Genomic DNA, 57,671 nt, shown 5'->3' on the forward strand with positions numbered 1-57,671 from the left:
GCAATCGACATCCCAAGTAAAATAAGCATAACCAGTTTTACTAACAAACTTGCTTGTAAAAAAAGGTCTAAAATGGTTAGTTCTGAGTTCACTTAATTTATCTCCGGCTTTAATTGTTCAGGTAACGCTATTGGCTTCATGATGGTTGGATTAACACAGGCAATTTTCACAACTGCGCGGCAAAATACCACATTATGGTCATTAACCAGTTCTTGGTTAAATTCTATTGATGCGCGACGTACATTTTGAATGGTTGTATTCACAATAAGTTGATCATCTAGCTTCGCACCACGAATAAAATCAATATTCATACTACGTACAACAAAACTCATATTATCCGCGAATAATTGTTGTTGGTTTAAGCCAATATAACGCAATAATTCGGTTCGAGCTCGCTCAAAAAACTTCAAGTAATTAGCGTGATATACCACCCCGCCTACATCAGTATCTTCATAATAAATGGTAATTGGCCATTTAAAAATATCTTGTTCTTTCATTTAGTATCCATAACCACCATGTCTACACGGTGCTAACAATCGCGCTTAATACTACTATACCCTAAGTCATCCACAGATAGTTACCGTGATACCAATAGATAAGAGCATTTAACTAAAAAATGAAATTTGTCAGTAGGTTCTGACAATCAAATAACAATTCTGTTCAGTTATCATGCATTAAAAACAGATGACTAATAGCCGCTATAATTGAGTTACATAAAAAAAGCCTGTTTCCATTACGGTAACAGGCTTTTTTATGACTACAGGTTAAACGTTATAAAAAGCGTAACCCGAGAATATACAGCAATATAGGCAGTGCGATATAAGGCGTAAAGAACACCTGAAAATACCACCGATGAGGAACAAAACCCATGCCAAATACCATTGCACTACAGGTTGCCCAAATCATCAACGGTGCTAGTCCTACACTAAATCCACCAATATCTTTGGCAAATTGTTGAGGCTCCCACATTAATAGCCCTGTAATAGTCAATGCCATTACAACGGCTAATAATTTAAGAGGCAGCACATTCAATGGTGCATGAAGTAGCTTAACCGCACGATCTATCTTACTCACTGTCTTTATCCATATTTTCAGTCGTTTCAAGCCATAGCGCATTGACAATACCGAATGAACAAGCCAGTAAAACACCTAGAATCCAAGCGAAATACCACATAGTTCGTCTACTCCTTAGTACAGTGAAGTCTTGTTGTCTTCGATATATTTAGTATCAAGACGACCAAACATTTTGTAGTAACACCATGAGGTGTATATCAAGATTACAGGTACCATAACAAATGCTACCACTGTCATAATATTCAACGTGTATTCAGATGATGTTGCATCCCAAATAGTCAAACTTACATTAGGATCTAAGCTTGAAGGCATAATGAATGGGAACGTTGCAAAACCAAATGTTAATACTACACCCGCAACCGTTAAGCTTGAGAACAAGAACGCAAAACCTGCACGTTCAGCACGTGAACATAACGCTGTTAGTAATGGCATCGCTACTGCAAGTATTGGTGCAATCCACAATACTGGGTAGTTATGGTAATTAATAAACAACGCACCCACTTGACGAACAACATCTTTCGTTAATGGATCTGAGGCTACATTTGGCAATACTTGCGATGTAATCACATAACCGTTAATACCTTGAGAGACAAAACCCGCAATAATAAATACAACGGCCATCAATATTGCTGAAATTGCAGCAACATTACGGGCACGAGTATGAATAGCATCGGTTGTTTTCATCTGTAGGAATGTTGCGCCTTGGGTAATAACCATTAATACGCTAACAACACCACAAAGTAATGCAAACGGATTCAATAAACCAAAGAATGAGCCAGTATACGTCGTCATCATAAATTCGTTTATTTCAAACGGTACACCTTGCATAAGGTTACCAAAAGCAACACCAAAAATAAGCGGTGGAACAAAGCTACCAACGAAGATTGCTTTATCCCATAAACCACGCCATTTTGGATCAGTTAGCTTAGAACGGTAATCAAAGCCTAACGGACGTAACCAAAGAGAAGCTAACGTCAAAATCATTGCTACATAAAAACCAGAGAATACCGTTGCGTAAACTAATGGCCATGCTGCAAATAATGCACCACCAGCGGTGATCAACCAAACTTGGTTACCATCCCAGTGTGGTGCAATTGAGTTAATCATTACACGACGTTCGCTATCTGTCTTACCAATGATTGGTGACAGCATACCTACGCCCATATCAAAACCATCGGTAACAGCAAAACCGATGCATAACACACCAATTAATACCCACCAAATGATTCGCAAGCTTTCATAATCAAACATTATTCTGTTTCTCCCTGCTTACACTTCAACCTGACGTGAAACCACATCTTGTGCTGTATCTTTTTGCTCGAAATGATAACGACCAGTCTTCAAGCTACTTGGACCTAAACGTGCAAACTTAAGCATCAAGTACACTTCAGCAATCAAGAACAACGCATAAAGTCCGAAAATTGCAGCTAGCGAGAACCATAATTGGGATGGTTCAAGATTTGATGCTGCCATATGTACTGGTAGAATTTCACCAACAGCCCACGGTTGACGGCCATACTCAGCAACAAACCAACCCGCTTCAATTGCAATCCACGGTAATGGAATACCAAACAATGCAGCTTTAAGTACCCACTTATTACCTGTGATTTTATGACGGCAAGACTGCACAAATGCTGCACCAATAATGGCAAACATTAGGAAACCTGCACCCACCATGATGCGGAAGCTAAAGAATAGCGGCCATACATGAGGGATAGAGTCATCAACGGCTTTTTGAATTTGCTCTGGTGTCGCATCAACAACTTTATCAGTATACGGTTTCAATAATAAACCGTAACCTAAGTCGCCTTTTACTTCATCAAAAGCGGCAACATTAGCAGGTGTTCTTTCGCCTGAACGTAATTTTTCAAGTAAACCGTATGCAACCATACCATTACGGATACGTACTGCATGTTGTTTCTTAAGATCACGAATACCTAATACTTGAGTATCAAGCGAACGTGTAGCGATAATACCCATTAAGTATGGGATCTTGATCGCGTACTCTGTTTCCATCGTATCTTGATTAGGGAAACCAAAAGCGGTAAATGCTGCTGGAGCAGGTTCGGTATGCCACTCAGCTTCAATTGCTGCTAATTTTGTTTTTTGGACATCACCTAGTTCATAACCAGATTCATCACCCAAAATCATTACTGAAACGATTGATGCAAGACCAAAAGCAGCAGCGATTGCAAATGAACGACGAGCAAAGGCAATATCACGCCCTCTTAGCATGTAGTATGAACTTACGCCAAGAATAAACATCGAACCACAAACATAACCAGATGCAACTGTGTGAACAAATTTAACCTGAGCAACAGGATTAAAGATAACTTCAGCGAAGCTCACCATTTCCATACGCATGGTTTCATAATTGAAATCCGCGCCTACAGGGTTTTGCATCCAGCCATTGGCAATTAAGATCCACAATGCAGAGAAGTTAGATGCTAATGCAACAAACCACGTCACTGTAAGGTGTTGACGTTTTGATAGACGATCCCAGCCAAAAAAGAACATACCGACTAAAGTGGATTCAAGGAAAAACGCCATCAGGGCTTCGATAGCCAAAGGCGCACCGAAGATATCACCAACATAATGGGAGTAATAAGCCCAGTTTGTACCAAACTGGAATTCCATGGATAGGCCAGTTGCCACACCCAGTGCAAAGTTAATCGCGAAAAGCTTACCCCAGAACTTTGTCATGTCCTTATAGATTTGCTTGCCTGTCATAACATAAACTGATTCCATGATGGCAAGTAAAAAAGCCATACCTAGAGTCAGGGGAACGAACAAAAAGTGATACATCGCAGTGAATGCGAACTGTAACCGCGATAGTTCGACGACATCAGTGAACATTGATAACTCCTTTTTTCACCAGGTGACTGGCGCAGTACTACACAGTGTACCGATTATTGGGCTTAGCCAATCGTAGATAACAAATCGCAATATTGGTGATATTCTTGATCGCATTTATCGATAAAATGATAATAACGCCATTTTATTGTTACAACTTTGTATCAAAAATATTGTGCTAGTGTTATTTATTCTACAGCTAATAAAGTCAAGGCTAATATTACAGATATCAGCAATAATCTTCAAAGTATTTATTAATAGTTTTGCTTTGATATTTATCAAATAAAATACCAGCATGAGATATCGTCGGCACCAAACATGATCTATATCAATAAATAATACGTTTTTTAACGTTGAATGGCAATTTACAATGTTTATATTTTAACTATTCTCTCTTAATACTGACACATTAGAATATAATCTATTTTTATTTATTCACAAAAAACAAGCAAAAAATCACATCCAACATGAACAATTAAATTTAAAAATCATTATTAAACAAAGGATTATATAATTCCATACGCGAATAATTGTATACCTAAAAAAGATTATACAATAGCAGTGATTTATAATAACAATCTGCCAAAAATGTAACATTTATAAATTAAAAACAATAAATAACAATACGTTATAAATTAATTTTTCGCCACATACCCATAAATATGGACTCATTGATCATTTTGTATTAAATAGATTTTAATTATGAGTAAATATTTTCAGAAAAACATCACCATTAAGACACAATATAAGCCAAGTTTAGATAATCACGCTCTATATTGATTTTGGTTTTTATAACAATTGTTAAATAGTAATCAATGCTATTTTCAATAACATTATTATTTATGATTATATTTTTATAGACTGCTATTAAAATCAATATATAAAAAAACGAGACTATAATTGTCTCGTTTTTTATTGTTCGACATTATTTATTGTTATTTTGTTTTTGGTATATCAAGCCCAAAATGCAAATAAGCACGTTGCGTTGCAATACGACCACGAGGCGTTCGCTGTAAAAAACCTTGTTGGATTAAATAAGGTTCAAGTACATCTTCAATGGTGTCTTTTTCTTCGCCTATTGCCGCCGCAAGGTTATCAAGTCCAACCGGACCCCCCATGAACTTATCAATAATCGCCATTAATAACTTACGGTCCATATAGTCAAAACCACTACTATCAACATCAAGCATATCTAATGCTTTATTCGCGATCTCAGGACAAATATGACCATCACTTTTCACTTCAGCATAATCACGTACACGGCGCAGTAATCGGTTAGCAATACGCGGAGTACCACGAGCACGCATTGCCATTTCCATCGCACCTCCCTCTTCAAGGGATAAACCAAGATAACTTGCACTACGAGAGACAATGTCTTTAAGATCGTCGACTTTGTAATATTCTAAACGCTGAGTTATGCCGAAACGATCACGCAGCGGTGATGTTAATGACCCTGCTCGCGTTGTTGCACCGATTAACGTAAAAGGCGGTAAATCAATTTTAATCGAACGCGCAGCAGGTCCTTCACCAATCATAATGTCTAATTGATAATCTTCCATTGCGGGATACAGTATTTCTTCAACCTGCGGACTTAAACGATGGATTTCATCAATAAATAGCACATCGTTTTCTTCAAGATTAGTTAATAATGCTGCCAAATCACCCGCTTTTTCAAGCACAGGTCCAGACGTAGTACGAATACTTACCCCCATTTCATTGGCAACAATATTCGCTAATGTCGTTTTACCTAACCCTGGAGGGCCAAAAATCAAGAGATGATCTAAGGCTTCATTACGCAATCTTGCCGCTTGAATAAAGATTTCCATTTGGTCACGAACGTGATCTTGACCTTGATAATCGTTGAGTAACTTTGGACGTATAGCGCGATCAATAATCTCATCTTCGCGAGGTGTCTCAAAATTACTAGAAACCAGTCTATCGGCTTCAATCATAATAAATACCTATTACAGAATGTGTGATCACACCATTGAACGTAATGCGTCACGGATCATCGCTTCACTGGTCATGTCTGGTTTCGCAACTTGCGCGACAACTTTAGCCGCCACTTGTGGTTTATAGCCTAAAGCAACAAGTGCGCTAACAGCTTCATCTTCAGCACGAGCTTGATTTGCGGGGTATTGAATCTCAGCATTAGATGCAGCAGTGTCGAGTGCAACGGTAAATAAATCACCTTCACCCCAGCCTTTAAGACGATCTTTCATCTCAACCACTAATCGTTCTGCGGTTTTCTTACCCACACCAGGAATTTTAACAAGCGTAGTAACATCTTCTAATTCTACGCTACGGACAAATTGGCTTGCGGTCATTGCTGATAAAATTGCTAGTCCTAATTTAGGTCCGACGCCATTTGCTTTAATGACTTCACGGAATAATTCACGCTCACTTTTTTTATTAAAGCCATACAATAATTGGGCATCTTCACGCACGACAAAATGAGTAAATATAATAGCTTCTTGGCCTAGCTCAGGTAACTCATAGAAACAGCTCATTGGCATAGCAACTTCATAACCAATGCCGCCCACTTCAAGGAGTACTTCTGGTGGCTGTTTTTCAATCACAATTCCGCGTAGTCGGCCAATCACAACATCATCTCTATAATAGGAAGTAAACTGGCACTAGAATAGTAAACTACTGGATCAATATCCAGCCCTTTATGCGTATCACCTTCAATAAAAAAAGCAGCCATCGCTGCTTTTATATAATAACAATAAGGCTTATTACGCGATAAATTAACGGTAACGACCACGACGAACACTGGTCGCTTTACCCGCCATCGCCATTAAGGTTTTATTTGTATGTGCATGACAAATAGCAATCGCTAAGGCATCGGCAGCATCGGCTTGTGGTTTTCCTTCCAGCTTTAAGACTGAACACACCATATGTTGTACTTGCACTTTATCAGCACCACCATTACCGACTACGGCTTGTTTTATTAGTCGTGCAGCATATTCACTCACAGGTAAGTCCGCATTCACCGCAGCGACAATAGCACAACCACGAGCTTGTCCAAGCTTAATCGCAGAACTGGCATTTTTGCCCATAAACACTTCTTCAATCGCAAAACAGTCGGGTTGAAATTGAGTAATAACCTCAGAAACCCCTGCATAAATCTGTTTTAATCGACCAGGAATATCAGGGCATGATGTACGAATACACCCACTGCCTAAATATTCTAGTTTACGACCAACTTGTCGAATAACCCCGTATCCCGTAATACGCGAACCCGGGTCAATACCTAAAATGATAGACATGAATCCAATATTACCACTTGGTTAATATATCAATTTTCTGTTACGGCGAATTATATTCTAACCACTTTCAACATCGACATTGATATAAACATAAAAATAAGCCGACCACTTATTGCTAAGGGTCGGCCCGTTATTAACTATCGTTAATAGAGATTAATAATAGTTAAGTTAATCAAATTCAGTAAGTTAACTCACTTATTCTTGATCTATTTTCTTCTTTGCAATCTTAACGGCAATTGAAAGTTCTTCCAATGACGCAGGGTTTGCTAAGCTTGGCGCATCTGTCAATAGACATGCCGCAGCGGTTGTTTTAGGGAATGCAATAACATCACGAATGTTATCAGTACCACAAAGTAGCATTACCAAACGGTCAAGACCAAATGCAAGGCCTGCGTGTGGTGGTGTACCAAACTTCAATGCATCAAGTAGGAAGCCAAACTTCAAACGTTGCTCTTCAGTCGAGATACCTAAAATATCAAACACTGTTGATTGCATTTCAGAATTATGAATACGTACAGAACCGCCGCCTACTTCATAGCCATTAATAACCATATCGTACGCATTTGATAGCGCATCAGCAGGGTTAGCAGCTAACTCTTCTGGTGTTAGGTTTAATGGTGAAGTAAATGGGTGGTGCATTGCAGACAATGAACCATCTTCGTTTTCTTCAAACATTGGGAAATCAACAACCCAAAGTGGTTTCCAAGCTGACTTATCCGTTAGCTCAAGATCTTCACCAACTTTAAGACGTAATGCACCCATAGCTTCAGTTACAACACGCTTACTATCAGCACCAAAGAAAATGATATCACCCGATTCAGCTTGAGTACGCTCAAGTAAAGTCGTCACAATTTCTTCGTTTAAGAACTTAGCCACTGGAGATTGAACGCCTTCAATGCCAGCAGCACGATCGTTCACTTTCATCCATGCTAAGCCTTTAGCACCATAAATGCCTACAAACTTAGTGTATTCATCAATTTGCTTACGGCTTAGTGATGCGCCACCCGGAACACGGATAACAGCAACGCGACCTTTTGGATCATTTGCAGGTGCAGAGAATACTTGGAACTCAACATCTTTAAGGATATCCGCAACATCCACTAACTCTAATGGGTTACGTAAATCGGGCTTATCAGAACCGAAACGACGAGCTGCTTCTTGGAATGACATTACAGGGAATGTGCCTAGATCTACATTAAGTAGTTCTTGCCACATTTCAGTGATCATTTTTTCAGTCACTGCACGTACTTGGTCAGCTGACATGAATGATGTTTCGATATCGATTTGAGTAAATTCAGGCTGACGATCAGCACGTAAATCTTCATCACGGAAACATTTAACAATTTGGTAGTAACGGTCAAAACCAGACATCATCAACAATTGCTTAAACAGCTGTGGTGATTGTGGTAATGCGTAGAATTTACCTTTATGTACACGACTTGGTACTAAGTAATCACGTGCACCTTCTGGTGTCGCTTTTGTTAGTACTGGTGTTTCAATGTCTAAGAATGCATTGTCATCAAGGAAACGACGAACAAAGCTTGATGCTTTCGCACGTAGCTTGATACGATCACTCATTTCTGGACGACGAAGATCTAAATAACGGTATTTTAGACGTTGCTCTTCTGAGTTCTTTTGGTTGAAATCAAGTGGTAACGCTTCTGAACGGTTGATGATCTCAAGGCCAGTTGCAAAAATCTCAACTTCACCAGTCGCCATGTCTTTATTACATTGGCTTTCAGGACGCTCACGTACTTCACCGCTTAAACGGATACAAAATTCGTTACGTAATTGGTTTGCTAGCGTGAAGATCTCTGTCATATCAGGATCAATAACAACTTGAACCACACCTTCGCGATCACGCATATCAATAAAGATAAGACCGCCCAAATCACGACGACGGTTAACCCAACCGCATAAATCTACTGTTTGTCCTGCAAGGGACTTATTTAGGTGTCCACAATAATGGGTGCGCATAAGAAATTCCCAATCTATATATTTAGCATGCTTGTACTGGTATCACCGCTCATGGCTAACACCAGTACAACTGGTTCAATCTCGACCGCTTGCTGTCTAATTTACGCATAAAATTGGATAGCAAGCAGGCCAAGAGGAAAAATAACACGTTATTATACCCAAACAGCCCCAGTTTGCGAAGTTAACCGCACGTTTATTCTCATGTTCTACAACCAATCAAAAATGGAATCGTAATTAATTCTTTTTCAGTCATGGTTATTTAGGCTTTCACAATAAGTAACGAGAAAACCTTGAAGTCTTATATTAATCGCTTGAACTTTAGGAGATATCAGCCTCAGACAGAGAACGACCACTTCGCATTGACCTTACACAATGATCGCATAATCACTGATCGCATAATCACTGATCTCATCATCTTTATAATAAAGGCTGTAACGTGGTAAGCGTATTGCACATTATACTGCTCGGTTTGCAACAACCAATTACACGACGATCACTATTATCTAATGACAGTGATTATTTTTGAGCAACGATATGATATTGATGAAAAATCTTTTCACTGATAGCTACCATTACTTTGTTAAGCTCAGGCAGTGTTTTAAGTTTTGAATTGGCAATAAAGATACCAATAAACACTGGTTGATGATCTTTATTCCACACCATGGCGGTTAACGTGCGAGATCCATTGACGCCACCGCCACTGCGATCCGCAATTTTCCATCCTTGAGGAAGCACGGCACGCGCTAACCCATCAGAGACCATATTATTCGTCATCCATAATTGTAATTGCGCTTTATTCTCAGCATTAAGCACATTCCCAATTAATAATTTTTTGACGGTATTCATCATTGCGATAGGCGTTGTCGTGTCATTTTTCGCCCCTTTTTCAACATAATTTAACTTAGGCTCAAAATGATCAAGTCGCGTGCTGTTATCACCGATGGTACGTAAAAAAGCGGTCAAGCCTTGTGGACCACCGATCTTCTCTAACGCTAAATTAGCCGCATAATTATCACTCATTAACATTGCAGCGCCACACACACTTTGCAATGACATTTTACCGCCAACAAAATTTTGCGTAATCGGATTCCAATTAATTAATCCCGCTTTAGTCACATCAATCTTATCCGTTAACTTTAATGCCTTATGTTGCACGTCATATAACACATTGGCGCAGGCTAATGTTTTAAATACACTCATCATTGGGAAACGCTCAGAACCATTAAAATTCCATTGCGTGTTATTCTGAGTATCGATAACAGCAACACCAATTTGCCCTTGAATCTGCTGTTCTGTATCACGTAAATACTGACCAATATCAGTGGCAGATGCCGTATAGGAAAACAATGCGAATAAACTTAACACCCAATATTTTTTCATTTCCAAATCCATTAATATAATAAAAACCGATAAATTTTAGGGTGAAAATTTGTTAGTAACAACATCTTATTTGTAACTAATCATCGTGTTTTTTAATAAACATCAAAATAAACCATCAACACGATTAGGCCGCACTAATCCAACATTATTAAAGACAAATGATGCTATTTTCTCTACAATACGCGACCTTTCAAAGGTGATGGATCACCTGATAGTCATGCTTTAACGCAAGTAACTATCGTAGTCCCTGTAGGATACCTGTTCTTTATATATGATGAGGTTCGTGAGAATGGCAAGCCACGATAATATTTTTTCTACGCCAATTGCAAAACTGGGTGATTTTACGTTTGATGAACGTGTCGCTGAAGTTTTCCCAGACATGATTCAACGTTCAGTACCCGGTTATAGTAATATCATTTCGGCTATTGGCATGCTCGCTGAACGTTTTGCTAAGCCGCATTCTAAAGTATACGATCTTGGTTGTTCACTCGGTGCTGCCACTTTATCGATGCGTCGTCATATTGATCAGGAAGGGTGTGAGATTATCGCGATTGATAATTCAGCAGCAATGGTTGAACGTTGCCGTTTATTAGTTAACGCCTACCGTTCAGAAACACCCGTACAAGTCATTGAAGCGGATATTCGTCATGTTGATATCCAAGATGCCTCAGTCGTTGTGCTTAATTTTACGCTGCAATTTCTTTCTCCCGATGATCGCTTAGCATTATTAGAAAAAATATATGCAGGTTTACGTCCTGGCGGCATATTGATCTTATCGGAAAAATATATTTTTGAAGATGAACGTGCGAATGAATTGCTGATCGATCTTCATCTCGATTTTAAACGAGCCAATGGTTATAGCGAATTAGAAATTAGTCAAAAGCGTAGCGCAATTGAAAATGTAATGCGTCCCGACAGTGTTGAAACTCATAAACAACGTTTCAATGAAATTGGTTTTTCTAGCTCTGAAGTGTGGTTCCAATGCTTCAATTTTGGCTCAATGTTTGCGATTAAATAAGGTTTATAGTTCCAATATGTTTAGTTTTTCTGCTTTTTATCAGCTTCTCGCTCAACATGAGACTTTACGTCCATGGTTAAATACTTTGCCGCAACAATTAAGTGATTGGGAGCAGCAAGAGCATGGCGATATGGCACGTTGGGTACGTGCTCTACAAAAATTCCCTACCGATAAGCCTGATATTATTGATCTCAAAAATGCAGTCAGTGTACGTAATGAAGTACCGATTGCTGACGGTGAAAAAAAACGTTTAGAGAGTCTTTTACGTCTACTTCACCCATGGCGTAAAGGTCCATTCACGATGCACGATATTCATATCGACACCGAATGGCGCTCAGACTGGAAATGGGATCGTGTTTTACCGCATATCACACCACTAAAAGGTCGCAGTGTATTAGATGTTGGTTGTGGCAATGGTTATCACATGTGGCGCATGCTGGGTGAAGGGGCAAAATTAACCGTCGGTATCGACCCATCAAGCTTATTCTTGATCCAATTTGAAGCGATTAAACGCTTAATGGGACAAGACGATCGCGCCTATTTATTACCGTTAGGCATTGAACAATTACCCGAACTAAAAGCGTTTGATACCGTATTTAGTATGGGAGTGTTGTATCACCGCCGCTCACCATTAGATCATATTCTGCAATTAAAAAACCAATTACGTGCCGGTGGCGAAGTCATTTTAGAAACTCTGGTCATTGATGGCGATGAAAATACGGTCCTTGTACCAACACATCGTTATGCACAAATGCATAATGTGTACTTTTTCCCATCAGCAAAAGCATTAAAAGTGTGGATGGAAAAATGTGGGCTTGTTGATGTCCGTATTGTTGATGAGAATATCACTACCACAGACGAACAAAGATCAACCAATTGGATGACAAATAATTCCTTACCAGAATATCTAAATCAAGATGATAGTTCAAAAACTATCGAAGGTTATCCAGCGCCAAGACGCGCAATCTTAGTCGGTAGGAATCCTGACTAACGACTGACAAAAGGGATGCTGTACGCATCCCTTTTTTGATGTAAACTAATGTTGTTATTATATAAAACAGACGCACATAGGAGATATGATGCTTCGTCTTAGCGTATCAGTAATTGCACTAGCGATTCTTTCTGGATGTACCTCAAACGCAACGCTAGAAAAAAACCACCAACAAACTTTAGCCGCTATCAATAATGTTTCTACGCACGTTGATACTAAAATCAATGACGTTTCTACACATGTTGAAAAACAGCAACAATATATTGGCCAACTTGAAAGAAAATTAGCATCTATCTCAAAAGATATAAAATTTCTTAAGCATAAGAGCCTAACTCAGCCTAAAGTCATTGTTGAAAAACAAATTATTCGAATTCCGGTTGAGCAACCTATTACTGATTCTAAAACGGCTAACGGTAAAGTCATTTTAGGACAGGAAGAATGGGTATGGATTGATTCAGTTAAAAGCCACTTTAAAGCCCGTGTCGATACAGGTGCGACTACATCATCACTGAATGCCGTTGATGTACAAACATTTGAACGCGATGGCAAAGAATGGGTACGTTTTAATTTAAGTCATGATTCTGCAATCGACACCCCTGCCGAAATTACAGTAAATAACAAAGCAAAACCAGAAACCATTGAAGCACCAATTTACCGTTGGGTACGTATTCGTCAATCAACCACTGAAGAAGCTGTTCGTCGTCCAGTGATCGAAGCATGGATTACATTAGGTTCTTTGCACGAAAAAACACAGTTTACACTCGCAGATAGAACAAAAATGGACTTCCCTGTTTTACTTGGGCGTGAATTCTTTAAAGATATTGCGTTGGTTGATGTAGGTAAACAATTTGTACAAGGAAAGACTGAGCCAAAACCAGTCCAAGTAAACAAATAAATCAAGAGGCCGTCATGACGTCGAGAATACCCTTTTATATACTTATCTCCCTGTTAATCATTTCAGGTATTGGATTGAGCGTGTATCGCCATGATGTTTATGGCGTTCCATGGACACCGGGAAAAGAACGTGCGGTATGGGAAGTAGAAGCGAGAGTGCAATTTGATGCAATCGGCGATCCTGTACAAGTAAAAATGTCAGCACCCGGTACACAACAAGGTTTTACACTCATTGATGAAAGCACATCATCACCCCCTAATTATTCAGTAGTAATCCACAATACTAAAGATGGTCGTGAAGCTGATTGGGCAACACGTACAGCCATTGGCAAACAAGTATTGTATTACAAAACGCAATTACTGGTTGATGATCATGCAAAGTACAAATCAGTGCCACCCACAGGTGAACCCGCTGAAGTTAGTTTAAGTAACCCACAACAAACAGCCGCAACAGCATTGTTAACTCAAGCGCGCAATTTATCCGCAGATGATGTGACATTAGCGCGGGAGTTAATTCGCGAGCTGCATGATAAGCAGAATCAAAATGCCGCCGTATTGCTTGATACAATGTCACCGGCAGATGTTGTTACTAGCTTATTGTCACTTGAAGGCATTAATTCTCGTGTTGTCAGTGGGTTAACGCTTGAAGATGGTCGTCGTCGTCAAAGCGTATCACCAATGGTTGAGGTATGGGATAAACAACAGAAAAACTGGCAGTTATTTAGTCTCACCACAGGCGAGCAAGGCAAACCTGAAAATGTGATGATCTGGAACCAACAAGGTAATGCATTACTTGACGTTGTTGGTGGCCGTAACTCAAACATCAGTTTTTCTATTATTGCCCAGGACATTACGCCCCAACGTGCAACACAAGAAAAAATTAAAGTTGAAGATCTATTAAACTTCTCGATTCATAGCTTGCCTCTTGAAGAACAAGCAATGTTTAAAACCATCATGCTTGTACCTATTGGTGCATTAATTGTGGTGTTTTTACGTATCATTATCGGATTAAAAACATCAGGCACATTCATGCCAGTGTTAATCGCGGTTGCCTTTGTGCAAACCCAGCTATTAACCGGTATTGTTGGTTTCCTATTGATCGTAGGCACAGGTTTAATCATTCGAAGTTATCTGTCGAAACTCAACCTACTTCTGGTCGCTCGAATATCCGCGGTGATAATTACCGTAATATTGATCATTTCAATATTTACCGTGGTGGCATTTAAGATTGGTTTGATTGAAGGTCTAACAATTACCTTCTTCCCAATGATCATTTTGTCATGGACAATCGAGCGTATGTCGATTCTATGGGAAGAAGAAGGTGCGAAAGAAGTGTTTATTCAAGGTGGTGGTTCACTATTAACATCAGTGTTAATTTACCTTGCAATGACAACACCTATCGTACGTCACCTAACGTTTAACTTTATTGGTGTTCAATTTATTATCCTTGCAGCTATCTTAATTTTAGGTAACTACACCGGTTATCGCTTAAGTGAGCTTCGTCGCTTTAAGCCACTGACCGAGGACTAATATATGTCATTCTTTTCACAGTTTACTTCACCGAAAAAACTGCGTGATCGTGGCATCATGGGGATGAACAAACGTAACCATAGCTATATCAGTCGTTACAATGAGCGTAGCCGTTTTCCGCTTGTGGATGACAAGCTAAAAACCAAGTTCATTGCCCAACAAGCAGGAGCAACCGTTCCCGATTTGATTGGTGTTATTGATAGCCAAGCCGCTGTTAAGCATATTCACCATATGGTTAAAGACTGGCCTGGGTTTGTAATAAAACCCGCTCAAGGCTCTGGTGGTAAAGGTATTCTGGTGATTGTGAAGCACAAAGATGGAATTTATGTAAAACCATCAGGTGCCGAAATCAACCAACAAGATGTTGAACGTCATATTACCAATACCCTTGCGGGATTATTCTCGCTTGGGGGTAAAAATGATGTTGCCATGGTCGAAAACCTGATTCAATTTGATAATGTGTTTGATGGCTTTAGCTATGAAGGTGTACCTGATGTACGCGTGATCGTATTTAAAGGCTACCCCGTAATGGCAATGATGCGTTGTTCAACCGCAGCGTCTGATGGTAAAGCGAACCTTCACCAAGGTGCTGTTGGTGTAGGAATTGATATTGCATCAGGTAAAGCGATTCGAGCGGTACAGTTTAACTTACCCATTGAACGCCATCCCGACACTGAGCGATTGTTAAGTGAGCTTGAAGTCCCAGAATGGAACAAGCTGTTGGTACTTGCTGCCAGTGCATGGGAAATGACAGGCTTAGGCTATATTGGTACAGATATGGTATTAGACAAAGAAAAAGGTCCAATGGTATTAGAGCTTAATGCTCGCCCTGGTTTAGCGATTCAAATTGCTAACGGCACGGGCTTATTACCACGCCTACGTCATATTGAAGCTATGGGTATAACAGCACATACACCAACTCCAGAAGAACGAGTTGCTTATTGTGCACATCAGTTTGGTACTAAATCTGAGTTCTAATCGACGAGCAATACAATAAAATCACTAGCCCTGACATACTCGGGGCTTTTTATTACCTAAAATAAATCATTAAAGTTACTATTCTTAATGTCGATAACTTAAGTATCTTATTTAACATAGCCAGTTATTGATTACATGCAAACTCAATCACTTGATAATTTACAGCTTATTAATGAAATTCAACTCGGCACTCACCTTAACCATGCGGTTGAAGGTGGACGTCGTGCTGATTTTGCATTGATGTTAGCGTTATTGTCTTCTGATCTGCATGAAAACATTCCGGTTGATACTGCCCCAATAGAAACACTGTCATCACAACAACTGCGGGCTTATTTTGAAATCCCAGCATCACAGCCCCTCACATCGACACCAGCCTGTTATCAACGCGCAGCGGAACAAGCACAAGCCTTTCATCAAGCAAGTTTAACCAGTACCCGCTTATTGGCACAGTTACAACCAACAGCCCTATCTTACCCACCACAACAAACAAAAGGTTTACCGGAAGATTTGTTTCATAATCTATCAATCCACGAACGCCGTAAACTTCCTCCAGTTGAACCAAAACCCCTCCAAGCGGCTCCACAAGATCTGTACTTAGCATTAATTAAATCAAAACGAATGAGTGAAATGAGCTGGGCTGCATAAGCTAATATTTGCAGTTGATCAAAGATAAAATACATCATTTATGATGCAAAAATAATAACCGTATTTGATCGTGACCTTGCTCATAATTTCTTCTTTATTATTATTAGTTTGCGAGCTTATTGACTAATATTGATCGTAGTAATGGCCTTAGATATAACCACTATAAAATTAATACCAATAAGGCTTCAAATAAGACGATTTAAACATTAAGGCTAGGAATATATGCATATCGGACAATCAGTCGTTATCATCACCGATGCGGGTAATCCTATTGGCAAAGCGGTGGCACTTCATTTCGCATCATTAGGGGCAACCTTAGCACTGGTCGATAATAACGAAGTTGAACTAAAAAAAACCTTGCGATCTTGTCGTAAGATTAATAAATCATCGGCTGCATTTTATATAAAATATTACGATGAACTTACTATTAGCGCTCTATTCCAACAAGTCAAAGAGCGATTTGGTGCGATTAATATTTTATTAAACACTTGGACAGGTACAGAAATACCGCATTTACTGTCACCAACATCGATCATTGATTTTAATAATATTATGCAAAATAGCGCCGCCAGTTTTTTTATTTTTGGAAAAATGGCGGCTGAGTTTATGCAACATCAACCTCACCAAAGCGTCATTATTAATCTAGCGCTTAGCCATGAAAATCATCAACCTCATACACCCACAACAAGCAAAACCGTTGTCAGTGGTCTCACTCAAAACTGGGCAAACGAACTGGCTGATTTTAACATTCGAGTTGGAGGTATTGTTCCAATTAACCACCAAGATAAACCTTATGATCAGCAGCCGATTATCGGCGTTCCGATGCAAGATGAAATTGCACGAAATGTTGAATACATTGTGCGTAATGATTCGTTTAGTGGACGAATGATAGAATCAGAAATTGGCGTCTAAGCAGAGTAAAACAATCATCTAATCAAGCTGGCTAAGTATGAATACTTGGCCTTTTTTATGTTGCGAGGTTGCGAGGTTGCGAGGTTGCGAGGTTGCGAGGTTGCGAGGTGAATTTTAAGCACTTATCGATGATGATGTAAATCCCCAAAACAAAAAGCCCGTCTATTGCTAGACGGGCTTTTTTATATTTTAGTCAGTAAAGATATTAAGCTTTTGCTTTTTTACCTTTTGCAGCAACTTGTACTGGCTCTGATTTCTTAGCTACTTCTGCATCTTCAAACGTTTCGCCGTCAACGTATGCTGTACCGTAGTAAGAAGCGATTAATACTTCTTTAAGCTCTTTAATCAATGGGTAACGTGGGTTAGCACCTGTACATTGGTCATCGAACGCATCTTCAGCAATTGCATCAACTTTAGCCATAAACGCAGCTTCATCAACACCAGCAGCTTGAATTGACAATGGAATATTCAATGCAATTTTAAGCTCTTCTAACCAATTAAGTAGCGCATTAACTTTCGTTTCAGTATTACCTTCACGGAAACCTAAGTGCTCTGCAACTTCAGCGTAACGAGCACGTGCTTTAGGACGGTCGTACTGAGAGAATGCAGCTTGTTTAGTTGGGTTGTTAGTCGCATTAAAACGAACAGTATTCGAGATTAATAATGCATTCGCAAGACCGTGTGGTACGTGGAATTCAGCGCCTAACTTGTGTGCCATTGAGTGACATGCACCAAGGAAAGACTGCGCAAAAGCCATACCAGCGATTGTTGCTGCATTGTGCACTTTCTCACGTGCAATTGGATCTTTCTTACCGTTAGCGTAAGAGCTTGGTAAGTACTCTTTAAGCATCTTAAGAGCTTGAAGAGCGTGACCATCTGAGTATTCGTTAGCAAGAACAGAAACGTAAGCTTCTAATGCGTGCGTTACTGCATCGTAACCACCGAATGCACATAAAGACTTAGGCATATCCATTACAAGGTTAGCATCAACAACAGCCATGTTTGGCGTTAGTTCGTAATCTGCTAATGGGTATTTTTGACCTGTCTTTTCATCAGTTACAACAGCAAATGGTGTAACTTCAGAACCAGTACCTGAAGTAGTTGTGATACATACTAGTTCAGCTTTTTGACCCATTTTAGGGAACTTGTAAATACGTTTACGGATATCCATAAAGCGCATTGATAAATCTTCAAAATCAGTTTCTGGATGCTCGTACATTACCCACATGATTTTCGCAGCATCCATCGGTGAACCACCACCAACAGCTAAGATAACATCAGGTTGGTAACTTGCACATGCTTCAGCACCAGCTTTAACTACTGCTAATGTTGGATCTGCTTCTACTTCATGGAATACTTCAACTTCCATGCCTTTCTCTTTCAAGATTGAACGTAGGTCATCGATGTAACCGTTGTTGAACAAGAAACGGTCAGTTACGATTAGAGCACGTTTTTTACCTTCAAGATCACTCATTGCGATTGGTAAACAGCCGCGACGGAAGTAGATAGATTTTGGTAGTTTATGCCACAACATATTTTCTGCTCGCTTAGCTACAATTTTCTTGTTGATAAGGTGCTTAGGACCTACGTTTTCAGAGATAGCATTACCACCCCAAGAACCACAACCTAGAGTTAGTGAAGGCGCTAATTCAAAGTTGTAAAGGTCACCAATACCACCTTGAGATGCAGGTGTATTCACAAGAATACGAGCAGTTTTCATTTTGTCACCGAAGTACGCAATACGCTCTTCGTTATTATCTTGGTCAGTGTAAAGAACTGATGTATGACCAACACCACCTATGTCTAAAATGATACCTGCTTGACGCACAGCATCTTCAAAGTCTTTCGCTTTAAATAGACCTAGAGTTGGTGATAGTTTTTCATGAGCAAATTCATCATCCCATGAAGCTTCTAAGCCTTCACCAATAAGAATTTTAGTTGCCTTAGGCACTTTAACATTTGCTAGCTCAGCGATTTTGTATGCTGGTTGGCCAACGATGTTAGCGTTAAGTGCGCCATTGATAAGTAGTACTTTACGTACTTTATCTGCATCTTCTTTACTTAGAACAACCGCGCCGTATTCAGCAAAACGAGCTTTAACTTCATCGTAAATTGATTCAACAACGATTGCTGCTTGCTCAGAAGCACAGATAACACCGTTATCGAATGTTTTAGACATTAGGATAGAAGAAACAGCACGTTTGATATCAGCAGTTTCGTCGATAACTACAGGTGTATTACCTGCACCAACACCGATTGCAGGTTTACCTGAAGAGTAAGCTGCTTTAACCATGCCTGGACCACCAGTAGCAAGGATCATGTTGACGTGTTCATGTTTCATTAGCGCATTTGATAGTTCAACAGATGGTTGGTCAATCCAACCAATGATATCTTTTGGTGCGCCCGCTTTAACTGCTGCATCTAATACAACTTTCGCTGCGTAGTTAGTTGCATTTTTAGCACGTGGGTGTGGCGAGAAGATACAACCATTACGTGTTTTAAGACAGATTAGCGATTTAAAGATTGCTGTTGAAGTAGGGTTTGTCGTTGGAACGATTGCACAAACAATACCTACAGGTTCAGCGATAGTGATCGTGCCACCTTCATCGTTACGGTCGATAACGCCACACGTCAATTCATCTTTGTATTTATTGTAAATGAACTCAGAAGCAAAATGGTTTTTAATCACTTTGTCTTCCATGATACCCATGCCAGACTCTTCTGCTGCCATTTTAGCAAGTTCGATACGAGCAGTTGAAGCAGCTAGAGATGCAGCACGGAAGATTGCATCAACTTGTTCTTGTGAAAAGCTTGCAAATTCTTTTTGAGCCGCTTTAACGCGTGCTACTAGAGCATCAAGTTCAGCTAAATTAGTTACAGGCATATTCTTTCTCCAAAAATAAAAACTATAAAATTCATTAAAAATCATTTAGTAAGAATATGTTGAAATCTTTTCACATTAAGAGCGTTAAAACTGATTAACACTTTCAACAATACACATACTTAGTAAATTGCTTTCAAAACTGATTATAATTTTTCATACTATAAAAGAAATTGATTTAGATCACCACACTGTCAAAATTCTGAAATAATAACTAATCGATGAAATCTAGTGTTTTATCATGCTTTTACATGCAGTTTCATGAATCTAACGATTGTTTTATCTAATATGTACTAAAAACATTTATTTCACAAGCCGAAATATTACGTAATAAAAATACATTTACTAGCCCCCGTCACGTCTAATTGTGACAGAAATCACGATTTATGACGTTAACTGCTCAATATTTGTTGCATATAATCCATATGAATCATTGATTCACTAAGCCTAATACACAAAATACACTTTACATAATTTATCTGACATAAGATTATCTACGTCTTAAGTCGCATTAATTAGCTTTTATCAGTAGATGAAATACTTAGCTTAGATTAAAATATGGTCGCAATCGTATTTTTCAATAATACGTCCTTATAAAAGCATGGGCAGAGATAATGTCTAGATAAGATCACATAATCTACATAGTGTTGAATCTTTATTACCCATATGCCAATGAGAACACACTTTCTCTTTACTTACTCAGCCACAATAAATGAAGGTAACTTAATAGGTATTAACTATGCAGGCTTTTGATATAGCAATATTTTTACACTTTTTCGTTGGGCTTATTGCGACTGTCAACCCTATCGGTATCATGCCTGTTTTCGTTTCGCTTACGGGAGCCATGAGCCCTGAAGAACGAAACAAAACAGCATTAACCACCAATGTTGCCATTGCCATTATTTTAGTTGTCGCATTAATAGCTGGGCAACATTTGCTAGATCTGTTTAGTATCTCTATTGATTCATTTCGTGTTGCGGGCGGTTTGCTACTGCTAAGCATCGCATTTTCAATGATGAGCGGTAAAATCGGCGAAGTTAAACAGAATAAAGAAGAGAAGTCAGAATCCGTCAGTCGTGAACAAGTGGGCGTTGTCCCATTAGCGATGCCATTAATGGCAGGTCCTGGTGCAATTAGTTCAACGATTGTATATGGCGCACGCTACCCGAGCTTGATGTCCACCGTGGGCATCGCGATCACAATTACCATCTTTGCTTTTTGTTGTTGGCTATTGTTTCGTTCAGCACCTTATATTGTACGGTTTTTAGGTCAAACAGGTATTAACGTTATTACGCGTATTATGGGTTTGATTCTTGCAGCACTCGGTATTGAGTTTATAATCAATGGCCTACGAGTGATGTTACCCGGCTTAAGCTAACAATTTAAGTCACTACCTAAGCCTCAGCCTATTCATTTGCTGGGGCTTTCTTTCCTCTGATAATTACTTAAGTCACTGCGAGGTTTTGATATACTAGATAACATTCAAGCCAATTAATAACGCACCACAAACCGTAAAATATTATGTTGGCGTCTTATCTGTTAATAAATACAATTAAATTATGACAAAACTAACACTCACCCCAAGACAACGTCTCTATCAAATTATTTTCGGCACTTCTACTCGCTTTGGTCAATGGTTTGATATCGCCTTAATTATTGCCATTATCAGTTCTGAAATAATTTTAATTATCTCATCAGTTGCGAGCATTGAATCACAATACCCACATTTATTGGTTATTGCAGAATGGTCATTTACCATTCTATTCACTATTGAATACATTTTGCGTTTATATTGTTCACCACGACCACTCGCCTACATGCGCAGCTTTTATGGTGTGATCGATTTAATGGCCATTTTACCCGCTTATATTGCCTTTTTAATTCCAGGTTCAAACTACTTACTTATCATTCGTCTTATTCGTGTGTTACGTATTTTCCGCGTGTTGAAACTGGCAAGATTTCTTAAAGATTCCAATATCTTATTACGCTCACTTCGTCATGCTCAGCGTAAAATAGTGGTCTTTTTTAGTTCGGTTTTAATTCTGGTTACTGTCTTTGGCTCATTAATGTTCATTATTGAAGGCCCAGCAAATGGTTTTACTAGTATTCCAAAAAGTATTTATTGGGCAATTGTCACAATCACAACCGTTGGTTATGGCGATATTGTGCCTCACACCGTAATGGGTAAGGCGTTAGCATCATTAACCATGTTATTAGGCTACTCTATTCTTGCCGTACCTACGGGGATTATTACCGCAGAGTTAAATCAAGAGATGAAAACTCATCGAGGTCTGATTCGTTGCCCTAACTGTGCGACTAGCGGTCACGAAATGGATGCTGAATATTGTAAAAAATGTGGAACACAACTGCCAGAGACGTTATAGGACAAAAAAGCCCGTGCCAATAAATGGAACGGGCTATAACTACAAAAAATTATTTACTACTTTTTAGACGACGATTGTTGTTGTAAAAAATGCACGGCTTTATCCGGAAAATCAGTAAAGACACCATCGACATCCGCTTGATTATAAAACACCTCTAGCATGCCATCGTAATCTTTAACATAGGCAGGAATACGATCTTTATCGGCACGAAATGTATAAGGATGTACAACCATACCGTTCGCATGGGCATTTTTCACCATATCAGTGAGTTCTATGTGTCCTACCGTTGAACTGTCTTTCACTATCATCGGTTTCCACGGGCCAATACCATCAGCATACTGAGACAAGACTTTCATGCCATTGGGCTCAAACATCCAATCATAACTATAAGGATGTGCTTTACCTGCTTTGTCATACTCCATGGTCTCATTCCAATCTGTTTCCGCCATCAACTGTACTAAATTCAAATCCATGCCCATGGCTGGCATTAATTGATCATTAATACGTTTAAGCTCATTGAAATCAAACGTTTGTAAATAAACATTACTGTTTTTATCAATATAACCATAGTGCTTTAGTACTGTTAATACCGCTTTACTGATGTCTTTGCCTTCATGGCGATGAAACCATGGCGCTTTAATTTCTGGATACAAGCCAATGTCATAACCCAAGGTTTTATTTAACCCCTGAATCATTTCAATTTCTTCTTGGAACGTTGGAACGGTAAAATGAGACTTCCAAATAGGGAACCGTTCAGAGAAACCTTGTACTTGCTTACCTTCTTTAATATCAAAACCTTCTGTCACACTTAGCTGTTTAATCTCTGCCAAGGTAAAATCAATTGCATAAAAACGACCATCTTTACGGGCTCGATTTGGAAAAACAGCAGCAACATTGGTCACACGATCCAGATAATGGTCATGTAACACCACCAACTTATCATCTTTTGTCATTACCACATCTTGCTCGATATAATCTGGCTTCATCGCATAAGCAAGTGCCTTTGCTGGTAAGGTATGTTCTGGTAAATACCCTGAGGCACCACGGTGGGCAATAACGACTTTATCAGTATTAGGTTGAGCAATAACATGCGAGGACAATACAGCGCAGCCAATCATTGTTGCTAGAATCATTTTTTTCATTATTATTCCTTCAATCACATATTGGTTCATATCGAACATGTAAATGCTCATTCGAAGCAAATAATACGGATAATAAATGACAGTTTTGCGATCAGATGCGTATATAATGCTTTTTTCAGCTTGAATAATAACTTTAATTCTCAAATGGTGACTTTAATTCCAAAGTGGAATAAAGCTATTAAATATTCATCGTATCGACTTATTTGTTTCATACTTTGCTTTTACCACGTCTATAACGTGATAAAAATCAAACCGTAATAACGGCAAAAATCGTATAAACAAGCCGACATTAAGCCGATAACATAAAAGAAAGATATAAAAAAACCGAGGCAGAACACCTCGGTTTAATAAAGGACAGATTTAATTATTTACGACGCCAAGTTGTACCTTGTGCACCATCTTCTAAAATAATGCCCATCGCAAGTAGCTTATCACGCGCATCATCAGCAGCAGCCCAATCTTTTGCAGCACGCGCATCTAAACGCTGTTGAATTAATCCTTCAATTTCAGCCACGTTATCTTCTTCACCAGCACCACCTTGTAAGAAGGTTTCAGGATCTTGAGATAATAAGCCTAAAATATCAGCCAATTCTCGCATACGTGCACCTAACAAAGATGCAGCTGCAATATCATCCGTTTTAAGACGGTTGATCTCACGCGCCATATCAAACAATGCAGAATATGCTTCAGGCGTATTGAAATCATCATCCATCGCTTCTTTAAAACGAGCAACAAATTCTTCACCACCAGCCGCTTCTACTGATGTATCTAAGCCACGTAGTGACGTATATAAACGCTCAAGTGCTGAACGCGCTTGTTTAAGATTATCTTCACTGTAGTTAAGCTGGCTACGGTAATGACCAGACATTAAGAAGTAACGTACAGTTTCAGGATCGTAATGGTTTAACACATCACGAATAGTGAAGAAGTTACCTAATGATTTAGACATCTTTTCACGATCGATCATCACCATGCCACTGTGCATCCATGTATTCACGTATTGACCATCGTGAGCACAGCATGATTGCGCAATTTCATTTTCGTGGTGAGGAAATTGTAGATCTGAGCCACCACCATGAATATCAAAGTGATCACCAAGAATAGATGAATTCATCGCTGAACATTCAATATGCCAACCCGGACGACCAGGACCCCATGGTGATTCCCATGTTGGCTCACCAGGCTTCGACATTTTCCACAAAACAAAGTCTAATGGACTGCGTTTTGCCATATCGATATCAACACGCGCACCCGCTTGTAGTTGATCAAGATCTTGCTTAGAAAGGCGACCGTAATCGTCATACTTGCTCACTTCAAACATTACGTCGCCATTTGATGCAACATAAGCAAAGCCACGTTCAATTAAACGTTCACAAAGAGCGATGATTTCAGCAATAAATTGCGTCGCACGTGGTTCAACATTCGGACGTTTCATGCCTAAAGCATCAAAGTCCGCATGCATTTCACCGATTAAACGCTCTGTTAATGATTCACAGCTTTCGCCATTTTCAGCGGCACGCTTAATGATTTTATCGTCGATATCAGTAATGTTACGAACGAAAGTAAGATCGTAGCCTGAGTAACGCAAATAACGCGACACAACATCAAAAGAGACAAATGTACGACCGTGTCCGATGTGACATAAATCGTAGATCGTAACGCCACAAACGTACATACCGACTTTGCCAGGATGGATGGGTGTAAATACTTCTTTTTGTCGTGTGAGCGAATTATAGATCTTTAACATGTCTCAGCATTACTCATTAATTTCAAATTTGTCGGTAATTACACCTTTTATAGCATTTGATCGCAAGGAAAATTCAAGGATGGATGCTATTTTAGCCATTAGTGCAGATTAAGCGGGTAATGTTTGTCTGACACGGCTAAGGTAAGTTAATATCCACGCTTAAAGAAAATACTCCATTTAAGGAAAAAATCATGATCACTCTTCACACAAATTTCGGTGACATCAAAATTAATCTTTTCGAAGATAAAGCACCTGTAACATGTGCTAACTTCCTAGAATACTGCCGTGACGGTTTCTATAATGGCACTATTTTCCACCGCGTTATTGATGGTTTCATGGTTCAAGGCGGCGGCATGCTTCCTGGTATGGAAGAGAAAGAAACTCGCGCAACAATCAATAATGAAGCAAACAATGGCCTAAGCAACAAAACAGGCACATTAGCAATGGCGCGTACTAATGCACCACACTCTGCTAGCTCACAGTTCTTCATTAACGTAAAAGATAACAACTTCCTAGACTTCACTGGCGAAAACATGAGTGGCTGGGGCTACTGTGTATTTGCTGCTGTTGTTGAAGGCATGGATGTAGTCAATAAAATCAAAGCAGTAAAAACAGGCCGTAACGGTTACCACGACGACGTGCCGGTTGAAGACGTTATCATCGAAAACGTAACAATCGAAGACTAATACTTCGCAAAGGGCGGTCAGTTACCGCCCTTTATTAAACTCTTATGACCACATTATTTATCTCAGATTTGCACTTAAGTGCTGAACGTCCTGACATTACCGCTTGTTTCTTACGCTTTATGGCCGAAGAAACCCACCATATCGATGCCTTGTATGTATTAGGGGACTTATTTGAAATGTGGATAGGCGATGATGAAGACTCCCCTTTCTTACAGCAAGTCAAGCATGCCTTCAAAACCCTGACTGATGCTGGCACACCGTGTTACTTTATTCATGGCAACCGTGACTTTTTAATTGGTAAACAATTTAGCCGTCAAACGGGAATAGCCTTATTGCCTCAACATACGGTGGTTGATCTATATGGTACACCAACCTTAATTTTACACGGTGATACACTGTGTATTGAAGACCAAGCCTACCAACGTTACCGTAAAAAAGTCCACAATCCTGTTATCCAATGGTTATTTGCACGATTACCGTTATCATACCGAGTTAAAATCGGTGATAAATTCCGCAGTAACAGCGGTAAAAATAATCAAACCAAAAGCCAATCGATTATGGATGTTACTCAAGCAGAAGTAGTACGAGTAATGCGCGATGCACATGTCACTCAAATGATTCATGGTCACACACACAGACCTGATATTCATGATCTTGATATTAATGGCATTCCTGCACAACGCATTGTTCTTGGTGATTGGTATGATCACGGTTCAGTGCTGGTCTATCGCCCCGATGGATATCAATTAGAAACACGTGATTTCAGTGCTTCTAACACGAAATAATAAGCATAAAAAAAGGTACGACATGCGTACCTTTTTTATTGCTACAAAATCTATTGATTATCATTTACTGGCATAACACTTATTGTGCTTCTACCACGGTATTACTTGGCATCACTTTTCTATCAGCAAGCCATGAGCGATACATAGTGATCGAGGTGTAGAACACAACAATACACACTAACCACGATAATACATGCATATTTAATGACTTCACTAAATAAGCGGCAATGATCACCATTATCGGTCCAACAACGGCAACAGTTACTGTTGCGCGACTATTAAAACGATTATGGCGAATAAAGCTAGCTGATGAGAAAAAGCTTAAAAATGCACATGAACACATCATGACCGGAAAGGCCGCCAACGGATTCATTCCCAGAAGGTAAATCATTACCATACAGGGTGCATACAAACCAATACCCACCGTCATTAACGCGCCAAAAATAAAGTTACCAATAATTCCAATAACCAATTTCCAGCCGCTTAAACCCAGACTACTGCCACCTAATGGAAAGAGCTTTAATTGACCAGCAAGCATTAAGCCAGCCACAATTAACAAAGCAACACTCATTACGATGCGAATATGTTGCCGATCCCAACGAGAAACTAACCGTGCCCCCATTGTGGCACCAACGCAGGCTGCCGCCACCAAGCTTAATAATGTCACTGAATCAACAGCGACAGCAGTCATAAAAATAAATGACTGAAACACAGTGGGGAGTACTGATTGGCTATTCAGTGTTCCAGGTAATTGTTGATCATCAATAAGCTTAAACTGTTTATAACCTGAGGTCATAATGGCAAAACTGCCAATACCTAAAGTGTCACAAAAGTGCGCAAAGCCACCGATAATCGCAATCGGGATAATACGTGTATCAGCTTCCTGCTTGTGATTTCTTCGCCATGCTGCCAACAACATCACACAAAAGATACCACCACCAACAAGCAATCCCGCTTGTATCAAGGTAAATATGGACATAACTACTATTAAACAAAAAAGAGGGTTATTTGAGGAGCACAAAAGGTGCATTGCAAATGGCAATTATTCCAGCCGCAAATATTATGTACTTATACGCTATGAGTTACCATTGTTTTAGTCATTCCATCAATATATTGCGGTAAATATAAACACTGATTGCTAATTGAGATAATGAAAACGTAAACTAGCCCTAATTTCTTTATTAAAATCGGCTTAAAAAAGATGTCAAAACACCATAATGAATGTCCTTGCGGCAGCCACAAACCGCTTGTTGAATGCTGTAAACCCATTCATCTTAATCATGCATTAGCAACCCATCCAGAACAGCTTATGCGTGCGCGTTACAGTGCTCATGTGCTGGGTTTAGTTGATTTTGTAATACAAACATATCACGCCAGTTGTGAAGCAGAACATCACCGTGAAGCCATTGCCGAGTCGATTAACCTTAAATGGCTAGGCCTAGAAGTTATTAGCAGTGAAATTGCGGCTGATGGTCAGGGTTTTGTTGAATTTAAAGCAGGTTATAAAGAAGCAGGTGAAGAATATATACTGCAAGAGCGTTCTCGATTTGTGCAAGAATCCATTAATGGTCAATGCTATTGGTTTTACATTGATGGTGAATACCCTCAGCCACCACCAAGCGAACAACCGCCAGCACCGAAGCCAATAACCGTTACTAAAACTGTTGGTCGTAATGATCCTTGTTCATGCGGTAGCGGTAAAAAATATAAAAAATGTTGTGGCTAATGCTAGCGTATTAACACCACTCATCAATAAAACTGAGTAAGGATGCTCAGTTTTATTGATGCATTATTTGTTGCGATATTGAAAAAACACCCTTAAATAATTTACATTTAAAGAATGCTATCCTCTATCTTTAATTTTAAAAGTAAAACAATCCATTATAGTTCATCACCTTACCAATAAAAATACTGCATCCCATTCCTTCAGCGCATCAATACAAACAATTAACATTTATTTTAACTTTTCGCTTAAATTATTGTTGCAAAAAACAACAGCCTTCGTTAGTGTGAATGACAACAACAAATAATGTTCACCCTTATTGAGTAACTATTTATGCGTATCCAAATGATTCTATCTCAACATCATCATCATCCTGACTAGTCTTTCGGGAGGATACGCCTCACCCTGGAAGACGTCTTTTTTCTTCCTGTGGTCATAACGGAATATCTCATTCAGACCCTCGGAAGAAACTTCTTTCGAGGGTTTTTTAATACCTGATTTTCAATCTGAAATTTTTATTATTTGAATGAATTTAGACAAGGAATATACCTATGCAAACACAACGATTACGCATTGCGATTCAGAAAAAAGGCCGTCTTAGTAAAGAGTGCCAAGACTTACTTAAACGCTGTGGTGTTAAATTCAATATGGTCGGTGAGCGATTAGTGGTTCACGCCGAAAATATGCCAATTGATTTATTACTCGTTCGAGATGATGACATTCCCGGTCTGATCATGGATGGCGTGGTAGATTTAGGCGTTATTGGTGAAAATGAACTTGAAGAAGTTAGCCTTGAGCGCGCAGCACGTCACGAAGCCAGTGATTACCTCAAACTACGTCGACTGGATTTTGGCGGTTGCCGTCTTTCTATCGCAATTGATAAAGATACTGATTACAACGGGCCTCAAGATCTTAATGGCAAGCGTATTGCGACCACTTACCCGCAGTTAGTCAAACGCTACATGGACAATATTGGGGTTCAATTTACAACCTGTATGCTCAATGGTTCTGTCGAAGTTGCACCACGAGCAGGTTTAGCCGATGCCATTTGTGATTTGGTATCGACAGGTGCGACCCTTGAAGCTAATGGCTTAAAAGAAGCCGAAGTGATCTTGCGATCTAAAGCGGTATTAATTCAATCAATGGCAGTGATCAGCGTTGAAAAACAAGCCCTAATTGAACGACTCCTTATTCGTATTCAAGGTGTTATTCAAGCTAAAGAATCTAAATACATCATGCTACACGCGCCTACTGATCGCCTTAATCAAATTAAACAATTATTACCAGGCGCTGAAGATCCAACCGTATTGCCTCTTGCTGGTGACAAAAGTCGCGTGGCGATCCACCTTGTTAGCTCTGAAAATCTATTCTGGGAAACCATGGAGCAACTTAAAGAATTAGGTGCGAGCTCTATTTTAGTCTTGCCCATTGAAAAAATGATGGAGTAAGTCATGAAAACCGTACTATGGCAATCACTCACTAAAGACCAGCAACAACAACTGTTGACGCGCCCTGCTGTAAATAACAGCGCGAATATCACGGCCATTGTCAGTGATATTATTAAACAAGTCCGTCAACAAGGCGATGGTGCACTATTTACGCTTACTGAAAAATTTGATGGTATCCGTCCGGCAACACTTAGCGTCTCTGCAAATGAAGTTGATACGGCTTGTGCACGGTTAAGTGATGACATGAAAGCAGCCTTAGAGCAGGCGCACCGCAATATCACCACTTTCCACCTTGCACAACAGCAACCGACCTTGCGAGTGGAAACCCAAACAGGTGTAATTTGTGAACAAGTCACCCGCCCGGTTAACTCGGTAGGGTTATATATTCCTGGCGGTAGTGCCCCATTGCCTTCAACCGTACTGATGTTAGGCGTTCCTGCACAAATTGCTGGTTGTCGTCATATTGCCTTATGTTCACCACCACCGATTGCTGATGAAATTTTGTATGTCGCCAAACTATGTGGCATTAATGCTATTTACAACGTTGGGGGATCACAAGCCATAGCAGCAATGGCTTATGGCACTGACACTATTGCCAGTGTTGATAAGATTTTTGGCCCAGGTAATGCCTTTGTTACCGAAGCAAAACGACAAGTCAGTAATGACTTCAACGGTGCAGCGATTGATATGCCAGCCGGACCCTCTGAAGTATTGGTCATTGCCGATGAAACAGCTGATCCTGAATTTATTGCCGCTGATTTATTAAGCCAAGCCGAACACGGGCCTGATTCACAAGTTATCTTAGTCACATCAAGCCAAACTATTGCTGATCAAACTGCGACTGCAATTGAGCGCCAATTACGCCAACTAACACGGGCTGACATTGCTCAACAAGCCTTAGCATCTAGCCTTTTGATCGTAACCGAAACCTTACTTCAGTGTGTGGCGATTTCTAATCAATATGGTCCTGAGCACTTAATTGTTCAAACCTGTGAGCCAAGAGAATTAGTGCCACTGCTTGATAATGCAGGTTCAATTTTCTTAGGTAAATGGTCACCAGAATCGGTGGGCGATTATGCCTCAGGCACTAACCACGTGTTACCGACCTATGGCTATACCCGCACTTATTCAAGCCTTGGTTTAGCCGATTTCAGCAAACGAATGACAATACAAGAATTATCAGCCGACGGTTTACTCGGTATTGCAAAAACAGTGACCACAATTGCAGCAGCGGAAGGTCTTGACGCTCACAAACATGCTGTCACTATTCGGGTTAATAAATTAATTGCACAACAAGAGAACGCATTATGACCATCGCTCAACTAGCCCGTAAAACTGTACGTGAATTAACCCCTTACCAATCAGCACGTCGTTTAGGCGGTAAAGGTGACATCTGGCTCAATGCCAATGAATCTCCGTTTGCCAATGAATACAGTATTAATCTTGCGGGCTTAAACCGTTACAGTGAATGCCAACCACCTGAGCTGATCAACGCTTATGCTGATTATGCTGGGGTTGAGCCACAACAAGTATTAACCTCGCGGGGGGCGGATGAAGGCATTGAGCTGATTATAAAAGCCTTCTGTGAGCCAAATTGCGATAGCATTCTCTATTGTCCACCCACTTATGGTATGTATGCCATTAGTGCAGAGATCAACGATATTAATGCCAAGGTTGTGCCGTTAACACCTGAATGGCAATTAGACCTTAATGCCATTGCAGAGCAACTTGATAACGTCAAGATCGTGTTTGCTTGTAGTCCCAATAATCCCACTGGCAATCTATTAGTTCGTAAAGATATTATCGCCTTACTTGAAATGACCACTGATAGAGCATTAGTGGTTATTGATGAGGCCTATATTGATTTTAGCCTTCAAGACAGCGTTAAAGATTTATTAGCAACGTATCCGCATCTGGTTATTTTGCGAACCTTATCTAAAGCGTTTGCACTGGCAGGACTACGTTGTGGCTTTACTTTAGCCAACAAAGAAATCATTGAAATTCTACTCAAGATCATTGCCCCTTACCCTGTTCCAGTGCCTGTAACTGAAATTGCAGTGCAAGCCTTATCACCAGCAGGCCGCGCACGGACCAAATTTCAAGTATTAGATCTGTGTGCTAACCGCGCTTATCTACAAGCAGGTTTGGGGATGTTAGCCGGCGTCACCGTATTTGATGGTTATGCCAACTACTTATTAGTTAAATTTACAGATGCCGATAAGCTATTCAATACGCTATGGGATAACGGCATTATTTTACGCCGTTCACCGATAGAGAACTGCATTCGAATCAGTGTCGGTAACCGTGACGAATGTGAAAAAACCCTCGCGTTTATTCGCGGCCAATTACAACAATAATTAATAAGGACATTGATTGTGAGCAAAGAGAAAATTCTATTTATCGACCGTGATGGCACCTTAATTGTTGAGCCCCCCGTCGACTTTCAAGTTGATCGATTAGACAAACTACAATTTGAACCGAATGTGATTCCGGCATTACTTGCACTTCAAAATGCAGGTTATACCTTAGTGATGGTCACCAACCAAGACGGCCTCGGTACTCATAGTTACCCCCAAGCTGATTTTGATGCCCCTCATTCGATGATGATGGATATTTTCAGCTCACAAGGGGTTCACTTTAGTGACGTCTTGATCTGCCCCCACTTTGACCACCAGCAATGCAGTTGCCGTAAGCCAAAGTTGGGGCTAGTTAAAGACTACTTACAACAAGGTCGGGTTGATTTTGCTAACTCGGCAGTGATTGGTGATCGTCAAACAGATCTTCAATTAGCTGAAAATATGGCGATCCGTGGTATTCAATACCATCCTCAAACCATGCACTGGCAACAGATCGTGACAGATCTCACCACCCAACCACGGATCGCAGAAGTGGTACGTACCACCAAAGAAACCAATATTCGTGTCAAAGTGAATTTAGATCAAACGGGAGGTAATACGATTTCAACCGGATTAGGATTCTTTGATCACATGCTTGATCAAATTGCCACTCACGGTGGTTTTCAAATGACATTAACGGTTGATGGTGACTTACACATTGATGATCATCACAGTGTTGAAGATGCTGCCCTCGCCTTAGGTGAAGCACTACGTCAAGCGCTTGAAGATAAGCGAGGGATTGGCCGGTTTGGGTTTAGCTTACCGATGGACGAATGTTTGGCACAATGTGCGTTAGATTTGTCTGGTCGTCCTTATCTTAAATTTGATGCCACATTTAGCCGCGATCGTGTCGGTGACCTTTCTACGGAAATGGTGCCACACTTCTTTCGTTCATTAACCGATACCCTAGCCTGTACGTTGCACTTATCGTCAACAGGCAATAATGATCACCACATTGTTGAAAGTTTATTTAAAGCCTTTGGACGTACTCTGCGCCAAGCGATAAAAGTGGAAGGTAATGAACTTCCAAGTAGCAAAGGAGTGTTGTAATGACAGCACCATCCATCGCCAACACCATCACTAACACCAAGCAACGGGTGGTGATTATTGATACTGGATGCGCCAATGTCTCTTCGGTTAGATTTGCCATTGAGCGCTTAGGCTATCAGGTACAAATAAGTAAAGACCCGCAAGTGGTATTAGCCGCGGATAAGTTGTTTTTACCCGGTGTGGGTACAGCCAGCGAAGCAATGCATAATCTTGAGCAACGTGATTTAGTGAGCTTGGTCAAACAAGTGACCAAACCGTTATTAGGTATCTGTTTAGGGATGCAGTTACTTGGCAAAGAGTCACAAGAACACGGTCAAAATGGCAACGACATTATTCCCTGTTTAGCGTTGTGTGATGCGTCAGTTGAGAAAATCCAAGCTGAGGGGTTACCACTGCCGCATATGGGTTGGAATACCATTACTCCAGAAGATAATCACCCGCTATTTAAAGATATTCCAGCGGGAAGCTATTTTTATTTCGTTCATAGCTATGCCATGCCCGTGTTTGATCATCGAGATAACCAAAGTGGTGCAACCATTGCGACCACAGAATATGGTCAGCCATTTACCGCTGCGGTACAAAATGGCAATTATTATGGGGTGCAGTTTCACCCAGAACGCTCAAGCAAAGCCGGTGCGCAACTGATAAAGAATTTCTTAGAACTATAACCAATCAGCTGCAACCATAACAAAAGGACATGTAATGATTATTCCCGCATTAGATTTAATTGAGGGGCAAGTTGTACGTCTATTTCAAGGCGACTACGGACAGGTCACCGAATATAACGTCAACCCGACAGAGCAATTTGCGCTCTACCACCAAGCAGGTGCTAACTGGCTGCACTTGGTTGATTTAACTGGCGCTAAAAACACTCAAGCACGCCAATTGACACTCATTAGTCAATTGCTTGCGAGTACACCAGCCAATGTTCAAATTGGAGGCGGAGTACGCTGCGAACAAGATGTCAGTGATTTACTCCATGCGGGTGCGCAACGGGTGGTTATTGGCTCAACCGCCGTTAAGCAACCAGAAAGGGTTAAAGGTTGGATCAAAAAATACGGTGCAGAGCATATTGTATTAGCCCTTGATATTAATATTGATAACAACGGCAACCGTATTGTTGCGGTATCAGGCTGGCAAGAAGACTCAGGTGTCACCATTGAAACGCTACTTGAAGACTTTCTAAAAGTAGGATTAAAACACGTATTGTGTACTGATATTTCACGCGATGGCACACTCACAGGTTCAAACGTCGAATTGTATGTTGATTTATGCCGTCAATATCCACAAGTCCAATTTCAATCATCGGGCGGCATTGGCTCACTTGATGATATTGCCGCACTCAAAGGTTCAGGCGTGGCTGGCGTCATTGTGGGTCGCGCATTATTAGACGGTAAGTTTACCGCTGAACAAGCGTTTACGTGCTGGAATAGCTAAGGAGAACACATGTTAGCTAAACGTATTATTCCTTGTTTAGATGTCCGTGATGGTCAGGTTGTAAAAGGCGTCCAATTTCGTAATCACGAAATCATTGGCGACATCGTACCACTGGCAAAACGTTACGCTGAAGAAGGTGCAGATGAACTGGTTTTCTATGATATTACCGCCTCAAGCGATGGCCGAGTCGTTGATAAAAGCTGGGTATCTCGCGTTGCAGAAGTGATTGATATTCCATTTTGTGTTGCTGGAGGTATTAAATCAACGGTCGATGCAAGCCGTATCCTTCAATTTGGTGCCGATAAAATCTCGATTAACTCCCCTGCACTTGCAAACCCCACTTTAATTTCTGAGCTTGCTGATAAATTTGGGGTGCAATGTATCGTTGTCGGTATCGATTCTTACTTTGACGCTGAAACTGGTCAATATCAGGTGTATCAATTTACGGGTGATGAACAGCGCACGCAAGCGACTCAATGGCAAACACGTGATTGGGTACAAGAAGTCCAACGGCTTGGTGCGGGTGAAATCGTATTAAATATGATGAACCAAGACGGCGTGCGTAACGGTTACGACTTAGATCAACTCAATATGGTACGCAGTATCTGTAACGTGCCTTTAATTGCTTCTGGTGGCGCAGGTGAAATGTCACACTTTCGTGATGCCTTTCAACTTGCCAATGTTGATGGTGCACTGGCAGCATCAATCTTCCATAAACAAATCATTAATATCGATGAGTTAAAGCACTACCTAAAACAACAACAGCTGGAGATTCGACTATGAGTTTAACAACATCTATTGATTGGGAAAAAGTAGCCGGATTGATCCCTGCTATTATTCAAGATAATAACAGTGGCCAAGTATTAATGCTGGGCTACATGAATGATGAAGCACTGGCTAAAACTTTAGCCACAGAACAAGTGACTTTTTGGTCTCGCACTAAAAACCGTTTATGGACCAAAGGTGAAACATCAGGCAACGTCTTACACCTAAAAAGTATTAAGCTCGATTGCGATCAAGATACATTGTTAGTCCAAGTCGATCCGATGGGTCCTACTTGTCACTTAAACACCACTAGCTGTTTTGGTAATGATGACACGACTGATGCTCAACCTGCTTTGGTGTTCCTGCATCAACTTGAGCAAATTTTAGCTGATCGGAAAGGTGCTGATCCTGATTCCTCTTACACCGCTAGCCTTTATGCTCGTGGCACCAAGCGTATATCGCAGAAAGTTGGCGAGGAAGGGGTTGAGGTCGCGCTTGCGGCAACATCGGGTGATAAAGCAGAATTAGTTTGTGAATCAGCCGATCTTATTTATCACTTATTAGTTCTATTGCAAGATCAGAATCTCGCCCTTGAAGATGTTATTAATAAGCTTAAACAACGCCATCAACAATAATGATCAATCGCTATTAATATACGGCATGATTTTTCATTACTCATAAAAAAAGGAAGCCATGCTTCCTTTTTTATTCATTTAAATGCGTATTAAAGCCCTAATGCTTCTTTATAATGCGCACGGCACATTGATACATAAAGATCATTACCACCGATTTCAACTTGATTACCACCAGCAATCGCATTACCCGCAGCATCTTGACGAATTACCATATTCGCTTTACGGCCACAATGACAAATCGTTTTTAACTCAACTAATTTATCAGCCCAAGATAATAAATAACGGCTACCTTCAAATAATTCACCAAGAAAGTCAGTGCGCAATCCATAACATAACACTGGAATATCTAATTTATCGACCACTTCAGTCAATTGATAAACTTGCTCTTTGGTTAAAAACTGGCATTCATCAATCAGCACACAGTCAATTTTACCTGCGTTAGAAAAATTGATTAATATCTGATACAAATCATCCTTCGAATTAAATAATTCTGCATCTTCCTGCAAACCAATGCGAGAGCTAACTTTACCTTTACCAAAACGATCATCAATCGCCGCCGTAAAAATAATTGGCGTCATACCGCGCTCACGGTAGTTAAAAGATGATTGTAATAATGTGGTCGATTTCCCAGCGTTCATTGCTGAGTAATAGAAATACATTTGGGCCATTAGCTTTCCTAGTCATACTAATTACATTTAAAAATCGCGCAGATGCTACATAAAATTATCGCTAATGAAAAGCACCTACATCAACAACTGTTATTGTTACAGTAAAAAAACCAGCTGATCATCATCAACTGGTTCAATTTACACCCATTGGGTTATTTTAATAACGTTTACTCTTACCGAAGTGCAACACCTTTTATCGGCCGACTAGACAACCAAGATAAAAAGAAACACATTAATATAAATGCAACTGTTGCCACTAAAAAGGCTAATGCTAGTGAATCAGTAATCCCTAAGGTTAAAAATCCAAGAGCAGAAATAATAGCCACAGATAATGCATAAGGTAATTGAGTCGCGACATGATCAATATGATGGCAACGAGCACCAGTCGATGACAATATAGTGGTATCAGAAATTGGAGAACAATGATCGCCAAAAACAGAACCCGCTAATACACTCGCTAACATTGGCAGCATTAGACTAATTTCAGTCGCTCCAGCAAGATCGCCAGCAATAGGTAACATTATACCAAAGGTGCCCCATGAGGTTCCGGTTGAAAAAGCCATAATACCTGATAATAAAAACAGGATCATAGGCAGTAGTGCTGGATTAATATTACCTTGAACAAGCGTTGATAAATATTGCCCCGTTTTCATATCACCAATAACACTACCAATACTCCATGCAAATAATAAAATTAAAATGGCACCGAACATTGATTTTGCACCAATCCATAAAGTACTACCAAGCTCTTTATAAGGTATACGTTGGCGAATAACAGGAATAATAGCGGCAATTAAACCAAAACTACCACCAAGACATAATGCATGACCAACATTAGTATTTTCAAAAGCACCTAATAATGAAAATGGCTTACCTTCCGTGATAAGTACTTGATAACCGGTAAACACCATAAAAAAGAACGTTGCAACAATAAGAATAATAATTGGCCACACTAAATCGCCAACACGCCCTTGTAAGCTCTCTTTAATATCAAGTTCTTCGGTTAAATCTTTCGCCTGATCATCAACATCACCACCAATATCAGTACCTCGACCATGACTTGCAGCAATTTCATGTTTCCTCATCGGGCCAATATCCCATTGAAACCACGACACCACAAACACCATTGCTAACGCGAAAATAGCATAAAAATTCATTGGTGCTAACGTCATAAAGGCACTTAATGGCGTATAGTCCGTCACGCCATGTGTTACTAATATGCCGCCAATCAGGGTAATAATATATGCCCCCCAACTAGATGCCGGCATTAATACACACATAGGAGCCGCTGTAGAATCAAGAATATAAGCAAGCTTTGAACGCGAAACTTGAAAACGATCAGTCACAGGACGGGCAATAGAACCAACAGCAAGGCTATTAAAATAATCGTCGACAAAAATGAATACCCCTAAAAAAGCAGCTAACAGTTTTGCCCCACGTTTGGTTTTAATTTTCGTTTGTGCCCATTCTGCAAATGCTCGAGTTCCACCCGATAATGTCAATAACGCGGTGGTCATTCCTAGTAAGAGTAAAAACAATACAATGCTCATATTCCAAGAATTAATACCACCATCAGCAATAAATAATCCTTTAATGGATGTTACAAGATAAGAGCCCGTATTTATAAAAGAAAAATCATTAAGAAATAATGCCCCTAGCACAACACCTGTACCTAAGGACAATAAAACTCTGCGGGTTAAAATCGCCAAACCAAGTGCAACTAATGGCGGAATAATGGATATTAAAGAATGGGAATAATCTATCAAAGTTTATAATCTCTACGATAACCAATTCTAGTGAGAGAGCTACTGTTTGATATAACCATGATGGCATATTAATTTGAGGTAGAAAGAAGGTTAGCCTTTCCAGCCTCTACAGTAGCGCTCCATAGTTATATTTTATCGACTATGGCAGTATTACACTTATTCAATGTAATCCCAGTAAGAATATTTGATATACATTTCTTACTTCGGCATTGGTTCCTTTCACTAATAGTCATCGGTATCACTCTCATATTAGTTACTGATAAACAATGCACCTCTACTCCTTATCATTAAGGATGCAATCAATCATTTTACGTAAATGATTTAAGTTTGCAACACCACACTGCGCAATTATTAACAATAGATATCACGAATAGATTAGTCACAACTATAAATGCTCAACAATAACGAAGTGGTATAACATTTCGAATTTTATTATCATTTAACATATAAAGCGTAGTAACAATAACTAAAACTATTTAGCTCGTATTTATACTTGAATGAAGAAATATTTTATAAATAGACTCATAGACCAAACATAACTATTTTTTAAATAAAGAAATGATTAAAATGTTTTACACATAATGTATAAAAGTATTACTATTGCAAAAAATGTTTTAATGCTGCTATTATTATTTACAGTTAAATTAAAAATAACAGGAAATATAAAATGTCTGATGCAATGAAAGCGCTTTTAAACCTTCGAAGCCTACGCGCACTTTCGCGCGAATATACACTAGAGCAACTTGAAGAAGCGTTAGATAAACTAACAACAGTTGTTACTGAACGTTCTGATGCAGAAGCAGAAGAACAAGCAAAAGAAAATGAGCGTAATGAAAAACTTGCTCAATATCGTGAAATGCTACTAGCTGACGGTATTGATCCAGAAGAATTACTAGCAAGTTTAGCTAAAGCACCAAAAACAAAACGTGCTTCTCGTCCAGCTAAATATAAATTCATCGATGAAAATGGCGATGAAAAAACATGGACAGGCCAAGGCCGTACGCCTAGCGCACTAAAAAAAGCATTAGATGACGGTCAAGCTCTTGAAGAATTCGAAATCTAATATAAAAATATAAATAAAAAAGCCTAAACTATTTAGGCTTTTTTTATATCTACGATCAACCATATGATTACTATTTTACTCATAAATATTCTTACTAAGAATAAAATAATATTAGTATCAAAAATAACAACAAATAAAAAAAGCTAGACACTGCTGCCTAACTTTTCCTATTACTTAAACTTGTATATTGGTCTAATAATAATTACTTTATTGAATACGATCAGCTAATGCACTAACAGCCAAAGCAAAATAATGTGAGCGATTCCACTTTAGTAATGTTCGATAGTTTTCATATATTAGATATGACTTACCATTTCCACCATCAGGTTGAATTAGCCACGCTTGAATATCAGTATTAGGTAATGTGCCTTTATTATTACTCATTACACCTAATTGCTGCCATTGCGCTAATGTTTTCCCTTTTTCAGTTTCCGTACCTTCAAAAGTATCTGCTAATTCTTTTGATAACTGAACAGGACGTCCCCAAGTGTACTCATTATTCCACCCAGAGAGCTTTAGATAATTAGCCGCCGAGGCAAATACATCTGCTTTAGTGTTCCAAATATCCGCTTTACCGTCACCATTACCATCAACAGCATAAGTAAGGTAAGAGGTTGGCATAAATTGGCACTGCCCCATCGCTCCAGCCCAAGAACCTTTCATATCATCAATAGTAATATGACCATCTTGTAATATTTCTAATGCAGCCATTACTTGCTTACGAAATAGTGCTTCACGACGACCATCATAAGCTAATGTTGCTAATGCTTCGACAACATTGTAATTACCTTGAATCTTACCAAAATTACTTTCTACACCCCATAAAGCAACAATAAACCGTGGTTGTACACCATATTGTTTACCAATACGTTCTAGTGCCTCTTTATTTTGTTGATAAAGACGATTCGCTTGCTTTACTTTCCAATCAGGCACTGCACGAGTAATATATTGCTCTAATGACAGTTTTTTTTCAGGTTGATTATTATCAGCTTTAACAGCATGCGCTGTATATTTAATACCTTTAAATGCGGCACCGATTATCGGTTCTGAAATACCCTTTTCACGCGCTTCTACTTTTAACTTATCTACATAGGCATCAAATCCTTCTTCACTGGCAAATGCAGAAGAAGACATTCCGACCCCGATGGCAACAAAAATTGATATCAAACGCTTATACATAATAGCCTTATTTTATTATTTAGCGGCTTTATCAGCCTTATATTGTTCTAATAAATTAGTCACTGGCGGTGGTACTTGCAAATAAAAGCCTACAGTACGTAACGCTTCTTTTACTTTTTCAACATCTGCCAGCGCTAATGTTCTACCCTCTAGTTTAATTACCATTACAAATTGAGGTTTACCAAAGGTCGACATTAATAGTGCGGGTACGTCCGCAAAATCATCTTTTTTATTAATGTAGAGATAAGTATTGTCTTTTTTTAAACTTTTGTAGATTGAACACAACATATAATTAGCCTATTTCATTTATGCGCCATACATTTCAGAGCAAGATTACAAGCAATCATTCACTATTGACTCAGTTTTAAGTAAATAGTGTGAGAAGTTTGTCTGAAAAACCAACGTCAGCGCAAGGATAGCTTGCCCCTAACCGCGAGTAAATATACCATGCTAGTACCTTTGTGATAATGAACTAAATGGTTAATTTAAAATCTTAGCCATAATATACCTATGACCAAGATAGCAGAACTAAAAGGGAGCTCGTTCACGCTCTCTGCTCTTCATTTAGTTGATAATGACATTAGTAAAGTAACTAATCAGCTAAAAGACAAAGTTGAACTTGCACCAAATTTTTTCGCTTCTGCACCCGTTGTTATTGATATATCACAAGTTGATACTAATATTGATTTCGAACAACTAAAAGCAGGTGTTATCGACGCAGGGATGATTCCTGTCGGTATTGGTGGTTGTAAAAATAAAACACAGCAAACACAAGCAAAAGCAGCTGGTTTTGCTATTATGAATGCGGCAAGACCGGTTAAAGACGAGCCATCTGAATTTTTAGCTGAAACATTAGATACCCCAACAAGTACAGATAAAGAACCAACGTTAATTATTCGTACTCCGGTTCGTTCCGGACAACAAATTTATGCTCGTAATCGTGATCTCGTTATTCTCAGTAATGTTAGTGCTGGTGCGGAAATTCTTTCCGATGGTTGTATCCATATTTATGGCACGCTACGTGGTCGCGCTATTGCGGGTGCAAGTGGTGAGCAAAGTGCGACAATTTTCTGTCAAAACTTACAATCTGAACTAATTTCTGTTGCGGGAAACTACTGGCTGAGTGATAACATTCAGGAAGAGTTTTGGGGCAAAGGTGTTGTCATATCTCTTGAAGACAATAATCTCAATATAGAACACCTAGCTTTATAAAAGTTTTAAGAAGGAATTGAGTAAATGGCACGAATTATCGTTGTTACCTCAGGTAAAGGCGGCGTTGGTAAAACAACATCAAGTGCTGCTCTTGCATCTGGTCTAGCACTGAGCGGTAAAAAAACAGCAGTTATCGATTTTGATATCGGCCTGCGTAATCTCGATCTCATTATGGGTTGTGAACGCCGTGTCGTTTATGATTTCGTTAATGTTATTAATGGCGAAGCAAACCTAAGTCAAGCGCTAATAAAAGATAAGCGTGTTGATAATCTTTTTGTATTGCCCGCCTCACAAACACGCGATAAAGACGCGTTGTCTCGTAACGGTGTCGAAAAAGTATTTAAAGAACTAGCAAAAATGGGATTCGATTTTATTATCTGTGACTCACCCGCAGGTATTGAAACAGGTGCCCTAATGGCGCTGTATTTTGCTGATGAAGCCATCGTAACCACGAACCCTGAAGTTTCTTCAGTGCGTGACTCAGACCGTATTCTAGGTATTCTAGATTCAAAGTCTCGTCGTGCAGAAAAAGGTCGTGAGCCCGTTAAACAACACCTTTTACTTACACGTTACAATCCTGCGCGCGTTAATCAAGGTGAAATGCTAAGTGTACAAGATGTTGAAGAAATTCTTCACATTCCACTACTTGGTGTTATTCCAGAAAGCCAAGCAGTATTGAATGCATCCAATAAAGGTGAACCCGTTATCTTTGATAAAGGTTCAGATGCAGGACTAGCCTATGAAGACACAGTTGCACGTCTACTTGGTGAAGATCGTCCTTTCCGTTTCTTAGAAGAAGAAAAGAAAGGCTTCCTAAAACGTCTATTTGGAGGCTAATTGACTATGGCACTGCTCGAGTTTTTTCGCCCTAAAAGAGCGAAAACTGCAAATGTAGCAAAAGAACGGTTACAAATCATTGTTGCTGAAAGACGTAGTGCTGGACAAAAATCTCCAGCCTACTTACCTCAATTAAAGCGCGATATTTTAGCGGTTATTAGTAAATATGTTCAAATTAATCCTGAACATGTTTCGGTAAATCTAGACCATAACGGTGATGAATTATCGGTACTAGAACTTAACGTCACATTACCTGACGAAGAAAAATAAAAAATCCCCGTTAAGGAACACTTAGCGGGGATTTTCTTATCTAACCTAATACTTATTTTTCATCAAGTATTGATAACACTCGTGTTTCAAATAAGCTCTGACGCCAGTTTTTAAGCATTTCAGGACGCTTTTCATCAGCGCGTTGATGTTTCCACGCCCATGATAACAATTGATGGATCTGCTTTTTAGACGCTAAAAACTCAGGTGCTAATCCTGTTGTTTTTTCAACGTCAGTCACCACATCTTTTAAACGCTTGACCATCTGCTTATAGCCCGGAAAATCAACCAAACGTTCGATTTTTTGCGGATAATTTTTAGAATCAATCGCATCACAATCATGCACCATTTTCAATAAACGGTTACAGTGACGCTGAATCTCCATTGGCTCAAAGCCTTCCTTTTCCATCACTGAACGAGATTTAATTTCTAAATGCGCAAGTTTCCACAAATGTAATTCTTTAACAATAAAGTTAAGGGCAATATCACGCTTTCTCGCTTCGCGCACACGCCAAGCAGCCAATTGCTGCAATATCGCTAGCTGTTTTGGTGTTAACTGCCAAGCATTCTTAATATCAAGATACGCTTTATTAGGATCAAGCACTCGTGTTCGACGTAACATGATCGCATTACATTCTTGCTGTAACGCTTCCATATACCCTGCCGCTTCAACTTTCGCTAATAACGTTTCATATAAGGGTTTAAGATAATGCACATCTGCCGCAGCATAATCGAGTTGTTTATCCGTCAATGGACGCGCTAACCAGTTAGTTCGTGCCTCGCCTTTATCAAGCTCTACACCAACATACTCTTTAACTAATGCACCAAAGCCCGTTGAAATACCATGGCCTAGAAATGCAGCCATAATTTGAGTATCAAGCATAGGCACAGGTAAACAGCCAGCATGATGCTGAAAGACTTCAAGATCTTCACCGCAAGCATGAAGCACTTTAATGACCGATTGATCACGTAGTAATGCCCACAACGGCTCCATATCTTCAACATTAAGCGGATCGATCAGTGATAGATATTCACCGTCAAACATTTGAATAAGCCCTAAACGAGGGTAAAGCGTTCGCGTACGTACAAATTCAGTATCAAGCATAACAGCAGTATGCTGACGTGCTGACTCACACCGTAGGCGAAGTTGCTCGGTTGTTGTAACAATCTCGAAATTCACAATGTACCTTTTGATGACAGAACGACCCGTTTTAGAGCCTATTAAATATTTTATAGTAAAATGCCGGCATAAAAGCCGGCATTAGATACGTGCTAGCACAATCAGTTGCTACTATTTTATCAAACCAACATTATATTATGTCAGTAAAGATATTATTTTGTGGCTTGTTGCGCTTTTTTATCCGATTCTTCACGTAAGACACGACGTAGAATTTTACCAACGTTAGTCTTTGGCAATTCATCCATAAATTCAATGATTTTAGGGATTTTATAGCCTGTTAGATGTTGTCGACAATGCGCAATTAATTCTTCGCGCGTTAAACTATTATCACGTTTAACCACACAAAGTTTAACCACTTCACCTGATACTTCATGCGCCTGACCAATTGCAGCAACTTCAAGTACCTTATCGTGCAATGCCACAACATCTTCAATTTCATTTGGATAAACGTTAAAGCCAGACACTAAAATCATGTCTTTTTTACGATCAACAATATGCAAGAAACCTTCATCATCAAATTTGACGATATCACCCGTTGAAAGCCAACCATCTTCGGTTAATACTTCTTTGGTGGCTTCTGGATGCTGCCAATAGCCTTTCATTACCTGAGGACCACGTACTTGTAATTCACCCACTTGATCGATGCCAACCACATTGCCTTCATCATCAACCATACGCACATCAGTTGATGGAACAGGTAAGCCAATAGATCCATTATAGTAGGTTAAGTTATACGGGTAAGCAGCAACTAACGGTGAGCATTCGGTTAAACCATAACCTTCAAGTAAATAATTACCGGTAATTTTTTGCCACTTCTCAGCCACAGCGCGTTGAACGGCCATGCCGCCACCCACAGAAAGGTGAAGATTACTAAAATCTAATTTATGGAAGTCTTTATTATTTACTAACGCATTAAATAATGTATTTACACCCGTAATCGCTGAAAACTGATAACGTTGTAATTCTTTAATAAATGTTGGAATATCACGCGGGTTAGTAATCAATAGATTTTGCCCCCCCATTTCCAACAATAATAAACAGTTAACGGTTAGTGCGAACACATGATACAGCGGCAGTGCAGTCACAATTAACTCACGCCCTTCCGTTAGCACAGGACCATAAGCCCCTTTCGCCTGCATAACGTTAGACACCATATTATGGTGAGTCAGAATCGCACCTTTAGCAACGCCCGTTGTACCGCCCGTGTATTGTAAAAACGCCATGTCATCGCCAGTAATAAATGGCTTAACATATTGCATTCTACGCCCTTTGCGCAAAGCAATACGCATCGAGGTTGCATGGGGCAAATGGTATGACGGTACCATTTTTTTAATGTATTTCACTACGAAGTTAACTAATGTTCCCTTCGGACGTGATAATTGATCGCCAAGACTGGTCAAAATAACATGTTTCACACAGGTTTTTTTAGCCACAGCTTCAAGTGTATGTGCGAAATTAGACACAATAACAATCGCTTTCGCGCCTGAATCGTTAAGTTGATGTTCTAATTCTCGCGGTGTGTAAAGTGGATTAACATTCACTACCACACAACCTGCACGCAAAATACCAAACAATGCAATTGGATATTGCAATAAATTCGGCATCATAACGGCAACACGGTCACCTTTTTGCAGTTTAAGCTCATTTTGTAAGTATGCAGAAAATGCACGGCTACGCTCTTCCAACTTACGGAAGGTCATGACCTGCCCCATGTTGATAAATGCCGTTTGATCTGCGTATTTACGTACAGATTGCTCAAACATGTCGACCAAAGATGAATATTCATCAGGGTTAATTTCTGCCGGTACATCTTCCGGATAGCGGCTAAGCCAAACCTTATCCACGTGCACTCTCCTTATAATTAGACTGCGGTGCGCGCCTATCAACTTAACAAAACGATAATGCTATAAATAAAATAATTAGTTACAACAACACTACCGCATATTTAATTTTGGATTAAATTATGAATATTAGCTTATGGTTATCAATGTTGATACCAAGGACAAAACATCGTAATTAATCTAATTGAATGGGGATAAATGCTCGAATATGACGATAAACATCATTCGAACTTTGTAAATGACAATGATGTCCCCCTAACACCATTACTTGCGTAAAATCGTTAATACCCCATCCATTAACATCACTTTGGCGTAATGTCGCGTAGCCATCTTCTCCGATAATAGATAATACGGGAACTTGAATACTACTTAACAAAGCCTGTGCATGTTGTTGTGCCATTCGATATAAAGAATCACAACGAAGACGAGGATCATGACGCCAATACCAGCGCCCATCACGTTCAATTGTCGCTCTCTTGACAACAGCATTAAGTAACGATGCAGGCAATCGATTTACGTTCGCACGAAGCATTAATGCTTCTTCAAATGTTGCCATTGAACGCTGTTGTAATCGTTGTTGTTGTCGACGATAACGCTGTCGACTTATTATGCCCTTTCGTAGTCGTTCTGCTGCCATTTGAGGAGGTTCAGTTAACGGTGACAATCCTTCAATTAATACAATTTTATCGATATATTCAGGAAATATTGCGGCATAACACCCCGCGACAATAGCGCCAAGCGAATGACCGATAAGATGTACTTTTGCTGGTTTAAGCTGTGTAATCACTTGATGTAAATCATCAATATAATCAACAAAATGGTAATAATTATCAGCACTTTTATAATCAGATTTGCCATGTCCAGGCCAATCAAGTGCAATAACATCATAATCAGTCGTTAACAACGGCCATAATGATGCAAACGTCGCAGCATTATCTTGCCAACCATGTAATAGCACCAATAAAGGTCTTGAGCTACTCATTGCAGTGGTGACATCAATACTGCTACAAGCAGCAAGGTTATACTCCGCTAACGTCAGCGTTATCTCTTTCATAACGGTTATTGTACTACTCGCTCAACAATTCGGCCGTTAACCCCAAAATTAGACATCATTAAATCATTACCCCATCGATCACAATGAAAGGAATGACAAGGTTGACGCGTCCAAAATGGGTCATTCAATTGTACCTGCTGCTCTACTTGCCATAACTGCTCACCGGATACTTGCACCACAGGAAAAGTATATGGGTATTGCCCTATTTTTCCCTGCTCATCACCAGAAAATTGACCAGCAACAGTTAATAGACGGCCTTTGGCATATTCAATCGGCTCTAAAAAACCATGAACATAGGCAATAAAACGTCCTTGAGATTGTGCATGTAATATTGGGCGACCATCAGCAGTTAATGGCATCGCAACCATTTCAATCCGTGTTTGCTGCTGTTCATTACGAATAGAAGCAATAACACCACCAAGACGAACATCTTTACCTTCATTCACCTGAGGGTGTTGCAGAATAACCGTTAAATCAGTAATAGGATCTTTCGATTTCGTTACTAACGTTGCAGGTAAGCTCGCGCAGCCTACCATAAACACTAATATCACCCCAAGAAATAGCTTACCAAACATCTAAAACCTCCATACATTTGTTTAATAACTCGACAAAAAATAACATATCTCACTACTTAATTCCTATCTCTACAGGAATAGTACGTGATCTTATGTCATTAAAAATACAAGCATGAAAATAACGAGAGAGGAAACAAATGCGGTAACAGCTGGCGCTGATAATGGTACAGGAACACGAATAATTACTCTTCGGTACTATAGAATTGTAGTTACCAGAGCAAAAAAGACAGTCATGATGAATGAGAGACGACAATAAAAAACACGAAGAGTGATCAGATATACTGTCACTCTTCGTCTTTTATTCACGCAGCGTCATCAGTGATAACAATGCTGATGTCACTTAAAATTACTCGCGACCTGGCAATTTTTTCCACGTCACGGTATCACGTAAATAAACCGGGCTTGCAGCTTCTGCGGTTACGATTTCACCACGAGCAAAAGCATATTTAGCTAAATGCACCATATCTTGTGAATCTGGGTACAGTACACTGCCTAGTTGTGCATTAAAGGGTAATTGCGTTAATAGCTCAGGATACGCTTCCCAACCCGTACCCGCAGTTAACCATGTATTGGTGTCAGCTTGTACGTTCGCTAATAAAACATCAGGGGCAACCACTTGCTCATTGCCTAATAATAGCCAATCACCATCCGTTTTACGCTGGTATTGTCCCCAGTAAAGCTCACCCATACGCGCATCAATAGCCGTCAATACATGATCAGCTTGATGTAAACGGAACGAACCTTGTGCCATTGCAGCCAACGTCGATACGCCAATCATAGGTAAGTTAGCACCAAAGGCTAACCCTTGCGCAATACCGATACCAATACGAACACCGGTAAAGCTACCAGGACCACGGCCGTATGCTAATGCATCAAGCTGTTTTAGTTTGATTCCAGCATCAACTAACACAGCATCAATCATAGGTAAAATTTTCGTGGTGTGCTCACGAGGAGCATATTCACAACGAGAAATAACATCATCGCCAATCATAAGCGCGACAGAACAGTTTTCAGTTGCAGTATCTACTGCCAGAATTTTGGTGCTCATTCAAGCCTCTGAATGTTGGGTATCGTCACTAACAGATACATTTGCATCCGTTAAATTCGACAAAAATTCGCTAACCCCTGCAACACTTCGCGTGCGCGGAATTGGCGGTAAACTTCTCAAAAATACAGCGCCATAAGCACGAGTGACCAAACGATTATCGCAGATCACTAACACCCCTTTATCTTGAGTATCACGAATCAAACGACCAACACCTTGCTTTAAGGTGATCACAGCATCAGGTACTTGTACCTCGGCAAAAGGATCACCACCGCGTAGGCGACAGTCTTCAATACGTGCTTTTAATAACGGATCATCAGGTGCTGTAAATGGTAATTTATCTATGATAACACAGCTAAGGGCTTGGCCTCTAACATCAATGCCCTCCCAAAATGCCCCTGTCGCGACTAATAATGCATTACCTCGTTCAAGGTATTCCGCTAACAGCTTTTGTTTACTGGTTTCACCTTGCGCTAATACGGGTAAATCAAGTCGAGCACGAAAGCCTTCGGCAAGATCACGTACCATTTGGTGAGAAGTACACAGGAAGAAACAACGTCCTGCATTAGCTTCAATCACAGGAGCCAACAGCTCGATTAATTTATCGGCTAACCCATAGCTATTAGGCTCAGGTAAATGACGAGGCACACACAACAAGGCTTGGGTGGCGTAATCAAAGGGGCTCTCTAATGAAAATTGTTGCTTGGGTTGTAAACCAAGACGATGACAAAAATGGCTAAAATCATCATCAACAGCCAGTGTTGCTGAAGTAAAAATCCACGCCCCTTTTTGCTCTTTCATTCGTTCACTGAATTTATCAGCAACGGATAGTGGCGTTATATTCAAACTAAACTGACGCGGTGTGCACTCATACCAATATGAATAACCAATAATACTGGTATCAACGACCCGTTTTAAACGCGCTTTTAACAACGTTGCTCGTTCAAAGGCTGCGTCTAATAATTGGCTCCGCCCTAACGCTAATTTGAGTACATCATAGATTAAATCAAGGGCATCGTTAAGACGTACTAATTCACGTTTTACCGCTGGTGTTTGTGACGCTTCACGCCAATTACCTCGAAACCCAGGATCGCCTAAAATAATCCGCATTTCAAACGCTGCTTGTTGTAAACGTGCCGCTGCTTTTTGCAATTGGCGCATATCTTTCGCTTCAGTGCGATAACCAATTTCAATATCTTTTGCAAGTTCAATTAACTGACGACTCGACAAATTCTGACCAAAATATTGACTGGCAATATCGGGCATCTGGTGTGCTTCATCAAAAATAAACACTTCTGCTTCGGGGATCAATTCACCAAAACCATTATCCTTCATCGCTAAATCAGCCAGAAATAAATGGTGATTTACCACCACAATATCCGCTTCCATCGCTTTACGGCGCGCTTTTACTACAAAGCAATCATCATAAGACGGGCATTCTCGCCCTAAGCAATTATCATTAGTTGAAGTAATCATTGGGATCACTGGGCTATCTTCGGCAACATCTTCACATTCACCCAAATCACCCGTTTTTGATGAAGATGACCATTGGCGGGTTTTAATCAATAGACTCAGCATAACAGGATCTGAGTGATCGCCATGGCTTTCAGTGATCTGGCGGCTGAGGCGGTCAATACATAAATAGTTTGAACGCCCTTTCAATAATGCCACCCGCCCCGTAAACCCTAAAGCGTTTGCCATTAAGGGTAAATCTCGGTGAAACAATTGCTCTTGTAGATTTTTCGAACCAGTACTAATGATGGTTTTTTTACCGCTAACTAATGCAGGCACGAGATAAGCAAAGGTTTTACCTGTACCTGTACCCGCCTCAACCACCAACTGTGATTGTTTTTTAATTGCATCAGCCACCGCTTTTGCCATATCAATTTGAGGTTGTCGAGCTTGAAATCCGGGAATGGCTTTATCTAACGCACCATCAGCGGCAAAAAATTTAGCTATCATTCACTTCGCACTATTGGTTATTTATACAGTATCAATAAATCTATTATGCCAATTTTATTACTCGACGACCAGCCATGTCCGAGGCTATTTCGCACGACTGAAACAACACCATCAATAAACTATTTGACCCCAACACAGTATAAGCGTCATAGTGATAAATTATGATTTTTAGACGGCGCATAGCGTTGCTGTCATCAGGAATAGACATGGAAAAGAAAACATTATTAACGGAATGCCCTGATAATCTGGGGCTTATCTCCAAAATCACCAATATCTGTCATAAACATCAACTCAACATTATTAATAACAAAGAGTACGTTGATAACGCTAAAAACCATTTTTTCATGCGAACAGAATTAGAAGGCTATTTTAATGATGAAACGTTACTGGCTGATCTAGACCGCGCATTACCTGCGGGAAGCAAGCGTCGATTAATTAGCTCTGAGCGTAAAAAAGTCGTCATTATGGTAACCAAAGAAGCCCATTGCTTAGGTGATATTTTGGTTAAAACCTTTGACGGCTCGCTAGATATAGAGATTGCAGCGGTGGTTGGTAACTACGATAAACTTCAAAATTTAACCGAAAAATTTGATGTACCATTTCATCATGTTTGTCATGAAGGGCTCACACGCGAACAACATGAAACGCAATTACTCGCCGCGATACAGCAGTATTCACCTAACTATGTTGTACTCGCAAAATATATGCGTATCCTCACGCCAAACTTTGTCGCGCAATTTCCGCATAAGATTATTAATATTCATCACAGCTTTCTACCTGCATTCATTGGGGCTAAACCTTACCAACAAGCGTTTGATCGTGGGGTGAAAATTATTGGAGCAACGGCTCACTTTGTTACCAACGATCTTGATGAAGGCCAAATCATTACTCAAAACGTAATTCCCGTTGATCATACGTTCAGTGCTGAAGAAATGGCAAAATCAGGGCGCGATGTTGAAAAATCAGTATTGAGCAAAGCACTTGGTTTAGTGGTTGATGATCGCGTATTTGTTCACGGCAATCGCACTGTAATTCTTTAAAAACAATAACTGATTAATATATGCCACAGCTTAATTTAGCCGTGGCATTTTTTCGCTTAACTTGCAGTAAAAAAACACATACTCACTCTTTTTCGCTTGTAATCACTGCCGCTAAAGAATGTGAATGTAATTTTATGCATATATTGTCTTTTTTAAATGCATAGGTTGGATTGGGTAAGCGTTCATGCTCACCAGCAGGAGAACTCGCTTTAACTTTAATTCCCTTATCAGCCAACTGCTGCCAATGTAACGCTGGAAATGTTGAACTAATTGACTGTTCTAATTGTTCCAGTGACATCGCATTACCAGGAATAACAAACTCGACATGCTCCCACCCTTGCTGTGGGTAAGTCTTACCATTTGGATACGGTAGCTCTAACGCCTCAATCATCCACTCTCCCACTTGCAGCGGTTTATCAAAGCCAATCACCACTATCGGACGCCCATTAATGATCGCTTGTGACCATTCAGTTCCATACGCTAACCATGCTTGATGAAGCTCTAGTGCAATATCCTGCGAATTAACCCGCAATGCAATATGATCTGCTGTACACGATGAGAGTGATATACCGAGCTCATCAGCTAAACAAATAATGCGATTCATAAAAGCAGGCAAATCCGCTAACATTTGCTCTGGGTGTAAACCTAATTGTTTCAGATTTTGCATTTCGCACCTCCAACCACGTAACATTTAATAAACAACGGCATAATTACTCACACTTTCCGCATTATCAATAACTAAACCAGCATGAGGTAGCCCTTATCAGGGCTGAATTTTGGCTTTATTTTAACCTATTTTAAAAACTTTAAAAAAAAATGCCTGCAATCTCTTTTTCCAGTTGCCAAAGTACCTAACTATGTGGGTATTATTAGGGTAACGCACGCTGCTTATCAAGATATTGGTGTTGATACTAAATTAACCCTACCATCAAAAAATACTCACGTAGCTTTGGTCACTTTTTTAGTTAACCAAAAAACACTTTAGCTCCGTGAGTATTTTTAACGGCATATCTTGCTATATGCAGACGTTTTTGCCATATATATATGATTGGCGTTACAAACGATTAAAGGAACAGCAAGTGAATATTCAAGCACTCATTAATAATAAAGTAGCACAAGCATTAGAAGCTGCAGGCGCACCTGCTGGTAGTCCTGCAGCAGTTCGTCAGTCAGCAAAAGCACAATTTGGTGATTACCAAGCAAATGGTGTAATGGGCGTAGCTAAAAAATTGGGCATGAATCCACGTGAATTTGCTCAAAAAGTTATCGACTGCCTAGAATTAGACGGTATTGCTGAAAAAGTTGAAATTGCAGGCCCTGGTTTTATCAACATCTTCCTTGATAAAGCATGGTTAGCCGCTCGTGGTGAAGAAGCACTAGCCAGTGAGCGTCTAGCGGTTAACGCAGATGAAGCACAAACAATTGTTGTTGACTACTCAGCGCCTAACGTAGCAAAAGAAATGCACGTAGGTCACTTACGTTCAACTATCATCGGTGATGCTGTTGTACGTACTCTAGAGTTTTTAGGTCACAATGTTATTCGTGCTAACCACCTTGGCGACTGGGGTACCCAATTTGGTATGCTTATCGCTAATATGGAACGTAAAGAAAAAGAAGGTAGCGATGTTTCAATGAACATCAGCGATCTTGAAGGCTTCTACCGTGAATCAAAAGTGCTTTACGATGAAGACGAAGAGTTTGGCGTAACTGCACGTAACTTCGTTGTTCGTCTACAAAGTGGCGACGAATACTGCCTTAATAAATGGCGTCAACTTGTTGCTATCACACTAAAGCAAAACCAACGTAACTACGATCGTCTAAGTGTATCTCTAACAGATGCTAACGTAATGGGCGAATCAATGTACAACGACATGCTTGCACCTGTTGTTGCTGATCTTAAACAAAAAGGTCTAGCAGTAGAAAGTGATGGCGCAACAGTTGTTTTCCTTGACGAATACAAGAACAAAGATGGCGACCCTATGGGCGTTATCATCCAAAAACGTGATGGTGGCTACCTATACACTACAACAGATATTGCTTGTGCTAAATACCGTTACGAGCAACTTCATGCGGATCGCGTACTTTACTTTATCGACTCACGTCAGCACCAACACCTAATGATGGCTTGGTCTATCGTACGTAAAGCAGGTTATGTACCTGAAGAAGTATCTTTAGAGCACCACGCATTTGGTATGATGCTAGGTAAAGACGGTCGTCCATTTAAGACTCGTGCTGGTGGTACTGTACGTCTAGCTGATCTTCTTGATGAAGCAGAAGAGCGTGCAAACAAGCTAATCGAAGAGAAAAACCCAGAATTAAGTGCTGAAGAAAAAGCAAAAATTGCAACAACAGTTGCAATGGCTGCGGTTAAGTACTCTGATCTTTCTAAGCACCGTACTACAGACTACATCTTCGATTGGGACAACATGCTAGCATTTGAAGGTAATACAGCACCTTACATGCAGTATGCTTACACTCGTATTGCGTCTATCTTCAAACGTGCGAATGTTGAACTAAAAGATCTAACATTCCCTATCGTTATCAATGACGAAAAAGAACAAGCGCTATTATCTAAGTTACTTCAATTTGAAGAAGCAGTGCAGTCTGTTGCTCGTGAAGGCCAGCCTCACCTAATGTGTACTTACCTGTTTGAACTTGCAGGTCTGTTCTCTAGCTTCTACGAAGCATGCCCAATTCTTAATGCGGAAGAAGCTGTTAAGCAAAGCCGCTTGAAGTTAGCTCTACTAACGGCTAACACGCTTAAGAAAGGCTTAGATCTACTAGGTATTGAAACTCTAGAGCGTATGTAATTACTCTTTATTGTAATAGCTACTTATAGCACTAGTGACTTATTTCACTCGTAACTGATAGAAGTAGCGACATAACAAAAAGCCTTCATTCGTGAAGGCTTTTTTAATGCAATAAAATCTAATTATTATTGCCCAAATCGTAATCCACCATCATGTAACCATGTCAGTTCTTTTTTGGTAGATAACCGTCCTTTTACTGCATTTCGATGCGGGAAGCGCCCAAATTGTTTAATTACTTGCAAATGACTATTAGCAAAGTCATAAAAACTATTAAATATCGCGATATTCTCAAGCTGTACATTTTTACGCAATAAATCAAATCGAAACACACTTTCTTCTTGATCTTCTAAATCTTCTGAATGCTCTAATGGTAAATAAAAAAATACACGTTCAATTGATGTAAGTTCAGCATCTTGATTAAGGGCTAAACCTCGCTTACAAATTGCCAACGCTAATAAATCATAACGAAAAGCCGCATTTAATCCGCGATAAATATTACGTGGAAATTGATCTAATAAAATAATTAATGCCAAGCGACCCTGAGCAGTATCACTCCAATGATTAAGTTCACCATTACCTGCCATGCTTACCCACGATTGAAACTGAGAGATAATGTCAGCATCAACCTCAGCTCCACCTAAAAACCATAGTGCATGTTTATTATTACGGGTCACTTCACCGTTTAGCTCACCAAACCAGTAATCAAGAATAAATTGATACTCAGCTACCATTTAAGCCCCCCATTAATATACACTTGAATAACGTTTTTATTGGACAATCATTATCTGCCAAGTAACGATTACGTATACCCAAAGGATAATACCAATTACGTTAAATTAAGCTTACTATAATAAATATTGCTCAAGCTTGTGAGCTAGAATGTACTGTTAAGGAATAATTACATGAGTTTCACTCTTCATCCTCAATTAATGGCAGATACAACAATACTTGGCGATTTACCTTTATCACGTATATTGCTTGCTAAAGAAGCTCTTGGGCCATGGCTGATTTTAGTTCCGCGCTATGATGCACTACGTGAAATTCACCATTTATCAGAACAAGATCAACAACAGTTAATGCGTGAATCATCGGCAATTGCAGCCTTATTAGAGCAAGACTATCAAGCTGAAAAAATCAATATTGGTGCGCTTGGTAATCTTGTACCTCAACTTCATATTCATCATATCGCCCGTTTTAGTAATGATATCGCATGGCCTGGCCCTGTATGGGGAAATACAAAAGGCATTCAACGTAGCAAAGAAGTACAGCAAGCATTGGCTGAAGAGTTACGTCAAGAACTGAGCAATATTGCAGGTTTTAGTGCCATCAACGCTTAGTTTTATTACTGCACTTATTATTACTGCACTCTTACAAGTGTAGGGTATTTGATATAAAAAAAGCAGCCCGAAGGCTGCTTTTTTAATGGATGCTATTTACTGTTAGCGCATAACGGTTACTGACAACTCATTCGCGGCTAAACATCGATACCACACATCTTTAGCTGTTTGGCAGCATTGTGTACTATCGTAGCCAACCAATTCCTTACCGATGGTTCCTTTGCGAACCCAAACAGCAAGCATGGCATCAACACCATCTTCAGACATACCAAAATGCAGTGAAAGCTGCTTACGGCTTACGCGTCCATTATCGGTAATATACTGTTTTAATTGTTGTAAAATCATTCAAACAATAATCCTTCTAGATGAGACTGCTTTTTACCTTGTCGCTTCATCAACAAATAAATTCCGACGTTAATGACAATAAAGAACGCAATCCAAAACGAGCTACTAGCTGGATGTAGTGCAAAATCAGCAATTTGATAGAACAATGATGCAAAAGTATATGCCAATAACATTGTCCAGCCTGCAATAAAGCCAGCAAACTTCTTACCAAATTCACGCACATACGCACCCATTGCTGCTGCACATGGGGTATAAAGTAGGATGAAGATTAGGTACGACATGGCAGCAGCACCACTGACAAAGCGTGATTGAATATTACCGTAAACGGATTGATCAACACCTTGTTCTTCGGCAACAGCCGTTTGATCCTCAAGACTACCCACTTCAATACCAAGAGGATCACTAAAACTTAATGCGGATAAATTATCCCCAATAGAAGCAACCGCTTCTTTTAAGCTTCCTACAAGATCATACTCTTCGCTATCACCATCAAGGGCGGGCGCATACAAACTATTTAACGTACCTACAACCGCTTCTTTGGCAAAAATACCCGTAATAATACCCACTGTTGCAGGCCAGTTATCGGCTTTAACACCAATAGGCTCTAATACAGGAGTCACTACTTGTGCTGCATGTGATAACACAGATTTAGACGTATCTTCATTACCAAACGAACCATCAGTACCGAGTGAATTAAAGAAACTTAAAATAGTCACTACAACCACAATTGTTTTACCAGCACCAAACACAAACCGCTTTAGCTTCTGCCATGTTTTGATAACAACGTTACGGATTGTTGGTAATTCATAGTTTGGCATCTCCATGATAAAGCTATCGCTTGCACCAGGATAAAGCGTATTACGTAAAATCAAACCAGTCATTACCGC

Annotated in this window: 56 protein-coding genes, 1 riboswitch and 1 other annotated feature (2 of these 58 cut by a window edge); of the genes, 27 read left to right on the forward strand and 29 right to left on the reverse strand. The window is 39.8% G+C overall.

The window, feature by feature from the left end; all coding sequences use genetic code 11:
* The 11 genes from tolQ to bla all read right to left on the reverse strand — a co-directional run.
* On the reverse strand, window positions 1–92 hold the beginning of the coding sequence (gene tolQ / locus C9J51_RS04375) for a protein TolQ (protein ID WP_045037311.1). 595 nt of this gene lie to the left of the window's left edge; 92 of the gene's 687 nt are visible here — the first part of the coding sequence; it begins with the start codon at window positions 90–92; its stop codon lies off the left edge, out of view.
* The gene (gene ybgC / locus C9J51_RS04380; RefSeq protein ID WP_045037310.1) at window positions 93–497 is read right to left on the reverse strand and encodes a tol-pal system-associated acyl-CoA thioesterase; all 405 of its coding nucleotides are present in this window, start codon (window positions 495–497) and stop codon (window positions 93–95) included.
* Window positions 498–771: 274 nt separating this feature from the next.
* Window positions 772–1,074 carry a cyd operon protein YbgE gene (ybgE, locus tag C9J51_RS04385; protein WP_045037309.1) on the reverse strand — a complete coding sequence of 101 codons (303 nt, stop codon included), beginning with the start codon at window positions 1,072–1,074 and terminating at the stop codon, window positions 772–774.
* A complete protein-coding gene (gene cydX, locus C9J51_RS04390; RefSeq protein WP_036795409.1) occupies window positions 1,067–1,174 on the reverse strand; it encodes a cytochrome bd-I oxidase subunit CydX in 108 nt (35 codons plus the stop codon). The genes ybgE and cydX overlap by 8 nt, the downstream gene beginning before the upstream one ends.
* Before the next feature lie 14 nt (window positions 1,175–1,188).
* Window positions 1,189–2,325 carry a cytochrome d ubiquinol oxidase subunit II gene (gene cydB, locus C9J51_RS04395; protein WP_045037308.1) on the reverse strand — a complete coding sequence of 379 codons (1,137 nt, stop codon included), beginning with the start codon at window positions 2,323–2,325 and terminating at the stop codon, window positions 1,189–1,191.
* 18 nt (window positions 2,326–2,343) lie between these two features.
* A complete protein-coding gene (gene cydA / locus C9J51_RS04400; RefSeq protein WP_045039308.1) occupies window positions 2,344–3,930 on the reverse strand; it encodes a cytochrome ubiquinol oxidase subunit I in 1,587 nt (528 codons plus the stop codon).
* 932 nt (window positions 3,931–4,862) lie between these two features.
* Entirely contained in the window at window positions 4,863–5,879 is a 1,017-nt protein-coding gene (gene ruvB / locus C9J51_RS04405; protein ID WP_045037306.1) for a Holliday junction branch migration DNA helicase RuvB, read from the reverse strand.
* A 27-nt stretch (window positions 5,880–5,906) separates the two neighbouring features.
* Window positions 5,907–6,530 carry a Holliday junction branch migration protein RuvA gene (gene ruvA / locus C9J51_RS04410; RefSeq protein WP_045037305.1) on the reverse strand — a complete coding sequence of 208 codons (624 nt, stop codon included), beginning with the start codon at window positions 6,528–6,530 and terminating at the stop codon, window positions 5,907–5,909.
* 147 nt (window positions 6,531–6,677) lie between these two features.
* Entirely contained in the window at window positions 6,678–7,199 is a 522-nt protein-coding gene (ruvC, locus tag C9J51_RS04415) for a crossover junction endodeoxyribonuclease RuvC (RefSeq protein ID WP_045037304.1), read from the reverse strand.
* Between the two features lie 195 nt (window positions 7,200–7,394).
* On the reverse strand, window positions 7,395–9,176 hold the full coding sequence (aspS, locus tag C9J51_RS04420) for an aspartate--tRNA ligase (RefSeq protein ID WP_045037303.1): 1,782 nt from the start codon (window positions 9,174–9,176) through the stop codon (window positions 7,395–7,397).
* 516 nt (window positions 9,177–9,692) lie between these two features.
* On the reverse strand, window positions 9,693–10,556 hold the full coding sequence (bla, locus tag C9J51_RS04425) for a class A beta-lactamase (RefSeq protein ID WP_045039307.1): 864 nt from the start codon (window positions 10,554–10,556) through the stop codon (window positions 9,693–9,695).
* Window positions 10,557–10,845: 289 nt separating this feature from the next.
* On the opposite strand from bla, the gene cmoA reads away from it, so the two are divergent.
* The 7 genes from cmoA to C9J51_RS04460 all read left to right on the forward strand — a co-directional run bounded on the left by cmoA (window position 10,846) and on the right by C9J51_RS04460 (window position 17,524).
* Window positions 10,846–11,574, forward strand: a complete 729-nt coding sequence (gene cmoA / locus C9J51_RS04430) for a carboxy-S-adenosyl-L-methionine synthase CmoA (RefSeq protein ID WP_045037301.1) — start codon at window positions 10,846–10,848, stop codon at window positions 11,572–11,574.
* A gap of 16 nt (window positions 11,575–11,590) precedes the next feature.
* On the forward strand, window positions 11,591–12,565 hold the full coding sequence (cmoB, locus tag C9J51_RS04435; protein ID WP_107249638.1) for a tRNA 5-methoxyuridine(34)/uridine 5-oxyacetic acid(34) synthase CmoB: 975 nt from the start codon (window positions 11,591–11,593) through the stop codon (window positions 12,563–12,565).
* 85 nt (window positions 12,566–12,650) lie between these two features.
* Window positions 12,651–13,460, forward strand: a complete 810-nt coding sequence (locus C9J51_RS04440; protein ID WP_045039306.1) for an ATP-dependent zinc protease family protein — start codon at window positions 12,651–12,653, stop codon at window positions 13,458–13,460.
* Between the two features lie 14 nt (window positions 13,461–13,474).
* Entirely contained in the window at window positions 13,475–14,989 is a 1,515-nt protein-coding gene (locus tag C9J51_RS04445) for an inactive transglutaminase family protein (protein ID WP_045039305.1), read from the forward strand.
* Between the two features lie 3 nt (window positions 14,990–14,992).
* Window positions 14,993–15,967, forward strand: coding sequence for an alpha-L-glutamate ligase-like protein (locus C9J51_RS04450; protein WP_045037297.1), 975 nt, complete (start codon window positions 14,993–14,995; stop codon window positions 15,965–15,967).
* A 135-nt stretch (window positions 15,968–16,102) separates the two neighbouring features.
* Window positions 16,103–16,612: a VC2046/SO_2500 family protein gene (locus tag C9J51_RS04455; RefSeq protein WP_045037296.1), complete on the forward strand. Its 510-nt coding sequence runs from the start codon at window positions 16,103–16,105 to the stop codon at window positions 16,610–16,612.
* 222 nt (window positions 16,613–16,834) lie between these two features.
* Window positions 16,835–17,524 carry an SDR family oxidoreductase gene (locus tag C9J51_RS04460; protein ID WP_107180456.1) on the forward strand — a complete coding sequence of 230 codons (690 nt, stop codon included), beginning with the start codon at window positions 16,835–16,837 and terminating at the stop codon, window positions 17,522–17,524.
* 205 nt (window positions 17,525–17,729) lie between these two features.
* Here C9J51_RS04460 and adhE read toward each other — a convergent pair whose 3' ends face one another.
* On the reverse strand, window positions 17,730–20,408 hold the full coding sequence (adhE, locus tag C9J51_RS04465; protein ID WP_045037295.1) for a bifunctional acetaldehyde-CoA/alcohol dehydrogenase: 2,679 nt from the start codon (window positions 20,406–20,408) through the stop codon (window positions 17,730–17,732).
* A 736-nt stretch (window positions 20,409–21,144) separates the two neighbouring features.
* Here adhE and C9J51_RS04470 point away from each other — a divergent pair.
* Together C9J51_RS04470 and C9J51_RS04475 are read left to right on the forward strand one after the other, a co-directional pair.
* On the forward strand, window positions 21,145–21,783 hold the full coding sequence (locus C9J51_RS04470; protein WP_045039304.1) for a YchE family NAAT transporter: 639 nt from the start codon (window positions 21,145–21,147) through the stop codon (window positions 21,781–21,783).
* A 181-nt stretch (window positions 21,784–21,964) separates the two neighbouring features.
* Window positions 21,965–22,789 (forward strand): ion transporter, encoded by an 825-nt coding sequence (locus tag C9J51_RS04475; protein WP_045037293.1) that lies wholly within the window; start codon window positions 21,965–21,967, stop codon window positions 22,787–22,789.
* A 56-nt stretch (window positions 22,790–22,845) separates the two neighbouring features.
* Here C9J51_RS04475 and glpQ read toward each other — a convergent pair whose 3' ends face one another.
* Together glpQ and cysS are read right to left on the reverse strand one after the other, a co-directional pair.
* Window positions 22,846–23,931 (reverse strand): glycerophosphodiester phosphodiesterase, encoded by a 1,086-nt coding sequence (glpQ, locus tag C9J51_RS04480; RefSeq protein ID WP_107236731.1) that lies wholly within the window; start codon window positions 23,929–23,931, stop codon window positions 22,846–22,848.
* 364 nt (window positions 23,932–24,295) lie between these two features.
* Complete coding sequence (gene cysS, locus C9J51_RS04485; protein ID WP_045039302.1) at window positions 24,296–25,678, reverse strand: cysteine--tRNA ligase; 1,383 nt, start codon at window positions 25,676–25,678, stop codon at window positions 24,296–24,298.
* A gap of 191 nt (window positions 25,679–25,869) precedes the next feature.
* Here cysS and C9J51_RS04490 point away from each other — a divergent pair, with 191 nt between their 5' ends.
* Window positions 25,870–26,364, forward strand: a complete 495-nt coding sequence (locus C9J51_RS04490; RefSeq protein WP_045037290.1) for a peptidylprolyl isomerase — start codon at window positions 25,870–25,872, stop codon at window positions 26,362–26,364.
* A gap of 44 nt (window positions 26,365–26,408) precedes the next feature.
* The gene (lpxH, locus tag C9J51_RS04495) at window positions 26,409–27,149 is read left to right on the forward strand and encodes a UDP-2,3-diacylglucosamine diphosphatase (protein WP_045039301.1); all 741 of its coding nucleotides are present in this window, start codon (window positions 26,409–26,411) and stop codon (window positions 27,147–27,149) included.
* A gap of 79 nt (window positions 27,150–27,228) precedes the next feature.
* Here the strand turns inward: lpxH and C9J51_RS04500 are convergent, their stop codons facing one another.
* Complete coding sequence (locus C9J51_RS04500) at window positions 27,229–28,128, reverse strand: sulfite exporter TauE/SafE family protein (protein WP_045039300.1); 900 nt, start codon at window positions 28,126–28,128, stop codon at window positions 27,229–27,231.
* 222 nt (window positions 28,129–28,350) lie between these two features.
* Between C9J51_RS04500 and C9J51_RS04505 the strand changes: the two genes are divergently transcribed.
* The 9 genes from C9J51_RS04505 (at window position 28,351) to hisIE (ending at window position 36,603) form a co-directional block, all read left to right on the forward strand.
* On the forward strand, window positions 28,351–28,875 hold the full coding sequence (locus C9J51_RS04505) for a YchJ family metal-binding protein (protein WP_045039299.1): 525 nt from the start codon (window positions 28,351–28,353) through the stop codon (window positions 28,873–28,875).
* A gap of 353 nt (window positions 28,876–29,228) precedes the next feature.
* Window positions 29,229–29,364, forward strand: a sequence feature (His leader region).
* A gap of 59 nt (window positions 29,365–29,423) precedes the next feature.
* Window positions 29,424–30,320 carry an ATP phosphoribosyltransferase gene (gene hisG / locus C9J51_RS04510; protein ID WP_045039298.1) on the forward strand — a complete coding sequence of 299 codons (897 nt, stop codon included), beginning with the start codon at window positions 29,424–29,426 and terminating at the stop codon, window positions 30,318–30,320.
* A 3-nt stretch (window positions 30,321–30,323) separates the two neighbouring features.
* Window positions 30,324–31,631 carry a histidinol dehydrogenase gene (gene hisD, locus C9J51_RS04515; protein ID WP_045039297.1) on the forward strand — a complete coding sequence of 436 codons (1,308 nt, stop codon included), beginning with the start codon at window positions 30,324–30,326 and terminating at the stop codon, window positions 31,629–31,631.
* 2 nt (window positions 31,632–31,633) lie between these two features.
* On the forward strand, window positions 31,634–32,677 hold the full coding sequence (gene hisC / locus C9J51_RS04520; protein ID WP_045039320.1) for a histidinol-phosphate transaminase: 1,044 nt from the start codon (window positions 31,634–31,636) through the stop codon (window positions 32,675–32,677).
* Window positions 32,678–32,695: 18 nt separating this feature from the next.
* Window positions 32,696–33,766 (forward strand): bifunctional histidinol-phosphatase/imidazoleglycerol-phosphate dehydratase HisB, encoded by a 1,071-nt coding sequence (hisB, locus tag C9J51_RS04525; protein WP_082301431.1) that lies wholly within the window; start codon window positions 32,696–32,698, stop codon window positions 33,764–33,766.
* Window positions 33,766–34,434 (forward strand): imidazole glycerol phosphate synthase subunit HisH, encoded by a 669-nt coding sequence (hisH, locus tag C9J51_RS04530; RefSeq protein ID WP_045039296.1) that lies wholly within the window; start codon window positions 33,766–33,768, stop codon window positions 34,432–34,434. The genes hisB and hisH overlap by 1 nt, the downstream gene beginning before the upstream one ends.
* A 34-nt stretch (window positions 34,435–34,468) precedes the next feature.
* Window positions 34,469–35,203 (forward strand): 1-(5-phosphoribosyl)-5-[(5-phosphoribosylamino)methylideneamino]imidazole-4-carboxamide isomerase, encoded by a 735-nt coding sequence (gene hisA / locus C9J51_RS04535; RefSeq protein ID WP_045039295.1) that lies wholly within the window; start codon window positions 34,469–34,471, stop codon window positions 35,201–35,203.
* Window positions 35,204–35,212: 9 nt separating this feature from the next.
* Entirely contained in the window at window positions 35,213–35,986 is a 774-nt protein-coding gene (gene hisF / locus C9J51_RS04540; RefSeq protein ID WP_045039294.1) for an imidazole glycerol phosphate synthase subunit HisF, read from the forward strand.
* Window positions 35,983–36,603, forward strand: a complete 621-nt coding sequence (hisIE, locus tag C9J51_RS04545) for a bifunctional phosphoribosyl-AMP cyclohydrolase/phosphoribosyl-ATP diphosphatase HisIE (protein WP_045039293.1) — start codon at window positions 35,983–35,985, stop codon at window positions 36,601–36,603. The genes hisF and hisIE overlap by 4 nt, the downstream gene beginning before the upstream one ends.
* Before the next feature lie 89 nt (window positions 36,604–36,692).
* On the opposite strand, the gene C9J51_RS04550 is transcribed toward hisIE, so the two are convergent.
* Together C9J51_RS04550 and C9J51_RS04555 are read right to left on the reverse strand one after the other, a co-directional pair.
* Window positions 36,693–37,271 (reverse strand): thymidine kinase, encoded by a 579-nt coding sequence (locus tag C9J51_RS04550; RefSeq protein ID WP_045037280.1) that lies wholly within the window; start codon window positions 37,269–37,271, stop codon window positions 36,693–36,695.
* A 173-nt stretch (window positions 37,272–37,444) separates the two neighbouring features.
* Complete coding sequence (locus C9J51_RS04555; RefSeq protein WP_045037279.1) at window positions 37,445–39,037, reverse strand: Na+/H+ antiporter NhaC family protein; 1,593 nt, start codon at window positions 39,035–39,037, stop codon at window positions 37,445–37,447.
* 104 nt (window positions 39,038–39,141) lie between these two features.
* Window positions 39,142–39,322: riboswitch (Lysine riboswitch) on the reverse strand.
* 382 nt (window positions 39,323–39,704) lie between these two features.
* On the opposite strand from C9J51_RS04555, the gene C9J51_RS04560 reads away from it, so the two are divergent.
* On the forward strand, window positions 39,705–40,100 hold the full coding sequence (locus tag C9J51_RS04560) for an H-NS family histone-like protein (protein WP_045037278.1): 396 nt from the start codon (window positions 39,705–39,707) through the stop codon (window positions 40,098–40,100).
* Between the two features lie 207 nt (window positions 40,101–40,307).
* Here the strand turns inward: C9J51_RS04560 and C9J51_RS04565 are convergent, their stop codons facing one another.
* Both C9J51_RS04565 and C9J51_RS04570 read right to left on the reverse strand, forming a co-directional pair.
* A complete protein-coding gene (locus C9J51_RS04565) occupies window positions 40,308–41,279 on the reverse strand; it encodes a lytic murein transglycosylase (RefSeq protein ID WP_045037277.1) in 972 nt (323 codons plus the stop codon).
* Between the two features lie 15 nt (window positions 41,280–41,294).
* Complete coding sequence (locus C9J51_RS04570; RefSeq protein ID WP_107180457.1) at window positions 41,295–41,567, reverse strand: YcgL domain-containing protein; 273 nt, start codon at window positions 41,565–41,567, stop codon at window positions 41,295–41,297.
* A gap of 222 nt (window positions 41,568–41,789) precedes the next feature.
* On the opposite strand from C9J51_RS04570, the gene minC reads away from it, so the two are divergent.
* From minC to minE, 3 genes are read left to right on the forward strand one after another with little or no spacing between them, the layout of a single operon-like run.
* Entirely contained in the window at window positions 41,790–42,491 is a 702-nt protein-coding gene (gene minC, locus C9J51_RS04575; RefSeq protein WP_045039292.1) for a septum site-determining protein MinC, read from the forward strand.
* A 24-nt stretch (window positions 42,492–42,515) separates the two neighbouring features.
* Window positions 42,516–43,328 carry a septum site-determining protein MinD gene (gene minD / locus C9J51_RS04580; protein WP_045037275.1) on the forward strand — a complete coding sequence of 271 codons (813 nt, stop codon included), beginning with the start codon at window positions 42,516–42,518 and terminating at the stop codon, window positions 43,326–43,328.
* 6 nt (window positions 43,329–43,334) lie between these two features.
* Window positions 43,335–43,598: a cell division topological specificity factor MinE gene (minE, locus tag C9J51_RS04585; RefSeq protein WP_045026762.1), complete on the forward strand. Its 264-nt coding sequence runs from the start codon at window positions 43,335–43,337 to the stop codon at window positions 43,596–43,598.
* 52 nt (window positions 43,599–43,650) lie between these two features.
* Here the strand turns inward: minE and rnd are convergent, their stop codons facing one another.
* The 6 genes from rnd to C9J51_RS04615 form a co-directional block, all read right to left on the reverse strand.
* Entirely contained in the window at window positions 43,651–44,775 is a 1,125-nt protein-coding gene (gene rnd, locus C9J51_RS04590; RefSeq protein WP_045039291.1) for a ribonuclease D, read from the reverse strand.
* 152 nt (window positions 44,776–44,927) lie between these two features.
* On the reverse strand, window positions 44,928–46,619 hold the full coding sequence (gene fadD, locus C9J51_RS04595) for a long-chain-fatty-acid--CoA ligase FadD (protein WP_045037273.1): 1,692 nt from the start codon (window positions 46,617–46,619) through the stop codon (window positions 44,928–44,930).
* A 172-nt stretch (window positions 46,620–46,791) separates the two neighbouring features.
* The gene (locus tag C9J51_RS04600) at window positions 46,792–47,670 is read right to left on the reverse strand and encodes an alpha/beta fold hydrolase (RefSeq protein WP_045039290.1); all 879 of its coding nucleotides are present in this window, start codon (window positions 47,668–47,670) and stop codon (window positions 46,792–46,794) included.
* Between the two features lie 5 nt (window positions 47,671–47,675).
* Complete coding sequence (locus C9J51_RS04605) at window positions 47,676–48,245, reverse strand: Slp family lipoprotein (protein WP_045037271.1); 570 nt, start codon at window positions 48,243–48,245, stop codon at window positions 47,676–47,678.
* A 346-nt stretch (window positions 48,246–48,591) separates the two neighbouring features.
* Window positions 48,592–49,293, reverse strand: coding sequence for a tRNA (adenosine(37)-N6)-threonylcarbamoyltransferase complex dimerization subunit type 1 TsaB (gene tsaB / locus C9J51_RS04610; protein WP_045039289.1), 702 nt, complete (start codon window positions 49,291–49,293; stop codon window positions 48,592–48,594).
* A complete protein-coding gene (locus C9J51_RS04615) occupies window positions 49,294–51,252 on the reverse strand; it encodes an ATP-dependent DNA helicase (protein WP_045039288.1) in 1,959 nt (652 codons plus the stop codon).
* 206 nt (window positions 51,253–51,458) lie between these two features.
* Here C9J51_RS04615 and purU point away from each other — a divergent pair, with 206 nt between their 5' ends.
* On the forward strand, window positions 51,459–52,292 hold the full coding sequence (purU, locus tag C9J51_RS04620; RefSeq protein WP_045037268.1) for a formyltetrahydrofolate deformylase: 834 nt from the start codon (window positions 51,459–51,461) through the stop codon (window positions 52,290–52,292).
* Between the two features lie 82 nt (window positions 52,293–52,374).
* On the opposite strand, the gene C9J51_RS04625 is transcribed toward purU, so the two are convergent.
* Window positions 52,375–52,959: a VOC family protein gene (locus tag C9J51_RS04625; protein WP_045039287.1), complete on the reverse strand. Its 585-nt coding sequence runs from the start codon at window positions 52,957–52,959 to the stop codon at window positions 52,375–52,377.
* Window positions 52,960–53,371: 412 nt separating this feature from the next.
* Here C9J51_RS04625 and argS point away from each other — a divergent pair, with 412 nt between their 5' ends.
* Window positions 53,372–55,102, forward strand: coding sequence for an arginine--tRNA ligase (gene argS, locus C9J51_RS04630; RefSeq protein WP_045037266.1), 1,731 nt, complete (start codon window positions 53,372–53,374; stop codon window positions 55,100–55,102).
* Window positions 55,103–55,227: 125 nt separating this feature from the next.
* Here the strand turns inward: argS and C9J51_RS04635 are convergent, their stop codons facing one another.
* The gene (locus C9J51_RS04635; protein ID WP_045037265.1) at window positions 55,228–55,833 is read right to left on the reverse strand and encodes a DUF924 family protein; all 606 of its coding nucleotides are present in this window, start codon (window positions 55,831–55,833) and stop codon (window positions 55,228–55,230) included.
* 171 nt (window positions 55,834–56,004) lie between these two features.
* Between C9J51_RS04635 and C9J51_RS04640 the strand changes: the two genes are divergently transcribed.
* A complete protein-coding gene (locus C9J51_RS04640) occupies window positions 56,005–56,439 on the forward strand; it encodes an HIT domain-containing protein (protein ID WP_045037264.1) in 435 nt (144 codons plus the stop codon).
* Between the two features lie 102 nt (window positions 56,440–56,541).
* Here the strand turns inward: C9J51_RS04640 and C9J51_RS04645 are convergent, their stop codons facing one another.
* Both C9J51_RS04645 and feoB read right to left on the reverse strand, forming a co-directional pair.
* A complete protein-coding gene (locus tag C9J51_RS04645; protein ID WP_045037263.1) occupies window positions 56,542–56,784 on the reverse strand; it encodes a FeoC-like transcriptional regulator in 243 nt (80 codons plus the stop codon).
* On the reverse strand, window positions 56,781–57,671 hold the final stretch of the coding sequence (feoB, locus tag C9J51_RS04650) for a Fe(2+) transporter permease subunit FeoB (RefSeq protein ID WP_045039286.1). 1,395 nt of this gene lie beyond the right edge of the window; 891 of the gene's 2,286 nt are visible here — the last part of the coding sequence; the start codon falls outside the window, past its right edge; it ends in the stop codon at window positions 56,781–56,783. The genes C9J51_RS04645 and feoB overlap by 4 nt, the downstream gene beginning before the upstream one ends.

The organism is Photobacterium iliopiscarium (assembly GCF_003026395.1).
In the GTDB taxonomy this organism is placed as follows: domain Bacteria; phylum Pseudomonadota; class Gammaproteobacteria; order Enterobacterales; family Vibrionaceae; genus Photobacterium; species Photobacterium iliopiscarium.

Excerpts from the sequence above, each read along its gene's own strand:
- ybgC (WP_045037310.1), bottom strand. The coding sequence starts at position 497 with ATGAAAGAACAAGATATTTTTAAATGGCCAATTACCATTTATTATGAA.
- cydX (WP_036795409.1), bottom strand. The coding sequence starts at position 1,174 with ATGTGGTATTTCGCTTGGATTCTAGGTGTTTTACTGGCTTGTTCATTC.
- cydB (WP_045037308.1), bottom strand. The coding sequence starts at position 2,325 with ATGTTTGATTATGAAAGCTTGCGAATCATTTGGTGGGTATTAATTGGT.
- cydA (WP_045039308.1), bottom strand. The coding sequence starts at position 3,930 with ATGTTCACTGATGTCGTCGAACTATCGCGGTTACAGTTCGCATTCACT.
- ruvB (WP_045037306.1), bottom strand. The coding sequence starts at position 5,879 with ATGATTGAAGCCGATAGACTGGTTTCTAGTAATTTTGAGACACCTCGC.
- ruvC (WP_045037304.1), bottom strand. The coding sequence starts at position 7,199 with ATGTCTATCATTTTAGGTATTGACCCGGGTTCGCGTATTACGGGATAC.
- aspS (WP_045037303.1), bottom strand. The coding sequence starts at position 9,176 with ATGCGCACCCATTATTGTGGACACCTAAATAAGTCCCTTGCAGGACAA.
- bla (WP_045039307.1), bottom strand. The coding sequence starts at position 10,556 with ATGAAAAAATATTGGGTGTTAAGTTTATTCGCATTGTTTTCCTATACG.
- cmoA (WP_045037301.1), top strand. The coding sequence starts at position 10,846 with ATGGCAAGCCACGATAATATTTTTTCTACGCCAATTGCAAAACTGGGT.
- cmoB (WP_107249638.1), top strand. The coding sequence starts at position 11,591 with ATGTTTAGTTTTTCTGCTTTTTATCAGCTTCTCGCTCAACATGAGACT.
- C9J51_RS04440 (WP_045039306.1), top strand. The coding sequence starts at position 12,651 with ATGATGCTTCGTCTTAGCGTATCAGTAATTGCACTAGCGATTCTTTCT.
- C9J51_RS04445 (WP_045039305.1), top strand. The coding sequence starts at position 13,475 with ATGACGTCGAGAATACCCTTTTATATACTTATCTCCCTGTTAATCATT.
- C9J51_RS04450 (WP_045037297.1), top strand. The coding sequence starts at position 14,993 with ATGTCATTCTTTTCACAGTTTACTTCACCGAAAAAACTGCGTGATCGT.
- C9J51_RS04455 (WP_045037296.1), top strand. The coding sequence starts at position 16,103 with ATGCAAACTCAATCACTTGATAATTTACAGCTTATTAATGAAATTCAA.
- C9J51_RS04460 (WP_107180456.1), top strand. The coding sequence starts at position 16,835 with ATGCATATCGGACAATCAGTCGTTATCATCACCGATGCGGGTAATCCT.
- adhE (WP_045037295.1), bottom strand. The coding sequence starts at position 20,408 with ATGCCTGTAACTAATTTAGCTGAACTTGATGCTCTAGTAGCACGCGTT.
- C9J51_RS04470 (WP_045039304.1), top strand. The coding sequence starts at position 21,145 with ATGCAGGCTTTTGATATAGCAATATTTTTACACTTTTTCGTTGGGCTT.
- C9J51_RS04475 (WP_045037293.1), top strand. The coding sequence starts at position 21,965 with ATGACAAAACTAACACTCACCCCAAGACAACGTCTCTATCAAATTATT.
- glpQ (WP_107236731.1), bottom strand. The coding sequence starts at position 23,931 with ATGAAAAAAATGATTCTAGCAACAATGATTGGCTGCGCTGTATTGTCC.
- cysS (WP_045039302.1), bottom strand. The coding sequence starts at position 25,678 with ATGTTAAAGATCTATAATTCGCTCACACGACAAAAAGAAGTATTTACA.
- C9J51_RS04490 (WP_045037290.1), top strand. The coding sequence starts at position 25,870 with ATGATCACTCTTCACACAAATTTCGGTGACATCAAAATTAATCTTTTC.
- lpxH (WP_045039301.1), top strand. The coding sequence starts at position 26,409 with ATGACCACATTATTTATCTCAGATTTGCACTTAAGTGCTGAACGTCCT.
- C9J51_RS04500 (WP_045039300.1), bottom strand. The coding sequence starts at position 28,128 with ATGTCCATATTTACCTTGATACAAGCGGGATTGCTTGTTGGTGGTGGT.
- C9J51_RS04505 (WP_045039299.1), top strand. The coding sequence starts at position 28,351 with ATGTCAAAACACCATAATGAATGTCCTTGCGGCAGCCACAAACCGCTT.
- hisG (WP_045039298.1), top strand. The coding sequence starts at position 29,424 with ATGCAAACACAACGATTACGCATTGCGATTCAGAAAAAAGGCCGTCTT.
- hisD (WP_045039297.1), top strand. The coding sequence starts at position 30,324 with ATGAAAACCGTACTATGGCAATCACTCACTAAAGACCAGCAACAACAA.
- hisH (WP_045039296.1), top strand. The coding sequence starts at position 33,766 with ATGACAGCACCATCCATCGCCAACACCATCACTAACACCAAGCAACGG.
- hisA (WP_045039295.1), top strand. The coding sequence starts at position 34,469 with ATGATTATTCCCGCATTAGATTTAATTGAGGGGCAAGTTGTACGTCTA.
- hisF (WP_045039294.1), top strand. The coding sequence starts at position 35,213 with ATGTTAGCTAAACGTATTATTCCTTGTTTAGATGTCCGTGATGGTCAG.
- hisIE (WP_045039293.1), top strand. The coding sequence starts at position 35,983 with ATGAGTTTAACAACATCTATTGATTGGGAAAAAGTAGCCGGATTGATC.
- C9J51_RS04550 (WP_045037280.1), bottom strand. The coding sequence starts at position 37,271 with ATGGCCCAAATGTATTTCTATTACTCAGCAATGAACGCTGGGAAATCG.
- C9J51_RS04560 (WP_045037278.1), top strand. The coding sequence starts at position 39,705 with ATGTCTGATGCAATGAAAGCGCTTTTAAACCTTCGAAGCCTACGCGCA.
- C9J51_RS04565 (WP_045037277.1), bottom strand. The coding sequence starts at position 41,279 with ATGTATAAGCGTTTGATATCAATTTTTGTTGCCATCGGGGTCGGAATG.
- C9J51_RS04570 (WP_107180457.1), bottom strand. The coding sequence starts at position 41,567 with ATGTTGTGTTCAATCTACAAAAGTTTAAAAAAAGACAATACTTATCTC.
- minC (WP_045039292.1), top strand. The coding sequence starts at position 41,790 with ATGACCAAGATAGCAGAACTAAAAGGGAGCTCGTTCACGCTCTCTGCT.
- minD (WP_045037275.1), top strand. The coding sequence starts at position 42,516 with ATGGCACGAATTATCGTTGTTACCTCAGGTAAAGGCGGCGTTGGTAAA.
- minE (WP_045026762.1), top strand. The coding sequence starts at position 43,335 with ATGGCACTGCTCGAGTTTTTTCGCCCTAAAAGAGCGAAAACTGCAAAT.
- C9J51_RS04600 (WP_045039290.1), bottom strand. The coding sequence starts at position 47,670 with ATGAAAGAGATAACGCTGACGTTAGCGGAGTATAACCTTGCTGCTTGT.
- C9J51_RS04605 (WP_045037271.1), bottom strand. The coding sequence starts at position 48,245 with ATGTTTGGTAAGCTATTTCTTGGGGTGATATTAGTGTTTATGGTAGGC.
- tsaB (WP_045039289.1), bottom strand. The coding sequence starts at position 49,293 with ATGAGCACCAAAATTCTGGCAGTAGATACTGCAACTGAAAACTGTTCT.
- C9J51_RS04615 (WP_045039288.1), bottom strand. The coding sequence starts at position 51,252 with ATGATAGCTAAATTTTTTGCCGCTGATGGTGCGTTAGATAAAGCCATT.
- purU (WP_045037268.1), top strand. The coding sequence starts at position 51,459 with ATGGAAAAGAAAACATTATTAACGGAATGCCCTGATAATCTGGGGCTT.
- C9J51_RS04625 (WP_045039287.1), bottom strand. The coding sequence starts at position 52,959 with ATGCAAAATCTGAAACAATTAGGTTTACACCCAGAGCAAATGTTAGCG.
- C9J51_RS04635 (WP_045037265.1), bottom strand. The coding sequence starts at position 55,833 with ATGGTAGCTGAGTATCAATTTATTCTTGATTACTGGTTTGGTGAGCTA.
- C9J51_RS04640 (WP_045037264.1), top strand. The coding sequence starts at position 56,005 with ATGAGTTTCACTCTTCATCCTCAATTAATGGCAGATACAACAATACTT.
- C9J51_RS04645 (WP_045037263.1), bottom strand. The coding sequence starts at position 56,784 with ATGATTTTACAACAATTAAAACAGTATATTACCGATAATGGACGCGTA.